This is a genomic window from Aeromonas sp. FL131, assembly GCF_049860615.1.
In the GTDB taxonomy this organism is placed as follows: Bacteria; Pseudomonadota; Gammaproteobacteria; order Enterobacterales; family Aeromonadaceae; genus Aeromonas; species Aeromonas hydrophila.
Window position 1 is genome coordinate 1 of record NZ_CP187597.1, and the last position, 43,864, is coordinate 43,864.

The following is a 43,864-nucleotide window of genomic DNA, read 5'->3' on the forward strand; positions in this document are numbered from 1 at the left end:
CTTTTTTGTTTGACGATGACTCCAGCCCGGTACTTCGCTGGACTACGCCGAAGCTCGATACAGCAGGTTTATCAATAACTTAGGCGCGTCCATCATATGCCGGTGCTTTCTGAAACTTGACCCGGTTTCCCCTCGCGCCGCTCCTATGTGGCTCTTGGAACCGGGTCGTTCCAAGGAGTCATCATGGCAAAGATCAAGCTCACCAAGACCGCCGTAGAGGCGGCGCAACCCCAGGCCAAGGACGTCGAACTGCGGGATACCGTAGTGCCCGGCTTCCTGTGCAAGATTACCCCAGCGGGCCGCAAGGTGTTCATGCTCCAGTACCGCACGAACGCCGGTCAGCCCCGCAAGCCCTCGCTGGGGCTGTACGGGGAACTGACCGTGGAGCAGGCGCGCGTCATGGCGCAGGACTGGCTGGCCGAGGTTCGCCGGGGTGGCGACCCCGGCGGCGCCAAGGCCGAGGCGCGCAAGGCGCCCACGATGGAGGCGCTGTGCAAAAAGTTCATGGAGGACTACTCCAAGAAGCGCAACAAGCCCACCACGCAGCGCGGCTACCAGGCCGTCATTGACCGCTGCATCGTTCCGGTGCTGGGGCGCAAGAAAGTGCAGGACGTGAAGCGGCCCGACATTGCCGCGTTGATGGAAAAGTTCGCCTACAAGCCGGCCGAGGCGAACAACGCCTTTGGCGTGCTGCGCAAGATGTTCAACCTGGCCGAAGTGTGGGGCTACCGCCCGGACGGCACGAACCCGTGCCGCCACGTTCCGATGTTCCCGCCCGGCGAGGAAACCCGGCTCATCGTTGACGACGAGCTGGCGCTGATCTTTCGCCAACTGGAGAAGCTGGAGGCCGAAGGGCTGGAGAACTACGTCATCCCGCTGGCGATCCGCCTGCAATTCGAGTTCGCTGGCCGCCGTTCTGAAATCTGCACGCTCGAATGGAGCTGGATCGACCTGGAAAATCGCCGCGTCGTGTGGCCCGACAGCAAGACCGGCGGCCTTTCCAAGCCCATGAGCGCGGAAGCCCATCGGCTGCTTTCGACGGCCCCGCGCCGGGAGGGTTGCCCGTATGTCCTGCCGTCTCCCAACGACCCGGCCCGGCACCTGACCTTCGGCGAGCACTATGGCGGCTGGTGCCGGGTACTCAAGGCCGCTGGCGTCCCGCATGTCGGCACGCACGGCATCCGCCACCGCTCCACGACCGACATTGCCAATTCGGGCGTACCGACCAAGGTAGGCATGAAGCTGACGGGCCACAAGACCGTGGCGATGTTCATGCACTACGTCCACACCGAGGACAAGCCGGTGCGCGATGCGGCCGAGCTGGTGGCCAGCCGACGCCAGGCCATCACTGGCGCACGGCAGGCCGAAGGAGTGGCGGCATGAACCAGCGCAAGGCATCCGTAGCGTCACCCGCAGCGCCTTCGGCGCTGCTGGGCGACATTCGGGCACTGATCGAGGCGGCGCGTTGCCGCGCCGCCTCGGCGGTGAATAGCGAGTTGACGATGCTCTATTGGCGCATCGGCCAGCGCATCCACACGCAGGTCTTGGAGGGCCGGCGAGCCGACTACGGCGAGGAAGTGGTGTTGACCCTGGCGGCGCAGTTGGTCAAGGAGTACGGCGGCAGTTTCGCGGTCAAGAACCTGCGCCGCATGGTGCAGTTCGCCGCCGCCTACCCGGACGAGCGAATTGTCGTATCACTGATACGACAATTGAGCTGGACGCATTTCATCGCCCTGATCCCGCTGAAAGACCCGCTCCAGCGGGACTACTACGCGCAGATGGCGAGCGCCGAACGCTGGAGCGTGCGAACGCTGCGCGAGCGCATCGACTCGATGCTGTACGAGCGCACGGCGCTGTCGCAGAAGCCAGGGGAGATGATCGCGCAGGAGCTGGCGACGATGCGCGATGCGCAGCGCATGTCGCCCGCGCTGGTCATGCGCGACCCGTACATTCTCGACTTCCTGGGGCTGCGTGACACTTGGCAGGAAAGCGACCTCGAAGCCGCGATCATTCGTGAAATGGAGTCATTCCTGCTGGAGCTGGGCGCAGGTTTCAGCTTCGTGGCCCGGCAGAAGCGCATCCCGATTGACGACGAGGATTTCCACCTCGACCTGCTTTTCTACAACCGCAAGCTGCGGCGGCTGGTGGCGGTGGAGTTGAAGGTCGGCGAGTTCAAGGCGGCCTACAAGGGCCAGATGGAGCTTTACCTTCGCTGGCTCGACAAGCACGAACGGGAGCCGGAGGAAGCCTCGCCGCTGGGCATCATCCTTTGCACCGGCAAGAAGCGCGAGCAGATCGAGTTGCTGGAGCTGGACAAGTCGGGCATCCACGTCGCCGAGTACCTGACCGCCTTGCCGCCAAGGGGTGTGCTGGTGGAGCGGTTGCAACAGGCAACGCAGCGGGCACAGTTGCAGATCGAGCAGCGCAAGACCGATAGCGGGTAGTCCTGTTCCCAGCAGTCGGGCGTCCCGGCGTTCCGCCGTCGCGCTGTCGTGCTGCGCATCGAGCCTCGCTGCGCGAGTCTCGCCCCATGCGGGCTTCCATCACTGACGCCTCCGGCCCTGGCGGGCCTGCGCGCTCCGCTTGCCCCAACAGCCGAGGGTGTGCAGTGGGCGGGGTGTAGGCGGTCTTGCTGTTCCCTTCACCGTATCACGGCGTTCTCGCCGTCAAGGGCGGCGCGCGCCATGCGCGCTTGCGTCCTGGCGGCCGTCTGCGACCCCTGACTGCTTGCGCTGCGCCGTGCTGGCGACGGTTCCGGGCAATTCCGCCCGAGCAACCGGAGCACGATCATGTCGCAACTGTCCTTTTCCTCGTTCGATTCCTCGCTGATGGTGCGTGACACGCAGGGCCGCTACCTGCTGGCGACTGCCGAGCAGATTCTGGACGCCGCGCGCCAGGCCATCGAGCGCAAGATGCAGCGCGGTACGTCGTTCACATCGCCGGCGGCAGTCAAGGAATACCTGTGCGCCAAGCTGGCCGGCTTCGAGCATGAAGTCTTCGCGGTGCTGTTCCTCGATACACACCATCGGTTGATCGAATACGCCGAGATGTTCCGCGGCACCATCGACGGCGCATCGGTGTATCCGCGCGAGCTGGTCAAGGAAGCGCTGCGGCACAACGCGGCGGCGGTCATCATTTCGCACAACCACCCGAGCGGCAATCCCGAGCCGTCGCAGGCCGACAAGGTACTGACGCAGCGGCTCAATGAGGCGCTGAGGCTGGTGGACGTGCGCGTGCTGGATCACGTCATCGTCGCGGGCAACAGCACGGCATCCTTCGCCGAACGCGGCCTGATTTGACCTTGGGGGCTTCGGCCCCTTTTTGCTGCGCCTGGTGGCGCAACTCCGGCCCTCGCGGGCCTGCGCGTGCTGCGCACTTGCCGAAAGCCGGGGTGCGTGGAGGTGTGAGGGAGGCGGTCTTGCTGTTCCCTTCATCGTGCCACGGCGTTCTCGCCGTCAAGGGCTGCGCGCCGATGGCGCTTGCGTCCTGGCGGCCGTCGTTGACCCCTGACTGCTTGCGCTGCGCCGTGCCCCGGAAGGGTCGGGCAATTCCGCCCGGCAACCTTTCAGGAGTTCACCATGAACAACCTACTCATCACTACCGAGCAGCGCATCGTGCTGCTGGCCAACGGCCGCGCATCGCTGGAGAACCCGGACTTCGATCCGGCTCCAGTGGTCAAGCTGTTCACGCCGGACGGCGGCGCGACTTGGCTGCTGACCGAGATTGATCCAGACGACCACGACCACGCCTTTGGTCTTTGCGACCTGGGCCTGGGGGAGCCGGAAATCGGCTGGGTCAGCTTGGACGAGCTGGCGAGCGTGCGCGGCGGGCTGGGCCTGCCGATCGAGCGCGACCTGTCTTTCCGGGCAGAGAAGCGTCTAAGCGGCTATGCGCGTGATGCGCGGCTGGCCGGGCGAATCGTCGTCTGACTTCGCCCTTGGAGCGCCGCAAGGCGCTCCTTGCGCTTTTTCGACCATCACAGGAGATCAATGCCATGAGCAGCCATCACGACTACATCATCGAAATCACCGCCCAGCATGATGCGCTCAAGCCGTTCGCGCCGGAGAACGGCCAGCCGCTGCGCTTCAAGATCGGTGACGCGGTGATCTACACCAACGAATACGGCGTGCAGTTCCGTAGCTGCATCAACGGGTTCTACCGCCCGACCGAGCCTTCGGGGCTGTATGCGCGCGGTATGCGCTACTACCTCGATTCGTCAGCGCCGTGGATGCCGGTTGCGCAATCCAGCCTGCGCCCTGACGACTCGGCCTGATGCCTTCGCGCCCCTTCCGGGGCGCTGCGCGCTGCGCTTGCCTCCAGGGGAAAGCCCTGCGGGCTATCCCCGCCGCGCGAGGCTTGGCACCCCTAAAGACCGCCGAACCGGCTGCGCCGGATCGGCCAGAAATCCGCAGCCACAGCAGAACCCGCTTCCCGATGTGTGGGGCGTAGTGCGCTTGGTGCTCATCGAACCTTGAAGGCTGGGCGTCCCCGGCCACCTGGGAGATGGCCGGTCGCGCTGTCGTGCGCGTAGCGCATCAAACCCCCTTCGGGGTTTCGCCCCTGTCGGGCTTCCATCGTTCCCTCGCTCCGCTCGGCTGACGCCTCCGGCCCGGCTTCCAGCTTCGGGCCTGCGCGCTTCGCTTGCCGTGCGGTCAGCGCAAGGGGAAGGCCGTTGCCATGTCCAGCCGTCTCCCCTGACTTCATCACCTTGTCCGCGACTGTAGCCCGCGCCCGTGTGCCGTCAAGGCGCGCAGGGCCGTGTCCTCGGCTGCGCCTGCGGGCCGCACCAACCCTGCGCTTGCCTCCTTGACGGCACACGTTCGCGCGCTCCTGACCGTCGCGGGCGATGAACTCAGGAAAGACGGTGGCAACAGGGCCAACCGGGTTCCTCTCGCCGACCGCACCAAACAGCCGAAAGGCTGGGCTCCGAATCTAGGAATCCGGTGTGCGGTGTGAACAGCAAACCCTTTTTTCTTTGTCAGGAGAAATGAAATGCAACTCGCATCCCGATTCGCTTCCCGTTCCCCCTCGCTGCGCAGCGACTACCCGCTGTCCGATGACCAGATTCACCGCGTAGCGCCGTCCATCTTCGCGGACGCGCCGCATGAAAGCCGTTCGCAGCGGTACGCCTACATCCCCACCGCTGCCGTGCTGACCGAGCTTCGCAAAGAGGGGTTTCAACCCTTCATGGTGACGCAAACCCGCGTGCGCGACGAAGGCAAGCGCGAGCACACCAAGCACATGATTCGCCTGCGCCACGCCAGCCAGATCAACGGCGCGGAGGCCAATGAAATCGTGCTGCTGAACTCGCACGATGGCACGAGCAGCTATCAGATGCTGGCCGGGATGTTCCGGTTCGTGTGCAGCAATGGCCTTGTGTGCGGCGACACCGTGGCCGATGTGCGCGTGCCCCACAAGGGCGACGTTTCCGGGCACGTCATCGAAGGCGCTTACGAAGTTTTGCGCGGCTTCGACCGGGTGAAGGATTCCCGCGATGCCATGCGCGCAATCACGCTGGACGAAGGCGAGGCCGAAGTGTTCGCCCGCGCCGCGCTGGCCCTCAAGTACGACCCCACCGACAACAAGCCCGCGCCCATCACCGAATCGCAAATCCTGATGCCGCGCCGGTTCGACGACCGCCGCCCGGACTTGTGGAGCGTGTTCAACCGCACGCAAGAAAACCTGACCAAAGGCGGATTGCATGGCCGCAGCGCCAACGGACGCCGCCAGCAAACCCGCCCGGTGCAGGGCATTGATTCCGATGTGCGCCTGAACCGCGCCCTCTGGATGCTGGCCGATGGCCTGCGCCAGTTGAAAGCCTGACCCCTTCCGATGTTTCACCCGCCGGAGGGGCGGTTTCCCCTCCATTCCCTTGTTTCACTTGATTGGAGAACCACCATGAACGCCATCACCTACACCGAAGCCCGCGCCGTCAACACCGCCGCCGCTGTCCCGCTGGAAGCCGCCGACCCGACCAAGAACCTGATTCTGGTTCCGCTGTCGCGGCTGGTGCTGCGCCCCACGGGCCGCAACGTGCGCAAGACCCCGCGCATGTCCATCCCCGAATTGGCCGCGAGCATCCAGCGCGTGGGCCTGCTGCAAAACCTGATCGTGATTGCATCCGCCGATGGCGAGCACTACGAAGTCGTGGCCGGTGGCCGCAGGCTGGCCGCGTTGAAGCTGCTGGCGAAGAAGCACCGCATCAGCAAGGAATGGGAGGTGCCTTGCCTGCTGGTGGCCGATGGCACCGCCCGCACGGCCAGCCTCACCGAGAACGTGCAGCGCGAAGCGATGCACCCGGCAGACCAGTTCGAGGCATTCGCCGCGCTGGTGGCCGAAGGCCGACCCATCGAGGACATTGCAGCGGATTTCAGCGTGTCCCCGCTGGTGGTGCAGCGCCGCTTGAATCTGGCGAACGTATCGCCCCGCCTGCTGGCCGACTACCGCGCCGAAGCCGTGAGCCTTGACCAGTTGATGGCCCTGGCCATCACCGACGACCACACCGCGCAGGAAGTCGCCTTCTACGATGCGCCAACATGGCAACGCCAGCCGTCCGCGCTGCGCGACCGCCTCACCGAAAGGGAAATCGACGCCTACCGGCATCCGCTGGTGCGCTTCGTCGGGCTGGACACCTACGAGGCCGCAGGCGGTGGCGTGCGCCGTGACCTGTTCGCCGAAGGTGACGCGGGCGTGTACCTGACCGATGCTGCGTTGCTGGACAGGCTGGCGCAAGACCGGCTGGCGGGCATCGCCGCCGAAGTGAAGGCCGAAGGCTGGGCATGGGTAGATGCCACGCCGGGCGTGACCCATGCCGACCTGCACGCCTTCCAGCGTGCGCCGAGGGAGCGGCGCGAACCGACCAAGCGCGAAGCGCAGCGCATCGAAAAGCTGCAAGCCAAGATGCAGGAACTGGCCGCAGCCGTGGATGACGCGCTGGACGTCGACGACGAGGAAAAGGCCGATGCCTTGCAGGAAGAAGGCGAAGCCGTGGGCGAGCAGTTGCAGGCGCTGGAAGATGGCTTGCAGGACTACAGCCCGACCGTGAAGGCCGCAGCCGGTGCCATCGTCACCATCGACCGCAACGGGCAGGCCGTCATCCATTGCGGCCTGCTGCGCGAGGCCGAGGCCAAGGCGCTGCGCACGCTGGAACGCCTGCGCCAAGGTTTCAGCGGCGAGGATGCCGTGAACGACGACGAAGGCGAAGACGGAGACAGCGAAGGGCAGCCCAAGACCGCCGCCATGTCCGACCGGCTGGCGCAACGGTTGAGCGCCCATCGCACCGCCGCGCTGCAAATCGAAGTGGCACGGCATCCGCAAGTGGCGCTGGCCGCGCTGGTGCATGGCATGGTGCAGACCGTTTTGCAGGAAAGCCACTACGGCCACGATCTGCCGCTGGGCGTGAGCCTGAAAGTGCAAGACCGGCTGGAAGGCATGGCCCCGGACTGGCCGGAATCGCCCGCCGCCGTGGCGCTGCGCGAACTGCAACAGGTGGCGGGCGAAGCCTTGCCCGAGGACAGCGCCGAACTGTTCGCCGCGCTGCTGGCGAAGTCGCAAGACGAACTGGTGCGGCTGCTGGCGGTATGCGTGGCCGTCACGGTGGACGTGGTGACACCCCGCACCACGCGGCAGCAGCCGGGCGAAGAACTGGCGCAGGCCGTGGGGCTGGACATGGCCGCGTGGTGGAAGCCATCCAATGAAGGTTATTTCCGGCATGTGCCGAAGGCCGCGATTCTGGAAGCCGTTGAGCAGTTCGCACCGTCGCACGTCACCCGGCTGGCGAAGTTGAAGAAGGCCGACATTGCCAGCGAAGCCGAGCGGCTGGCGGATGGAACCGGATGGATGCCCGCCATCTTCGCCACCGAAGGCACGCAGGAAGCCACGCAGGCAGAACCGCAGGCGCAGGATGACGCCCCGGAGGATGCCGAGGCACTGGCGGATGAACCCGCCGTGGCGCTGGCCGCTTGACCTGCGCCGATGGCAAGCGCCCCGGCCTTGAACCGGGGCGCTTCGCTTGAAGGAGAACGCCCCATGACCCACACCACCACCAGCCGCCTACGCATGGCGGCGATCTACGCCCCCGGCGCGGTACGCGCCCGCCGCTGGCACGGCGACGGCGACGTGCGCGGCTACCGCCCGCCCTCGGGCTGGTTAGCCCGTGCCGACCTGACCGACATTCACCCCATCACGGGCCGCGCCTTGCCGCGTGCCGTATGGTGGCTCATCGAGACGAAGAAATAACCCGAACAGCACCGCGCCCAGGCCGTTCCGTCCTGGGCGCGGTGAAATGCAAATCCGGGCGCGGCGGTGGCCGCGCCCGGTGTTCAAGGCCAACAGCCGAATCAGAACGCCGCCGCCTTCGCGCTCGCTCAGGCGGCGGCGTTGAAGGCATCGCTGTAGTGCGCGACGCCTTCCGGCACTGGCCCGTGCAGAGCCAGCGCCATGAAGTAGCCGGGCGGTACGCCCGGCAGTTGCAGACCCGCATGGGCCTCAAAACCAAAGCGCGCGTAATACGCGGGATCTCCCAGCAGCACGCAGCCTGCGGCCTGCATGGCTCGCAGTTCGGACAGCGCCTGTTCCATCAGGCGCGAACCGATGCCGTTTCCCTGCCTTGGCGGCAGGACGGAGATTGGCCCCAGGCCGTACCAGCCTTGGGCCTCTCGCCCGTGGTCATCGGTGATCGTCACCGGCGACAGCGCGACGTGGCCGACGACCTGGCCATGTTCTTCGGCCACGATGGAAAGCGTCAGTTCGCCGGCGGCTCGCAAGGCCCGCACGATGAATTGCTCGGTGTGGCTGGTATGTGGTGCATCGGCGAAGGCGGCCACCGTGACTGCCTCGATGGCGGCAACGTCGTCCGGGGTTTCGTGTCGGAGCTGGAGGGTCATGGACTGGTCTTGGTTTTCTTCCTGAGAGCATAGAACGGCCTGGGCGTGTCGGCGCGATGCGCCGCCGGGCTTTGCGGGCTTCGCCCCGTGCCGACTTCGCTGTCACGGCCATTCGGCTTCAATCCCTCACGTCTTCGCGCCTGCGGCGCTGCGCGCTGCGCTTGCCTCCAGGGGAAAGCCCTGCGGGCTATCCCCGCCGCGCGATGCTTGGCACCCCTTGATACCGCCGAACCGGCCTACGCCGGATCGGCCCGGCCAGCGCCCCACCGCGATGGGCGCGGCACTGGCGAACACGCTGGCGCTTGCTGCGGCAGGTTGTGCAAATGCAGGCCGTCCTCAACGCTGGCGGTTCGTACCCATCACGTCACGAAGGACGGTTCACGCCAGTTCACGGTATGCCTTTCCGGCATCGCTATGGAGCTTCCACGCCACGCCTCAAGACCGGCACCGCAAGGTGCGGCAGGGGCGTTCTCGCGTGTCGTCGGGGGGTTGACCTGGCCCGCGTCAGCGGGCGAGCCGGTGCAGCCTTCATGCGGGGATGCCGAGCCGGCCCCATCTCCTTTCGGAGCGGTTCGGCCCAAGGCGTCCTTGTCTCGTTGTGAATCCTGGCGGTGGCGCGGCTGCGCCTCGGGCTTCATGGCTGCAACCGTCCTTCGAAAACAATTTCCCCGCCGCTGCGCGGCTTCCTCGCGCAGCAAATTCTTTTCGCCTCCCGGCTCTCCACTGCGTTTCGACCGCAAGCGGTGCAGCCAGCCCGTCCCCCGCCGGCCGGATCACAACAAGGACGCGATGGGCGCGAACCTTGTTCAACCGAAAGGAAAACATCATGGCCAACATCGGCACCTTCACCGCAGAAAAAGACGGCTTCACCGGCACGCTTCGCACCCTGACGCTCAACGTCAAGGCCAAGCTGGTTCCCAACGACAAGGGGGACAACGAGAAAGCCCCTGACTTCCGCTTGCAGGCGGCCAGCCACGACATCGGCGCGGCGTGGAAGAAGACCAGCGAGGCCGGGCGGGAGTACATCTCCGTGACCCTCGACGATCCATCGTTCCCAGCCACGGTCTATGCCCGCCTGATCGAAAGCGAGGACGGCACGCACGACCTGATCTGGTCGCGCAGCAAGCCCCAGGCGGCGTGACCGCCGCCCGCAGCGCCCCGCCACACGGCGGGTCGCTGCGCTGTTTCTTCGCCCCAAACCTGGCAGCGGCAAGCAGCAATCCATAGCAGGTTGCGTTTCCATACGCGGAAGCTGCGTTGGTGCCGTCGGTCAGGGCATGGCGTGTCGGCGCGATGCGCCGCCGGGCTTTCGGGCTGCGCCCCGTGCCGTCGTTGTCGTCACGGCCATTCGGCTTCAATCCCTCACGCCTTCGCGCCTGCGGCGCTGCGCGCTTTGCTTGCCTCCAGGGGAAAGCCCTGCGGGCTATCCCCGCCGCGCTGCGCTTGGCACCCCTTGAGCGCCGCCGAACCGGCCTGCGCCGGATCGGCCGGGCCGGCGCCTACGGCTGGGCCGCTGCTGCTGCGAGCTGGCTTTCAGCCTCGCTCATCAGCACCGCCGTGCTGCATTCGAGCGCGCTGGCGATCTTGAAGATAAGCGCCAGCGTGGGCATGTGTTCGCCGCGCTCGACCTTGCCCATGTGCGAACGCTCGATGCCGGCCAGGTGTGCCAGCGATTCCTGCGCGATCCCTCGTTCCGTCCGTAGCGCGCGCACCGCCGCGCCGAAGGCTTGCGCCAGTTCGGCATCGAAGGTGGTGGCACCGGCCGGGCGGCCAGGTTGGACGGAGCGCTTCTGCATGGACAGAAGCGTCAAATCGCAGGACAATTAAAACCACGTTATCTTTAACTCATTGCCAAAAAATCGCTGTTCCGTGCTTTTACGGAAATCCGCATTTACGGATTTCCACAGAACCGGGGAATCGCATCCGTGTCTTTCCGGCTTCCTGCAATTGCGCTTCCGCGCTTGCGTTCTTCTACGGATGCGATGGCTTGTGCATCCGTGCTTCCACACGCATGCACGGTTCCGTGGGGGTTCTGCCCATGACCTTGCCGCTTGTCACCGCTGATGAACGCGCCCGGCTGCTGGCCCACGGCGCGGCGCTCGCCGCTGGTCAGCGCCTCGACCCGCTGCCGGTGGTGCGCCTGTTCACCCCTGACGCGCATGTGACCTGGCTGCTGGTGTCGCTCGACCCCGCCGATGGCGATACGGCCTATGGCCTGATCGACCTCGGCATCGGCATGCCCTCGCTGGGGACGGTCAGGCTGTCCGACCTGGCCGGCATCGTCGGGCCGCGCAAGCTGCCGTTGCAGCGGGATCGGTATTTCCAGGCGGTGCGCCCGCTGTCGGAGTACGTCCGGCTGGCGCAGGAGAACGACGCGATCACGGACTGATGAACGCCAGCGCGGCCCGGCCAGCCGGGGCGCACTGTGACTATTTCAGTCTTGGTCAAGACCGGGTAGGTCTGAATCGGCATTGATGCACCGAAGCGATGCCAGTCTGATGCAAACAGTCCTGATCTTTGGCGCGGGCTGCGGCACGGTATCCGGTGCCGCGCACCATTTCCGGGTGGCGCAGCCGTCGCATTCAGACGATTTCCCCAACACGCCGGAGCCAAACGGTCTTGACACCGACAGTTACAGCTTAACCGTTTTTGATGATGACCTGATGGCATTTCGATAGCTCCCGCATCGCGGAAATCGTGGCGACGCATCCCAAGCACAGGGAGCTTTCGCCATGACTGATCGCAGCGCCGACCACTGGTATCCGACAGCCGCCTATCTCTACGTCCTGCACCTCGATGGCCCCGCGCTGGCCTGGGAATACCTGCGCAGGAATCCCGACTACCGCCGCGACTGGCTGCGCCGTCGCCGCCGACCGGACGCGGCGCAGGCTTGGAGCCTGCGCCTGTTGGAAAACCCAGCCCTGGATGCGCGCGAAGCGCATCCGGCCTGGTTCCCTGACCACGATGCCGTGGTGCAGCTCTATCCCGACGCCGACCCGCCACCCGAAGCCCATGCCTTCGAGTTCTGGCGCGTTCCTGGCCGCAAGCAACTGATCCACGATGGCAAGCGCCTGGTGCTGGTGGCGCATTGGCCCGGCTGCTGCCTGCGGCTCGCGCTCGCGCCGGGCCTGGAGGACGGTGTGGCCTACCTCTACGCCACTCGTGCCTGCGCCACGCCCTGCACGCGCTATCGCACGCTCGCGGCGGAACTCGACGCCCTGGCTGCCGCCACGGTTGCCGCGCCTGCGGCGGCGGCCCGTTCGCGGCCCACGCCTGCCGCACTGCTGGAGCTGCACACCTTGCAGGCGCTCGACGCGACCCTGGCGGGCGCGTCCTTGCGCGAAGTGGCCGAAGGGCTGTTCGGCGCCGATACCGTCGCGGGCGACTGGCACAAGGACGGCGCCTTGCGCGCCCGCGTGCGTCGGCTGGTGCGCCGTGGCGATGCGCTGATGCGCGGCGGCTATCGCCGCCTGGCACAGCTTCCGCCACTGCCGTTGCAGTAGGGGGGACGTTTCGCAGCCCCTGCAATTCGTCCCTTAGCAAGAAGCCTCGCTTTCTTGAAAGTGCCTTCATCCGGCTGCGTGGTGTGGCCGGGCTTGATGGAGGTTCATCCCATGCGACCAGCTCCCTTGCGGCCTGCCGCCACTGTCTCGACCGCTGCCGCGCAGCCGCAGCGTTACCTCACCAACGACGAAGCCGCCGAGTACCTGCGCTTGTCGCCGCGCACGCTGGAAAAGCAGCGCGTGATCGGCGGCGGCCCGCGCTTTCGCAAGTTCGGCCGGCGCGTCATGTACGCCGTGGCCGACCTCGACGCCTGGGCGGCCGACCGCAGCTTCGAGACGACTTCCGATCCCGAGTACGCCGAGCACCACTCGGCGGACAGCCGTGCGCGCTGATCGCTGGCGCGCGCCAGGCCACAGCCATGTCCATCTCCGCGCTGCCATTCCGGCAGCGGCCCCCGCAAGAACGCGAACAGCTCGACCTGTTCCGCGCCTTGCCGGGCGACATGGCACCGCGCGACAGCCAGGACTTGATGGCCTATCCGTTCTTCTCGCTCGCCAAGTCCAAGCGGGTCAAGCCCATCGACTTCCGGGCGGGCAACGTCACGATCCGCGTGGAAGGCACGCAGGAGCATGGCATCGCCACGATTTGGGATGCCGACGTGCTGATTTGGGCGGCCTCGCAGATCGTGGAGGCGAAGGATGCGGGCCTGCGGCCATCACGGCTGATCCGCGCGACGCCCTACGAGATCCTGCGCTTCGTCGGGCGCGGCAAGTCGCTGCGCGACTACCAGCGCCTCAAAGCGGCCTTGGATCGCCTGCAATCGACCACGGTGGCCACGTCCATCCGCGAGACAACCGGGCGGCGTTTGCACCGCTTCTCGTGGATCAACGAATGGAAGGAACTGGCCGATGCCAGCGGCACGCCGTTGGGCATCGAGCTGATCTTGCCGGACTGGTTCTATACGGGCGTGCTGAATGCGGCCCTGGTGCTGACCATCGACCCGGCGTATTTCCGGCTGACCGGCGGCATCGAGCGGTGGCTGTACCGCCTGGTGCGCAAGCACGGCGGCAAGCAGGCATACGGCTGGCAATTCGACTTCCGCTACCTGCACCAGAAATCCGGCAGCACCGCCAAGCCCTACGACTTCGCCTGCGACTTGCGCGCGCTCGTCGCGCGGCAGTCGCTGCCCGGCTACGTCCTGGGCATCGAGCGGATGCCGGACAGCGGCGCCGAGCTGCTGACCTTCCGGCCCGTGCCGCATACGGCACGGGGATAACTCCGGGAGAGCCTGTGAATAGTGTCGTGCTATCAGGCGTGCGGGGTATCGTGCTATCAGGCGTGGGACTATCGTGCTATCAGGCGTGCCAATCGGCCGCAAACCCGCGCCAGCACTGGGTTTGCGCGCCCTCTAACTTCCCTAACTTAATTTCTCTAACTTGTAGTAGGGAAACGCCGCTGCGGTGGACAACCGCCACGCGGCCACCAACGCAGCAGGAACAGCCAGGCTTTCCAACACGAAGGGCCAGGCCATGATCGTCGCGCTGCTCAACCAGAAAGGCGGCGTGGGCAAGACCACGCTCGCCACCCACATTGCCGGCGAACTGGCAATGCGCGGCCAGCACGTCGTGCTGCTGGACGCCGACCCGCAGGGGTCATCGCTCGACTGGACACAGCGCAGAAGCCAGCAAGGCTTGCCACGGCTTTTCAGCGCCGTGGGCCTCGCACGCGAAACGCTGCATCAGGAAGCCCCGGAGCTGGCACGCCGCGCCGATCACGTTGTCATCGACGGCCCGCCGCGCATCGCCGCCTTGGCGCGCTCCGCGCTGCTGGCGGCCGAGCGCGTGCTGATCCCGGTGCAGCCCAGCCCCTACGACCTGTGGGCCAGCGCCGAGATGGTGGCGCTGATCCGCGAGGCGCAAGTCTTTCGGCCTGCGCTGCGCGCGGCCTTCGTCATCAACCGGCGTGTCAGTACCACCGTGATCGGGCGCGAAGCGCGCCAGGCGCTCGCCGATCAGCCGCTTCCTGCGCTGCGCGCGGAAGTGCATCAGCGCATCGTGTTCGCCGACAGCGTGGCCGCTGGCCGGCTTGCACGCGAGACGGCGCCGGACAGCGCCGCCGCGCGCGAAATCACCGCGCTCGTGGACGAACTGCTGCGGTGGACGACATGACCGCGAAGCCACCACCGAACAGCAAGCGCGCAGCAAAGCGCGTCGGCATCGGCGCGCGTCCACCTGCGAATCCGCACGCCGAGGCGTGGATTCGCCAGGGCGACGCCGACGCGCTGGGCAAGGGCGACCTCTACACGGCCCGCCTCACCCTCGACATCACGCCCGCCATGCGGGCGCGCATCAAGGTCTCTGCCTTCACGCAAGGCGTGACCGTGGCCGACCTGCTGCGCGGCCTGCTGGAACGGGAGTTTCCCGAGAACCGCAGGGAGAACACACCATGACTGCATCCACTGCACTAGCCGCCGCGCCTGCCGCTGTCGCGGCCACGGCCACGGCTGCGCCACAGCCATCATTCATCGCACCTTCCGGCCAGCCAGCCAGCGCGCCGCTGACGCGCGTGGCGCTGGCCTACATCGAGGCCCGTTTCAAGCTCTACCTGCGCTTCGGCGAACCCGCGTGCACGCACCAGCTCGACCGCTGGCGGCGCAGCGCGGTGTTCCTGCCGGGCGCGGTGTTCTGCCGCATCCGCTGGCAGGCCAACGACTACGGCACCGTGCGCTGGCAGCTCATGGTGATGCAAGCCTGCACGCCGCTGGACGCGGCGCAGCGCATCCCCGGCGTACAGCCGGGCGCGCGCCTGCTGCTGCACGCCGAGGGCGACGGGCAAGTGCGCGCCGTGCTGGAACGCATCGACGCCATCGAGGCGCTGGGCATCGCGCCCATCGCCGTCTCGCCTGCGTACTGGCGCACGCTCGCCAACCGGCTCGCCGCGCGCCTGCCGCTGCCCGAGTACACCGCCGAGCGGCACGCCGCCTGGTTAGCCGGGAGGGTGCTGCCATGACCGCCGTTTCCACTGGCGCCAACACCACTGGAAAGGCACCGCGTCCTCGCTCGCGCCTGCGCGCTCGCATCGTGCTCGCGGGCTTCGCCGCCTGCGGCCTCGCTGCGCTCGCCTGGGCGTCCTTCGTGCATCCGATGCCGCGCCTGATCTACAACCCGTCCGACAGCGTTCCGGTGGGCTGGTATCGCATCGCACCACCCGATGCGCCGCGCGTCGGCTCCATCGTGCTGACCACGCTGCCGCCAGACGCCGCCGCGCTGGCCGCGCAGCGCGGCTACCTGCCGGCGCGCGTGCCGTTGCTCAAGCGCGTGGGTGCCGTCGCGCCGCAGGAGGTGTGCATCGCTGGCGGCATCGTCCGCATCGACGGCGTGCCTTTGGCCGCCGCGCTGCTCGCCGACCGCTGGGGCCGCCCGCTGCCATCCTGGCAGCAGTGCCGCCGCCTTGAACCCGGCGAGCTTTTCCTGTTGAGCGTGACCAACCCGTCGTCGTTCGACAGCCGGTATTTCGGGCCGGTTGCCGCATCCGCCGTGATCGGCGTCGCGCACCCGGTCTGGCTGGAGAAGCGCCCATGATCGCCGCCGATTCGCTGCGCATCATCGTGCTATCAGGCGTGTCGATCCCGTGGTGTTCCGCGTGTCATCGCGCGTGCAGTGCGAGCGCATCCGCGCCGCGCTTCGCGCCGCCTTCCCATGTGCAGGCGTCTTGCCTCGAACGCTGCCGGCCTGCGGCCGTCGCCGCGTTCGCCGGCGCGCTGGCTGCAAGCAGCACAGGGCCGCCGGGCCGCCGACGCCCGGAGCGACAGCGAGGGGCAAAGGCGGAAGGCAAGACAAAAGGGTGCGGCACCTGTCGGCCCGCAAAGCCAGTCTGCACGTGGGGGTGGCGCGGCACGCAGCGGCTTCGCCGCCGTGCCGCGTGGGGCGCGAGGCCCGCGCCGATGCAAGCATGTCCGCGTGCTTCGCACGACAGGACACGCCAGAGCTTGCAGGGAGCACAGCCATGACCGACCGCCGCGACGATGATTTCCGCATCCGTCCCAGCGCGCCGAAGAACCGGGGCCAGAGCTTCGTTTCCAAGGTGCTCAAGCAAGCGGGCAAGGCCAGCGGCGGCAAGTTCACGGTGCGCCGTCCTGGCGGCAGTGGTAAGGGCACCGGAACCGGCCACCGGCCCGGCTCGCGCCTGGGACGCGGCCACACGGCGGCGCGCTTCGCGGGCGCGAAGCTGACGCCCATGTCTCGGCGTGTGACCATCAAGACGCTGTTGGTCAACCAGCGCCAGGCCAGCCCGCAGTCGCTCGCCAAGCACCTGCGCTACATCGAGCGCGACGGCGTGGGGCGCGATGGCGAGCCGGGGCAAGCCTACGGGCCGCAGACCGACGAAGCCGACCTCGATGCGTTCAAGGAACGCTGCGCCGACGACCGGCACCATTTCCGCTTCATCCTCTCGCCCGAGGATGGCGCGGAATTGGAAGACCTGCGCACCTACACCCGGCACCTGATGGGCCGCATGGAGGCCGACCTGGGCACGGGGCTGGAATGGGTGGCCGTCGATCACTGGAACACCGACAACCCGCACACGCACATCGTCGTGCGCGGGCGCGACGACACCGGCAAAGACCTCATCATCGCGGGCGACTACATCGCCGATGGCTTCCGCCATCGCGCCGCCGAACTGGCGACCGAATGGCTGGGGCCGCGCACCGAGCTGGAGATCCAGCAGACCTTACAGCGCGAGGTGGAGCAAGAGCGGTGGACGAGCCTGGATCGCGCACTCAAGCGTGAGCTGGGCGACGATGGCCAAGTGCAGATCGAATGCTTCAACGATCCACGACTGCAACGCCAGCGCCTGCTGCTGATCGGCCGCCTGCAACGCTTGCAGCGCCTGGGCCTGGCCGACGAGACGCAGCCGGGCACCTGGGCCGTCCATGCCGATGCAGAGAAGACTTTGCGCGCCCTGGGCGAGCGTGGCGACATCATCCGCACCATGCAGCGGGCCATGCGCGGCGAGCCGCGCGAACTGGCGGTGTTCGAGCCGGGCCAGAATGCAGATGGAAGCGGCCGCACCATCGTCGGTCGGGTAGCTGCCAAGGGGCTGGCCGACGAGCTGCACGACCGCGGCTATCTGGTCATCGACGGCGTGGACGGCAAGGCCCACTACGTCGCGCTCAACGCCCGCGATGAACTGGCGAACTATCCGACCGGCGCCGTGGTGGCGGTGAAGGGATCGGCCGACATGCGCGCGGCCGACAAAAACATCGCCGCGCTGGCGAGCGATGGCCTGTACCGCACTGACCATCATCTCGCCATTGCACAAGGTCAGGCCGTGCCGGGCCGCGATCCGCAGGAAGTCGTGGCGGCCCACGTCCACCGCCTGGAAGCCCTGCGCCGGGCCGGCATCGTGGAGCGCGTCGCCGAGGGGCTGTGGAAGGTGCCGGACGACTTGCCCGAGCAGGGCCGCCGCTACGATGCGCAGCGCTTGGGCGACGTGGCCGTGGAACTGAAATCGCACTTGCCCATCGAGCGGCAGGCGCGGGTGATCGGAGCGACCTGGCTGGATCAGCAGTTGATCGGCGGCGGCAAGGGACTGGGCGACCTGGGCTTTGGCGGCGAGGTCAAGAACACCCTGCAACAGCGCGCCGACTTCCTGGCCGAACAGGGGCTGGCCGAGCGGCGCGGGCAGCGCGTGATCCTCGCCCGGAACCTGTTGGAAACCCTGCGCAATCGGGAACTGGCGCAAGCCGCCAAGGACATTGCCGCCGACACCGGACTGGAGTATCGGCCCGTCGCCGACGGTCAGCGCGTGGCCGGCATCTACCGTCGCAGCGTCATGCTCGCCAGCGGGTGCTATGCGATGCTCAATGACGGCATGGGGTTCAGCCTGGTGCCGTGGAAGCCGGTGATCGAGCAGCGGCTGGGTCAGCAGCTTGCGGCACTAGTGCGCGGCGGCGGGGTGTCGTGGGAAGTCGGGCGGCGGCGTGGCATGTCGGTTGGTTAAAACACTACCTGCTGCGTACAGGCTCTGGCCTGCGCGCTTCTCGTACTCCGTTGCGACATCACCGGGTATCGTGAAGCGGTCAGGAGTTCAAGCGTTCATGGACTGGATTGAGGAACAAGCACTGAGCACCGGGTGACTGCGAGCGCTTTCTCATGAAGAGGCGAATTCTCCGGCGCGAAAGACTGGCTTTCCCAAATATCTGCGAGTCGACCTATATCGCTTGATGCCGGGCACTATGGCATTCGGCTTCCTGGCAACATGCGTACCAATACGTTGTCGCGGCGAATCCAATGGTGAACCAACGCGGCGGCTACATGCAGGCCGACAACGACCCAGGCAACCCATTTTCCCAAGAAGTGATGAACAGCATCGATTGGCGCCTCAAACTTTTCATAACTCAAATCGTAGGTACTGCTGATCCAGGAGAACAGCGCCGTCTCGTTGAAGCCGGTCACGCTGAACAGGCCGAAGTTGGTCGGCGCGCCGGTACCGAGATAGCCAGTCAGCGGCATCGCTATCAACAGGCCGTACAGTCCCCAATGCGCTATATGCGCGAGCCGGTGCTCAAGCTTTGATCCCGGTGGGTCTTCGGGCTGCACGTCCAGCAGCCGCCACAGCAGCCGAGGCAGCACGAGGAAGCCCACCAGTACGCCCAGTGCCCAATGGATGTTGAGCACTGGCCAGGATTCTGGCGAGGTGTCGTCCATGAACCAAATGACGTAGTAGACGACGATATAGGCTGCGATGAACGCGGCCGCGCTCGTCCAGTGGAGAAACTTGGCGAGGACGCCAAAGCGGGTTGGGGTGTTGCGCCATTGCATTGAGTGTCTCCGAGGAAGCTGCGGTCAGCGGATAAGCAGGCCGCTCAGCAGGCTTTCCAAGCCTTCGAGCGCTTGGGAAAGGCGCGTCTCATGGTCGCTCTCCGACTCGGCGATCCAGAATGACGCTTCGGTGACCGCGCCGTAGATCATCCGGGCGGTCACACCGGTATGGAGTGGTGCCACGCCGCCTTCCGCGATCAGCCCGTCCAGCGAGCTTTGCAGCGCCGCAACGCCGACCGATTGCGCGGCTTGGGGCACATCGCCGAATACGGCGCGCGCATCCTGCAAGATGATCCGGCGAATTTCTGGCTCTAACGCCAGTTCCAGATAGGTGCGGCAACGGCGACGGAATCCTTCCCAAAGTGAAGGTGCGGCGTCCGAGACGGCTTGCAGGCGTTCGCCGACCTCGGCCTCGATCTGCTCGATGACCGCAATCAGCAGCCCTTCCTTGTTGCCGAAATGGTGATATAGCGCGCCCCGAGTTAGGCCGACCTCCGCGGTGAAGTCGTCCATTGAGGTGTGAGCGAAGCCTTGCGTGGCGAAAGCGTGCCGCGCTGTTGCCACCAGCTTGGCTCGGGTTTCCTCGATCATCTTGGAGCGGGTGCGACGTTGCGGCTGCGTCATGTACTGTTCTTCTCAAATGACATACGTCGTGCATGTTAATTGACATGCGCGACGTATGTCAATAAAATCAAATATGGCCCGCCGCTACAGGCTGCTGTCCGTCCTCAATCAGTCTCAAGGTCGATTACTTGCACTGATGACGACAATCATGGCGCTTACGGCCCCAAACAAGAGAAAAGAATCAAATGGAAGTCATTGAAACCGAACGCCTTGTTCTGAGGCGCTTTGCCCAACGGGATGCAGCGGATCTTTTCGAGTATCTGCATGAGCCCGTGTCCAGTTGCTTTCTGTCGCTCGCGCTCACAGATATCAGAGACGCCGAGCGCGAAGTGCTGGAGCGAAGCACGGACGAAAAAAGCATCGCCGTGTGTTTGCTCACGTCCGGCAAGCTCATCGGCGACCTGTTCGCTGAACCAGAAGGCGATACCTTCTCAGTCGGCTGGAACTTCAATCCTGGCTTCGGCGGGAAAGGCTATGCCCATGAAGCCGCTACGGCGTTGTTCACTCACCTGTTTGCGCAGCGGGCGGCGCGTCGGCTGTATGCCTACGTGGAAGACACGAACACGTCCTCTCAGCGGCTGTGCGAGAGGCTCGGGATGCGGCAGGAAGGGGTTTTCAAGGAGTTCGTCTCTTTCAGGAACGATGGCGATGGGAATCCGGTTTATGAGAACACCATGCAGTACGCCATTCTTCGGCGCGAGTGGTCACCGGCAATCGTCAACACGGGAGCGCGGCCTTCGATGTGCCCCTGACGTCCAGTACAGCGCTTCGCATTTCGTCCACGATCCGTGGGCCTGACAACCTCTTCTTATCTTCGTCGGGAATCGTTGATGCCCTTGTTGTCTTGCGACGATCCCTCGGCCTAGTGGTCGATAGTGCGCTGGGGCCAGCGCAACTCGAAGCAGGCTCCGCCCCTTGTCGAAGGAATGCAACTGGCTTCTCCCCCATGGGCACGCGCAATGGCGGCCACCACCGCCAAGCCAAGACCACTTCCAGCATCCGCTCCTGCTTCGTCTCCGCTACGCACACGCCGGAACGCCCGGAACACCTGTGCGGCAGACTCGGGCGGAATCCCGGGGCCATCATCTTCCACGCGCAGGGAACACCACCCGTGCTCCTGTCGTGTCTGGACAAGGACCACCCCCGGAACCGCGTGCCGCCGGACGTTTTCCAGCAGCGCGAGTAACGCCTGGCGAATTCGCACAGGGTCGCATTGCACCGATCCCGCTTGCAGATCGAGGACCGGATGCTGACCTGCGACCTGGAGGGCATGCCGGCAGAAATCCACCACCGATTCAACCTCCGTGGACAGATTGGCATCACGGACCTGAAGGCCCAGATGACCGCTTTCGGCAAGGCTGACCACGCGCAGGTCTTCGATCAGTCGAGTCAGCCCTTCGACCTGATTGAGCAAACTGCGGAACTGAGACGCATCGGGCGTGAAAACGCCCTCGGCCAGCCCTTGCAGGCGCCCGCGCAGGATGGTCACCGGTGTACGCAGTTCATGGGCGATGGCCGCGTTCCAGAACGCCATTTCCCCGGTCGTGCGCTGCAACTGCGTGGCGAGTGCGTTGAAGTCGTCAGCCAGGCCTGCGGCTTCACCCAACGAGCGATCCCCGGCGACTGCGCGAGCCTCCAGATCCCCCTGTGCAACCCGCCGAATGCTGTCCGTGACAGAGTTCAATGGCACCAGAATGCGGCGCGCCAGATGCACGGCAACCACGACCGCGAACGCAAGACCGGCCAACGTCGTCGTGGCGATCCAGATCCATTCGGGACCCGTTGGAACCAAGGTAGGTTGGCTGAACAAGTTCGGCCAATAGCTGATGGCAAAGAAATAGAAGACATAGGAAGTCAGCACCACCAGCAAGGTAACGCCAAAGGCCAGCGCCATCATGGTCAGTGCGATCTGGCGGCTCAGGCCGACAAGCTTCATTCCGTGCCCCACAGCCGGTAACCCACCCCGCGAATGCCAACGGGAATGCCCTGGACCCCCAGGTCTTCCAGCTTCTTGCGCAGCTTGCTGATGTGGCTGTCGACCGTTCGCTCCAGCGAATCGCCCTCGGGCAAACAGGCCGCCAGCAGTTCTGCTCGCGTGCAGACCTTCTTGGGCGCACGTGCCATGTGCGTCAGCAATCTGAATTCGGTGAGCGTCAATGCGAGCGTATGAGTGCCTCCATTCACTTGCACGGTCACCTCGTGCTGGTCCAGATCGATTTCAAAGGGGGGCACCCGCAACACGCGCATGTGGCGGCTGGTGTCGGCCATCGAGCGACGCAGCACTGCTTGCGTTCGTGCAACGACCTCTGCTGCGTTGAACGGCTTGACTACGTAGTCGTCAGCACCGAAGCGCAGGCCCATGAGCTTGTCGATGTCCTGGTCCATCGCCGTCAACATGATGACCGGGGTATCACCGCGATGCCGGATCTCGGAGAGCACCCTCCAGCCGTCCAGCTTCGGCATCTGTACATCAAGCAACACGAGGTCCGGCTTCAGCGACAGATGCATGTTCAGCGCCTTGCGCCCATCTTCGGCATGGAGGGTGCGCAGGCCGGCGCGCCCCAGGTAGGCCTGAAGGATCTCGGCAATTTCGGGCTCGTCCTCGGCGATCAGAACCAGGGCCTGGAGCGTCGCGGCGCCTCTTGGCGGGAGAGGGAAATCAGGCATGGAGCGACCGTAGAAGAAATCTGTTATCTCCATCATATCTCCACACAATGACGGCGTAAACATCACCCCACTTACTCAGAATGACGACCATTCGACTGGCAATCGCATGCCAGTACAAGAAGGAATCGTCATGAAGATCGAACGACGCTGTCGCATGCGCGGCTTGCCCGTCCTGCGGCTGGCGGCAGCAGCGGTAGTCACCGCACTGGTCGGCTGCGGCCCTGCCGCCGAGCAGGGCATGAGCACGCCCACCCCCCAGGTGACGGTCATTACCGTTGCACCAACCCGGCTGGAGTTGACCGAGGATCTGCCGGCGCGGGTTGCTCCGGTTCGCATCGCCGAGATCCGCCCGCAGGTCAGCGGTATCGTGCGGCGCCGTCTGTTCGACCAAGGCGCGGATGTGCGCGCGGGGCAACCGTTGTTCGAAATCGACCCCTCGCCCTTCCGTGCCGAGGAAGAGACGGCGGCAGCCGCTTTGCAGCGGGCCGAGGCTGCGTTGGCGCGAGCCAGCACGCATGCGGAGCGGCTGGAGCCGCTGGTCAAGGCGGATGCGATCAGCCGCCAGGTCTATGACGATGCGGTGTCGCAGCGGCAGCAGGCCGCGGCCGACGTGGCGCAGGCGCGCGCAACTTTGTCGCGCCGCCGGCTGGATCTGAAGTTCGCCATGGTGGAGTCGCCGATTGCCGGCCGCATCGATCAGGCCTTGGTGACGGAGGGCGCGCTGGTCGCCAGCAGCGACAGCACGCCGATGGCGCGCGTGCAGCAGATCGACCAGGTGTACGTCGACGTAAGACGCCCGGCGAGTTCGCTGGACGCGTTGCACGAGGCGATGGCGGCGCAACCGTCACGCAACGGTGGACTTTCCGTGTCCATTCTGCGCAGCGATGGTTCGCCCTACGAGGTGACGGGACGCATCCTGTTCTCCGGCATCAACGTGGATGCCGGAACGGGCGACCTGTTGCTGCGCGTGCTGGTGAACAACCCGCAGCAGCGCCTGTTGCCAGGGATGTTTGTGCGTGCCCGGGTGCCCCGCGCCAACTATGCCGAGGCGATCATGGTGCCGCAGCAGGCCGTGGTCCGGGTCGACGGCAAGCCGCATGTCTGGACGGTGGATGGCAGCGCCAAGGCCAGGCTTGTCGCAGTGGAGCTGGGCGAAGTCAGTGAAGGCCGATACCGCATCGGATCGGGGTTGAGCGCAGGGCAGCAGGTGGTGGTCGCAGGGATTGAGCGCCTTGCCGAGGATGCCCTGGTCGAAACGCAGCCGCCGCAGGCACCTGCGCCCGCAGACGCGGCAGCGCCCGCGCGTTGACCCATCGGAGCCGTTGCCATGCCACAGTTCTTCATCCATCGCCCGGTGTTCGCCTGGGTCGTCGCGCTGTTCATCATCCTGTTGGGGCTGATCGCCATTCCGCAACTGCCGATCGCCCGCTTTCCTTCCGTGGCGCCGCCCGCGGTCAACATCTACGTGACGTATCCGGGCGCCACGCCGCAGACCGTGAACGACTCGGTGCTCAGCGTCATCGAGCGCGAACTGTCCAGCGTCAAGAACCTGCTGTATTTCCAGTCATCGTCCGACACCTCCGGCACGGCGGAAATCAACGTCACCTTCAAACCCGGAACCGATCCGGAACTGGCGCAGGTGGACGTGCAGAACCGCCTGAAGGCCGTCGAGGCACGTCTGCCGCAAGCGGTCAGGCAGAACGGCCTGAGCGTAGCGTCAGCATCGTCGAACTTCCTGATGATGGTGGGCCTGAAATCCGCGGACGGCCGTTACGACGGCACCGCACTGAGCGACTACATGGCGCGCAACGTGGTCGAGGAACTGCGCCGCATCGAGGGCGTGGGCCGAGTGCAGTTGTTCGGCGCCGAACAGGCCCTGCGTATCTGGGTGGATCCGAACAAGCTGACGGCGCTCAGCGTGTCGATGAGCGACATCAGCAATGCGATCACGCAGCAGAACGCGCAGATCGCCCCGGGACGCGTGGGCGATGCACCCACGACACCCGGGCAGCGGGTCACCACGCCTCTGACCGTGCAAGGTCAGTTGGAATCACCCGAAGCGTTCGCCGCCATCGTGCTGCGCGCCAATGCCGACGGCTCCAAGGTGGTGCTGGGTGATGTGGCTCGGGTCGAGTTGGGCGCACAGTCCTACGGATTCTCGACGCGAGAGGACGGCCAGGTCTCCACGGCGGCAGCGGTGCAGCTCTCGCCGGGTGCCAATGCGGTGCGCACCGCCGACGCCATCCTCGCCCGGCTGGACGAGCTCAAGTCGACGCTGCCGGCGGGCATGAGCTATTCGGCCCCCTTCAACACCGCGCCCTTCGTCAAGATCTCCATCCAGAAGGTGGCGATGACCCTGATCGAGGCGATGGCGCTCGTGTTCGCGGTCATGTTCCTGTTTTTGCAGAACGCCCGCTACACGCTGATCCCGGCGATCGTGGCGCCGATCGCGCTGCTGGGCACCTTCGCGGTGATGCTGGCGGCCGGTTTCTCGATCAACGTGTTGACCATGTTCGGCATGGTGCTGGCGATCGGCATCATCGTCGACGATGCCATCGTGGTGGTCGAGAACGTCGAGCGCATCATGGCCAAGGAGGGGCTGGGTCCCAAGGAAGCCACCATCAAGGCGATGAAGGAGATCACCGGTGCGGTGATCGGCATCACCCTGGTGTTGACGGCGGTCTTCATTCCCATGGCTTTCGCCAGCGGCTCGGTGGGTGTGATCTACCAGCAGTTCACGCTGTCCATGGCGGTGTCGATCCTGTTCTCCGCCTTCCTCGCGCTGACGTTGACTCCGGCGCTGTGTGCAACGCTGCTCAAACCGGTGGACCCCGCGCACCACGAGAAGCGTGGTTTCTTCGGCTGGTTCAATCGCAAGTTCGAGCACATGACCCAGCGCTACGAGTCCGGCGTTGGCCGTCTGCTGGCGCGCAGCGGACGGGTCATGCTGGTGTTTGCGGCCTTGACGGCGATCCTGTTCCTCGCTTTCCGGCAGTTGCCCTCGGCCTTTCTGCCCGAAGAAGATCAGGGCTACTTCATGACCACGATTCAGTTGCCGGCGGATGCGACCGTCGAGCGCACGCTGGACATCGTCAAGACCTACGAGAAGCACGTGGCTTCGCGGCCTGGCATCGATTCCAACATGTCGGTCCTGGGTTTCGGATTCTCGGGTTCGGGGCCGAATGCAGCCATGGCCTTCACCACGCTCAAGGACTGGAAGCAGCGCAATGGAGCGACGGCGCAGGACGAGGTGGCGCGTGTCCAGGACGCCATGGCCGGCATCGCTGAAGGCAGCGTGATGAGTCTGATGCCCCCGGCCATCGACGAACTGGGCACCAGCTCCGGCTTCACGATGCGCCTGCAGGACCGCGCCAATCAGGGGCATGCGGCCCTGAAGGCAGCGGAGGTGAAGCTGCTGCAACTGGCCGCACAAAGCAAGGTGGTCACCGGCGTCTACCCCGAAGGCCTGCCCGCCGGCACCAGCATCCGCCTGGACATCGACCGGGTCAAGGCCGAAGCCCTGGGGGTTTCGTTCGGCACGATCAGCGAAACGCTGTCGACCGCGATGGGTTCGTCCTATGTGAACGACTTTCCGAACAGAGGGCGCATGCAGCAGGTCATCGTCCAGGCCGATGCGCCAGCACGCATGCAGATCGACGACGTGCTGCGCCTGTACGTGCGCAACTCCCGTGGCGGCATGGTGCCCTTGTCGGAAGTGGTCACGCCGGTGTGGAACGACACACCGTTGCAATTGGTGCGCTACCAGGGCTTTCCCGCCGCGCGAATCTCTGGTGCGGCGGCGCCCGGTGCTTCCAGCGGACAAGCCATGGCCGAAATGGAGCGGCTGGCGGCGCAACTGCCGCCGGGCTTCGCAGTGGCCTGGACCGGACAGTCGCTGCAGGAGCGTGATTCGGCGTCGCAGGCCCCCATGCTCATGGCCCTGTCCATGTTGGTGGTGTTCCTGGTGCTGGCCGCGCTCTACGAGAGCTGGTCGATTCCGCTGTCGGTGATGCTGGTGGTGCCGCTCGGCTTGATCGGCGCGGTGGGCGCCGTCTTGCTGCGGGGCTTGCCCAACGACGTGTTCTTCAAGGTCGGCATGATCACCGTCATCGGCTTGTCGGCCAAGAACGCGATCCTGATCGTGGAATTTGCCAAGCAGTTGCGCGATCAGGGCAAGGGCCTGGTGGAAGCCGCGGTGGAAGCGGCGCGGCTGCGGCTGCGGCCCATCCTGATGACGTCCCTGGCATTCGGCCTAGGCGTGGTGCCCCTGATGATGGCCACTGGCGCCAGCGCCGAGACCCAGCATGCCATCGGCACGGGTGTGTTCGGCGGCATGTTCACCGCCACCGTGCTGGCCGTGTTCTTCGTGCCGGTGTTCTACGTCGTGGTGATGGGGCTGCAGGAGCGCTTCGATGGTTGGAGAGCATCGCGCCAGCCAGCCCTCTTGCAAGCCCGTCGTGGACAGGAGGGTTGATGCCATGAGACGTTTGATCCCTCTGCTCACGCTGTCGCTGTCGGCCTGCTCGCTGACGCCGCCGCTGCTCAAGCCCGACGCTCCCGTGCCGGCGGTGTTTCCCATGGCCGCGGCGGCACCCGCGTCGATCCCGGCCGCGGACATCGGGTGGCGCACCATGTTCCCCGATGCCAGGCTGCAGCGCCTGATCGCGATGGCGCTGGAAAACAACCGCGACTTGCGGCTGGCTGCCTTGAACGTCGAGGCGGTCCAGGCCCAGTACCGCATCCAGCGCGCCGCGCGTCTGCCCGGTATCGACGCCAGCGGCCAGGCGACGCGGCAGCGGGCCGCGGCCAATGGACAGGACGCAACCTCCCAGTCCACGGTCGTCACCGAGCAGATCGGTGTCGGCCTCGGCCTGAGCGCATTCGAGATCGATTTGTTCGGGCGCATACGCTCGTTGTCAGAAGCTGCCTTTGCGCGCTACCTGGCCACCGAGGAAGGGCGGCGCGCTGCCCAGATCGCCTTAGTGGGCGCAGTGGCCGATGCCTACCTGGCCGAGCGCCTGGCGCTGGAGCAGCGCGACCTGGCCGAACGCACGCTGGCCGATTGGCAGCAGTCTCTCGACCTTGCCCGCTTGCTGCGGCAGGCGCAGCAGAACAGCGGGTTGGAAGTGGCTCAGGCCGAAGGACAGGTCGCAACGGCAGAGGCGGATCTGGAGGCACGCACCCGGGCGCTGGCTCAGGCGCAGAATGCGTTGCGCCTGCTGGCAGGTGCCGATCTGCCCGATGATCTGCCCCAGGGCTTGCCGCTCGACCGCCAGCCGGTGCTCACGGCACTGCCAGCCGGCTTGCCCTCTGACCTGCTGACGCGGCGGCCCGACATCCGACAGGCCGAGCAGTCCATGGTCGCAGCCAATGCCGATATCGGCGCCGCGCGCGCGGCCTTCTTTCCGCGCATCTCGCTGACGGCATCGCTGGGCTATGCCAGCCCGGCCATGAGCGGCCTTTTCGACAGCCAGAACCGGGTCTGGAGCTTTTCGCCGCAGATCGTCCAGCCCTTGTTCCAGGGTGGGCGGCTGCGTGCCGAACTGCGCCTGGCCGAAGTGCGCAAATCCAGCGCCGTGGTCGAGTACGAACGCGCGATTCAGACTGCGTTCCGCGAGGTCGCCGATGGCCTGTCCGGGCAACAGACCTTCGGCCGCCAGATCGCTGCGCAGCAGCGCGTGGTGGACAGCGCCGAGCGCCGTTCCGAACTGTCCAATCTGCGTTATCGCGCCGGTGTCGAGGGTCGCCTGGAACTGCTGGACGCCCAGCGGCAACTGTATGCGGCTCGGCAGACGCTGCTGGACCTGCGCCGCGATGCGTTCGGTAGTGCCGTGGCGCTGTACAAGGCCCTGGGCGGAGGCCTCATTGAAGAAGCGACAGCTTCGGCCAGCCAATGACGACGGGGCTCGACATTTCTCGGACAGAGCCGCCCGCGCACGCACCCGACGGTGTGGAAGGGACGCCGTGGCGGCTCAGGTTCTGGGCCATCTTCGGCGGACAGGCGATGTCGCTCGTCGGTTCGTCGCTGACGCAGTTCGTCCTGCTGTGGTGGATCACCGATATCACGGGGAGCGTGGCCGCGTTGTCCGCTGCCGGCATGGCGGCCTTGTTGCCGCAGGCCGTGCTGGGCCCGCTGGGGGGAACGCTGGCCGATCGCTACAGCCGCCGACTGCTGATGATCACGGCCGATGTCGTGAGCGCACTTTGCATGTTGGTGCTGATCGCCCTGTTTCTCACCGAGCGCATCGAGCTTTGGCACGCCTACACGATGATGGCCGTGCGTAGCGCGATGCAAGCCTTCCAGGCGCCGGCAGCGTCCGCGAGCGTTGCCATGTTGGTGCCAAGGAGCTTCGTCGTTCGCGCGGCGGGCCTGAACCAGTCGCTGCAAAGCCTCACCTTGGTGGCAGCCGCCCCGTTGGGGGCGCTGGCGATCGGTGTGATGCCGATCGGCTGGGCGCTTTCGATCGACGTCTTCACGGCGCTGCTGGGCATCGTGCCGCTGCTGCGCTATCGCATTCCCCAGGCCATTGATCGCCATGCGCGCAAGAACGGCCTATGGAGTGAGTTCCGGGAGGGCGTTCATATGGTCTGGCATACACCCGGTCTGCGCCAGCTTTACCTCCTGCTCGGTGTGGTCGTGCTGGCGATCATGCCCACCTTCATGCTGGTGCCTCTGCTGGTCAAGGTGCATTTTGGTGGTGGAGCACCGCAGGTGGCCCTGATGGAAGGACTGGCAGGAGGCGGCATGTTGTTGGGAGGCATGCTGATGGCAGCCATGGCGCCGCGCAGACTGGTGCTCTGGATACTGGCGGGCTTTGCGCTGTCCTGCGCATCGATCGCTCTCACGGCCTTGGCACCGAGCAGCCTGTTCGGCGTGGCAGTAGCCTGGTGGGTGATGAGCGGCATCAGCTTCGCGTTCGGCAATGCGCCCTTGACAGCTTTGCTGCAGACGACGATTCCCAATCAGCTTCAAGGTCGTGTACTGGCGCTGATGACGACCATCATGGCGCTCGCGTCGCCAGTGGGCTTGGCGCTGGCTGCGCCATTGGGCGAGTGGGTTGGTGTTCGGGGCGTTTTCCTTGTTGCGGGCTCGCTCGGTGCGCTAGCGAGCCTTGCTGGGTTTCTTTCGCCGTCCCTGCTCGCTCTGGGTCGCCGCTAGTTAAGCCAGATATTCAACGAGACCATGAACGGGGTGCGCAAGTGATAGCGTCAAAAAAAAAGATATTTCGTTCTCTCGAAACTCAAAAGCCAAGATTAGCGCGACATAACGCTTGCGGTTGATCGCGGCCAGCTAGCGCACAAAAATGGAGACCACAAGAAGATGGAGCTACGACATTTGCGGTGCTTCCTCGCTGTTGCGGAGGAACTTCATTTTGCGCGAGCCGCAGAGCGGCTTCACATTGAGCAATCTCCCTTGTCGCGGGCAATCAAGGAGCTTGAAGAAGATCTTGGTGTGGTGCTATTTGCTCGCACCACACGCAGCACACGACTAACTCGTGCGGGTTATCTCTTCCTTGATCATGTGCGCCGCGTATTCACTGCTTTGGAGCAAGCACGCGACAGCGTAAAAGCGGCGGCGAACGGTTTTCACGGGCAACTCCGCATCGCCTTATCTGATGGGATTACCCCTTCGCGCCTCCCCGCTTTGCTTGCACTGTGCCGGCAGGAAGAGCCTGAGGTTGAAATCCGATTCTTCGAGGTTTCTCTTTCGCAGCAGATCAAGGGACTGCATGACGATCTGTACGACGTGGGATTTGCGCAGTCCGACGAAGTAGGCGACGGCATCGTCGCACTGCCTGTCTGGAGCGACCCGCTCATGGTTGCAGTGCCAGCTCGGCATCCGCTGCTGGCACACAAGCGTATTCCGCTAGACGAACTGCTGCGCTACCCGCTTGTCCTGTGTGACCCACAAGTCTGCGAAGGCCATGCCAAGCATGTCGAGCGAGTATTGCGCCGTACCGAAATGGAGCCGCTGATCGCGGAGCGGGTGGCATCCGTCGACCTGATGATGGCACTGGTGTCGGCTGGCTTCGCGCTCGGGCTGGCAGGCGCGGCACACATTGCCGCCAGCCGTGAAGCTGGCGTAGTGGCCCGGTCGCTGGCGGCGTGCGTGCCACCGCTGACCACCTATTTGCTGTACCCCGAAGGTGAGCCGCCAGAAGTGCTAGAACGGTTCATTGGGCGCGTACAGGCAATCGAATCGCTGGAATCTCCCAGGCCCATGCGAGGCTGTTCTGACGTACCGGAGGAACCCGCATCATGAAGAAGATCCTTCCGTTTCTACTGGCTGCCGCGTTGACTGCTTGCAACCAGTCCGCGGCCCCTCAGAAGGCAGATGCCTCGGACACGAAAATCCCAACAGTGGAAGAACTGGCGGCCAACCCCCAACGGCTCAAAGAACTGCGCCAGCAATGCAAGACGGATCGCCCCAAGCTGGGTGACGTGTTGTGCAATCGGGTGGCCGAGGCCACGCGCAAACGGTTCTATGGTGACGGTGAAACGCCCTACACACCGCCGAAAGAATCGCCCAAGTTCTGATTTCTGGTTTTTCGCTGCATCGCCTTTAATTTTCTGTTCGACACGCCGCAATGCGCTATCGCTTGCGGCGTTTTTCTTTGATTCGACGCCGCGCGAATTCTGTCTTTTTGCTCGACCTTTCTGCTGGAAACGGTCTTTGACCGGCACTGACCCGGCACCGATCCTGACGCTTGCGGCACGCCCTTGTGCCGCTTTTTCCATGAGGAATCAGCGCAGGAGAAATCGGAGGCCAGGTTATGCAAGGGACAAACGTGCTGTTCGGTCAGATCGCCGTCGTATTCGGCATCGTGATCGCCGGCGTGTGGGGCGCCACACAATGGACAGCAGCGGCCCTTGGCTACCAAGTACGCCTTGGCTCTCCCTGGTTCGATTTTCTTGGCACGCCGATCTACCACCCGTGGAAGCTGTTTGAGTGGTGGTTCTTCTTCGGCGCCTATGCGCCGGAGGTCTTCGACACCGGCGGTGCCATTGCCGGCGCCAGCGGCATGGTCGCCGTGGTCGTTGCCATCGCCATGTCGGTCTGGCGCTCGCGCCAGGCACGCATGGTCACGACCTACGGCTCGGCACGCTGGGCGAACGCGGAAGACATTCGTAAGGCCGGCCTCACACAGCCGGCCGGCGTGTTCCTCGGCCAGCACGACCGGCAGTACCTGCGACATGAAGGCCCGGAACACGTCCTGACCTTTGCGCCCACGCGCTCGGGCAAAGGTGTCGGCTTGGTGGTGCCGACGCTGCTGTCCTGGCCGGCCTCGGCCGTCATCCACGACATCAAGGGCGAGAACTGGCAGATCACCGCAGCGTGGCGCTCGCGCTTCTCGCATTGTCTGCTGTTCAACCCGACCGATGCGAAATCGGCCGCCTACAACCCACTTCTGGAGGTTCGACGCGGCGCGCATGAAGTGCGCGACGTGCAGAACATCGCGGACATTCTGGTCGATCCCGAAGGCGCGCTGGAAAAGCGCAATCATTGGGAGAAGACCAGCCACGCGCTGCTGGTCGGGGCCATCCTGCATGTGCTCTACGCGGGCGAGGACAAGACGCTGCGCGGCGTCGCCAACTTCCTGTCCGATCCGGCCAGCCCCTTCGAGCTGACCTTGCACCGGATGATGACCACGCCGCACCTCGGCGATGGTCCGCATCCTGTCGTCGCTTCGGCGGCGCGCGAAGTCCTCAACAAGAGCGACAACGAACGCTCGGGCGTGCTTTCCACGGCCATGTCGTTCCTCGGCCTGTACCGCGATCCCACGGTGGCCGAAGTCACCTCGCGCTGCGACTGGCGCATCGCCGACCTGATCGCGGCCAAGCATCCGGTGTCGCTGTACCTGGTGGTGCCGCCTTCGGACATTTCGCGGACAAAGCCGCTCATTCGCCTAATCCTCAATCAGATCGGTCGGCGCCTCACCGAATCGCTCGACGGCTCCGACGGCATCGATCGCCGGCACAAGCTGCTGCTGATGCTTGACGAGTTCCCGGCGCTGGGGCGCCTGGACTTCTTCGAGACGGCGCTGGCCTTCATGGCGGGGTATGGCATCCGCAGCTTCCTCATTGCGCAGTCGCTCAACCAGATCGACAAGGCCTACGGCCAGAACCACTCCATCCTCGACAACTGCCATGTCCGGGTGACGTTCGCCACCAACGACGAACGCACCGCCAAACGGATTTCCGAGACGCTGGGCACCGCGACCGAACTGCGCGCGCAGCGCAACTACGCGGGCCACCGACTGGCGCCGTGGCTGGGGCACCTCATGGTGTCGCGCCAGGAAACGGCCCGTCCGCTGCTGACGCCGGGCGAAGTCATGCAGCTTCCGCCCGACGAGGCGGTGGTCATGGTGTCCAGCGTGGCGCCGATCAAGGCGAAGAAGCTGCGCTACTACGCGGACGCCAATTTCAAGCGCCGCGTGCTGCCGCCGCCTGCACTGGCGAACGGGCAGTACGCGGACGCGCCGCCGTCGCGCTCGGATGATTGGAGCGGCCTGGCTATTCCCGCCATGCCCGTCGCGCCTGCGTCCGATACCGCTGAGGGCTTCGCTGCCTCTGCCGATGACGGTGGCCCACGCCGTCAACCCGAACTCTCCGAAACCGTCGCCTACGCCCCCGAGCTGGCCGTGCCGGCTGCCGACCTCGCGCTGCTCGATGACGACGACGACCTGCCGCTTCCCCTTCCTCGCCAGCTTGACCCGGCCATGCAGCGCACGGCGCGGCTGGCTTCCCTCGACCCCAACGACGGAATCGAGCTATGAGCCACTACCGCCTCAACCTGTTCATCCAGCCGGAGCACGCCAAGCGCCTGGACGAGCTGGCCGCCAAGAAAGGCGTGTCCAAGTCGTCCATCGTCGCGGCGGCGCTCGCATCGTGGTTGTCGCCTGATGCCGCCGACCAGCGCGAGGCGGCCATCGCCAAGCGGCTTGATCGCCTGTCGCGGCAGGCGGAGCGCATGGAGCGCGACCAGAACATCGCCATCGAAACGCTGGCGCTGTTCATCCGCTACTACCTGACCGTGAGCACGCCCGTTCCCGAGGCGCACCAAGACGCGGCTCGCGCCCAGGGCAAAGCACGCTTCGAGCAGTTCGTGGAGCAGCTTGGGCGCCACCTGCTACGCGGACGCAGCCTGGTGCGCGACGTGGTGGAGGAACTGCACCCCGATCCGATGCGGATGGAGGACGCGGCGGCAGTCGCCCAAGCACAGGAGCGTGCGTCATGAGCGCCGTTCCGCAATCCATGACCGCCACGTCGCTCGACCGGCGCATCCAGATGTTGCGCACGGCGATGGGGCCGCTGATCGCCGCCGCGCTCGAAGACCCGGACGTGGTGGAAGTCATGCTGAATCCCGACCGCACCCTTTGGGTGGATCGGCTTTCATCGGGGCGTGCGCCGATGGGCGTGGAGCTGTCCGAAGCGGACGGCGAGCGAATCATCCGTCTTGTGGCGGCCCACGTCGGCGCGGAAGTGCATCGCGGCCAGCCGCTGCTGTCGGCCGAGCTGCCCGAGACCGGCGAACGCTTCGAGGGCATCTTGCCGCCCGCCGCGCCGGGGCCAGCCTTCGCGCTGCGTAAGCGCGCCATCGGCGTGATCCCGCTGGAGCGGTACGTCATCGACGGGATGATGACCAGCGCGCAGGCGGGCTTTCTGGTACGGGCCGTGCGCGAGCGGCAGAACGTGCTGATCGCCGGCGCCACCAGCAGCGGCAAGACCACGCTCGCCAATGCTTTGCTCGCCGAAATCGCCGCCACCGGCGACCGCGTGCTGGTGCTCGAAGACACGGTGGAACTGCAATGCGCGGCCCGCGACCACGTTCCCCTGCGCACCCGCGCAGGCGTGGTGTCGATGACCGAGCTGGTTCGCTCGTCCATGCGCCTGCGGCCTGATCGCGTCGTCGTCGGCGAGGTGCGCGGCGCCGAAGCACTGGATCTCATCAAGGTGTGGGGAACGGGCCACCCCGGCGGCATCGCCACGATCCACGCCGGTTCCGCGCTCGGCGCGCTGCTGCGCTTGGAGCAACTGATTCTCGAAGTGGCCGTGAACCCGCCGCGTGCGCTGATCGCTGAGGCGGTCAACGTGGTGATCTACATCGCCGGGCGTGGGCGCAAGCGCCGCATCGAGAGCATCGCCCGCGTCGTCGGCTTCGACGGCGTGGGCTACCAACTGGCGGACGCGATGGATGCGCCATTTCCCGAGCTGCCATCGCAGTCCGACCTTTCTTCCCCGTCCCTCAACCACCCTGGAGAACTGCCATGACGCAGATGCACGTTCCTGCTTTCCGTATTTTCGTAGATCCGCTTCCTCACCTGACCGGCTTGGCACGGCTGCGCAGCCTGGCACGCCCTGCGGGGCAAGGACTGCTGCTGGCCGCGCTGCTGCTGTTCATGGCCGGAACCGCGCAGGCCGCCGGTTCCTCGATGCCGTGGGAAGGCCCGCTGCAATCCATCCTCGAATCCATCCAGGGGCCAGTGGCGCGCATCGTCGCGGTCATCATCATCATCGCCACGGGCCTCGCACTCGCGTTCGGCGACACGTCCGGCGGATTCCGCAAGCTGATCCAGATCGTCTTCGGCCTGTCCATCGCCTTCGCGGCTTCGAGCTTCTTCCTGTCGTTCTTCAGCTTCTCCGGCGGGGCCGTCGTATGAGTGCCCCGGATGCCTTTGCGGCCGGGTTTGAAGTGCCGCTGCATCGCTCGCTGACCGAGCCGATCCTGCTGGGCGGTGCGCCACGCACCGTGGCGATCGCCAACGGCACGCTCGCTGCCGCAGTGGGGCTGGGCCTGCAACTGTGGATTCCCGGTGTCGTGCTCTGGATCGTCGGCCACTCGCTGGCGGTATGGGGCGCGCGCGTCGATCCGCAGTTCATGACCGTGTTCGCGCGGCACATCAAGCACCGCCCGCTGCTGGACGTGTGAGGGGACGCCGCCATGCTGAACCTTGCCGAATACCGCCAGCGGCCCGCACTGCTCGCCGACTGGCTACCGTGGGCCGGGTTGGTCGCGCCGGGCGTCATCTTGAACAAGGACGGTAGTTTCCAGCGCACGGCCCGGTTTCGCGGGCCTGACCTCGACAGTGCGACGCAAGGCGAGTTGATCGCCACGTCGGCGCGCTTGAACAACGCGCTGCGTCGCATGGGTTCGGGCTGGGCGCTGTTCATTGAGGCCGAGCGCCGACCCGCTGCCGACTATCCGCACTCGGAGTTTCCCGAGCCGCTGTCGTGGCTCGTGGAGGAGGAGCGCCGAGCCACCTTCGAGGAATCGGGCAACGACTTCGAGAGCGGCTATCACCTGACGCTGGTGTACCTGCCGCCCGAGGAATCGCGTGCCCGCGCGGCGGGGATGCTGTACGAGAACCGGCCCACCGAAGGCGTGGACTGGCGCGAGCGGCTGCAAGCCTTCGTCGCGGAGACGGATCGCGTCTTTGACCTGCTCGATGGCGTGATGCCGGAAATCGCTTGGCTCGATGACAGCCAGACGCTGACCTACCTGCACGCCACCATATCGACGCAGCGCTACCGCGTCGGCGTGCCCGAAGTGCCGTTCCATATCGACGCGCTGCTGACCGACTCTGCGCTGGTCGGTGGTCTGGCGCCCATGCTGGGCGACCAGCACCTGCGCGTGGTATCGGTGCGGGGCTTCCCGACCTCGACCTGGCCGGGGATTCTGGACGACCTCAACCGCCTCGGATTTGCCTATCGCTGGAGTACGCGCTTTCTCTGCCTGGACAAGGCCGAGGCGGAAAAAGAACTCGCCCGCCTGCGCCGCCAGTGGTTCGCCAAGCGCAAGAACGTCGTCGCGCTGCTGCGCGAAACGATCTTCCAGCAGGAAAGCCCGCTGGTCGATACCGACGCCAGCAACAAGGCGGCCGACGCCGATGCCGCCCTGCAGGAGTTGGGCAGCGATCAAGTCGCCTTCGGCTACCTCACTGCCACGGTGACGGTGCTCGATGCCGACCCGGCCGTGGCCGACGAAAAGCTGCGCATGGTGGAGCGTGTCATCCAGGGACGCGGCTTCGTCACCATCCCCGAAACGCTCAACGCCGTGGATGCGTGGCTGTCGTCCATTCCGGGCAACGCCTACGCCAACGTACGCCAGCCCATCGTCTCGACACTGAACCTGGCTCACATGATGCCGGTGTCGGCGGTATGGGCCGGGCCGGAGAAGAACGATCACCTCGACGGCCCGCCGCTGATCGTCACGCGCACCGATGGCGCCACGCCGTTCCGGCTGGTGACGCACATCGGCGACGTGGGCCACACGCTGGTCGCGGGGCCGACTGGCATGGGCAAGTCGGTCTTGCTCGCCACGCTGGCGATGCAATTCCGCCGCTATCGCGGCTCACGCATCTTCGCCTTCGACATGGGCCGCTCCATGCGAGCCACGATCCTTGGGCTGGGCGGCGAACACTACGACTTGGGCACGGACGGAGAAATCGCCTTCCAGCCCTTGGCACGCATCGACCGTGAGGGCTACCGCACCTGGGCCGCCGAGTGGATCGAAGGCCGCTTGCTGCACGAAGGCGTGGCGGTAGGCCCCGACGAGAAAGCGGCTATCTGGTCGGCGCTGGGAAGCCTCGCCGGTGCGCCGGTGGAGCAGCGCACGATGACGGGGCTTTCCGTGCTGCTGCAATCGAACACGCTGCGGCAGGCGCTGTCGCCTTATGTGCTCGGCGGTATCCACGGCAAGCTGCTGGACGCCGACCATGACCGGCTGGGCATGGCCGACGTGCAGTGCTTCGAGATGGAGGAACTGATGCACAGCAAGGCCGCCGTCATGGCCGTGCTGCATTACCTCTTTGCGCGTTTCGATGAACGCTTTGACGGTGCGCCCACGCTGCTGATCCTCGATGAAGCGTGGCTGTTCCTCGATGACCCGGTGTTTGCCGCGCGTATCCGCCAGTGGCTCAAGACGCTACGCAAGAAGAACGTCAGCGTCATCTTCGCCACGCAGTCGCTCGCCGACATCAAGGATTCGAGCATCGCCCCGGCGATCATCGAAAGCTGCGCTAGCCGCATCTTCCTGCCGAACCCGCAGGCCACCGAGCCGCAGATTCGCACGATCTACGAGGGCTTCGGCCTCAACAGCCGGCAGATCGAGATCGTCGCCACCGCGCAGCCCAAGCGCGACTACTACTACCAATCCCGTCTCGGCAACCGCCTGTTCGACCTCGACCTGGGGCCGGCGACGCTGGCCTTCGCGGGCGCTTCCACGCCGCAAGACCAGCGCGACATAGACCGCGTGCTGCTGGACGCCGGCGCACCCGGCTTCGCGGGCGCCTGGCTGCGCCATCGCGGCCTCGATTGGGCGGCCGACCTGCTGCCCTCGTTCCCCGGCCTGGCGCCGGGTTCCCTCCGTACCACCGACCACCCACAGGAGAGCCTGTCATGAAGAAGCGTCTTGTCGCCGCCGCCATCGCGGCCATGCTTTGCACCGCCACCGCCCATGCGCAATGGGTCGTGGTCGATCCCACGAACCTCGTGCAGAACACGCTGACCGCGATCCGCACGTTGCAGCAGATCAACAACCAGATTCAGCAGCTCCAGAACGAAGCGCAGATGCTGATGAACCAGGCACGCAACCTCGCCAGCCTGCCGTCCAGCGTGGTCGGCCAGTTGCGCGCCAATCTGGCAACCACGCAGCGGCTGATCGACCAGGCGCGCGGCTTGGCCTACGACGTGACGAATCTGGATCGGGAGTTCGCACGCCTGTATCCCGAGCAGTACGCCGCCACCGTCAGCGGCGACCAGATGTACCGCGACGCGCAGGAGCGTTGGCGGAACACGCTCAACGGCTTGCAGACCACCATGCAAATGCAGGCGCAGGTGTCGCAGAACCTGGGCGAAGACGAAAGTGTGCTGGCGGATCTTGTGGGCAAGAGCCAGTCGGCCGAAGGTGCGTTGCAGGCGATGCAGGCCATGAACCAGTTGCTGGCCTTGCAGGCCAAGCAGTCGATCCAGTCGCAGCGGCTCCAGATCACGCAAGACCGGGCGGCGTCGCTGGAGCTGGCGCGGCAGGCGGCAGCCACGGAGCGCGCCCGCGAGGTGCGGCGGCGCTTCCTGGGCGACGGCACGCCGTACACGCCGCAGTCCGTGAACTTCTACGGCAACTGACGGGAGGCCGCTATGCGATGCGTCCTCGTCCTGTGTGTCGCGCTGCTTGCCGCTTGCGGCGAGCAGCCGGCCGACCACCTTGCCGATGCCCTGGCCGCCGATCCCGCGCGGTTGAAGGCATTGCGCGCGCAATGCGCGGCCGACCGGCAGGCCACGGGCGAGGACGCTTGCCGTGCCGCCGCCGAAGCCTTCCGGCGGCGCTTCTTCTCCGGCCAGGCCGGGCCGGATGAATACCAGACGCTGGCCGACCTGCCGCCGATCCCGCCGAGCTTCGATGAACCGGCCGATGGCGAAGCGCCGCCCTTGACCGCCGTACCGGAGGACACGCCATGAATGACGTGACCATCATCGACCGCTTCCTCAACATCTTCTCCACCTACATCGACTCGGGTTTCGGGCTGTTGCAGGGCGAAGTGGCCTTCCTCACCGCCACGCTGATCGTCATCGACATGACGATCGCCGGACTGTATTGGGCGATGAGTCACGCCACCGGCCAGGGCGAGGACGTGATCGCCAAGCTGCTGCGCAAGGTGCTCTACGTCGGTGCCTTCGCTTACATCATCGGCAACTTCAACTGGCTGGCCGGCATCGTGTTCCGCTCCTTCGCCGGGCTGGGCCTGACGGCCACCGGCTCGACCATCACGATGGAGAACTTCTTGCAGCCGGGCCGACTGGCGAAAACCGGCATCGACGCAGGCGCTCCGATTCTGGAGCAAGTCGGCGAGATGGCCGGTTTCCCCGAGGTGTTTGTGAACCTCGATGCCATCACGGTGATGTTCCTCGCTTGGCTGGTCGTGGTCTTGTGCTTCTTCGTGCTGGCAATCCAGCTTTTCATCACGCTGATCGAGTTCAAGCTGACGACGCTCGCGGGCTTCGTGCTGGTGCCGTTTGCCTTGTGGAACAAGACGGCGTTCCTCGCCGAGAAGGTGCTGGGCAACGTGGTGTCGTCCGGCGTCAAGGTACTGGTGCTGGCCGTGATCGTCGGCATCGGCTCGGGCCTGTTCGCCGAGTTCCAGGTTCATCCCGATGACCCGTCCATCGACCACGCGCTGGTCATCATGCTTGCGTCGCTCACCTTGCTGGCGCTGGGCATCTTCGGCCCTGGCATCGCTACGGGCCTGGTGTCCGGTGCGCCGCAGCTCGGCGCCGGCGCTATGGCCGGCGCTGCTGTAGGCGCAGCCGGCACGGCCGTTGCCGTAGGCGCTGCCGCGACGGGCGTGGGCGGCGCGGTCATGGCCGGGGCGCGCATGGCGCCTGCCGCCGCCAAGCTCGCCGGCAGCGGCGCGCGTGCTGCCGCCTCGACGGCCAGCAGCGCACGCTCGGCGTTCCAGGCCGGTTCCGCCGCCGCAGGCGGTGGCGCGAAGGGCGCGATGGCCGGCTTGGGCAATGTCGCCAAGACCGGCGCGCAGTCCGCCGGGCGCGGCATCGCATCCCGTGCTTCCGCTGCTGGGCAACGCATGGCAGCTCCCTTCCGCTCCGGCTGGAGCGGCGCTGCTGCTGACGATGGCACGGCAGCCGGTGGAGCCGGGGCATCCGGCCGGGCCGCCGCAGGCGAGGCCACTTCCGGCGCAGCCAATGCGCAACCCGCTTGGGCCAAGCGGCTGCATCGCCGCCAGCAACTCACCCATGCCGCGACCACCACCGCGCACACGCTGCGCGGCGGCGATGGCGGCGGCTCGGGCCAAGGCCCAAGCCTGCGCGATTCCGATTCATAAGGAGAACTGACCATGCGATTCAAGCGACCGCAGGTGCGCTACGCCGACACGCCGCAGCCTGCCACTCCGTACCAAGCTGCCGGCCAGGTGTGGGACGAGCGCATCGGCTCGCCGCGCGTGCAGGCGAAGAACTGGCGCCTCATGGCCTTCGGCTGCCTGACGCTCGCGCTGCTGATGGCCGGCGGCCTAGTGTGGCGCTCGGCGCAATCCATCGTGACGCCCTACGTGGTGGAGGTGGACAACGCAGGCCAGGTGCGCGCCGTGGGCGAAGCGGCCACGCCGTACCGGCCCAACGATGCGCAGACGGCGCACCACATCGCGCGTTTCGTGACGCTGGTGCGCTCACTGTCCATCGACCCGATCGTCGTGCGGCAGAACTGGCTCGATGCCTACGACTACACGACCGACAAGGGCGCGGCCGTGCTCAACGACTACGCCCGCACCAGTGACCCGTTCGCTCGTATCGGTCGCGAGTCGGTGACGGTGCAGATCACCAGCGTCGTGCGCGCAAGCGACACGTCTTTCAACGTGCGCTGGACGGAGCGCCGCTACGTCAACGGCGCCGCGGCGGGCCTGGAGCGGTGGACGGCCGTGGTGTCCATCGTGCTCCAGCCGCCGCGCACCGAAGAACGCCTGCGCAAGAACCCCCTGGGCATCTACGTCAACGGCTTGTCGTGGAGCCGCGAGCTGGATTCTTCCGAAGGAGCCAAACCATGAATGCACTTTTCCGTAAATCCGCCTTGCCGGTGATCCTGCTGGCTTCGACTGTCTTGTTCACGGGCTGCGCCACGCAAGGCAAGCCGCCGCCGACCATCTCGCTCGATGAGCCGGTGCAGGCCCAGCCGCTGCCCGAACCGCCCGCGCCGGTGGAGGTGGTGGCCGTGCCCGAGGTGCTGCCGATGCCGGCGCAGTTGATGCCGGTGCCCGAGGCCGAAGACGCCAAACCTACGCCGGAACCGGCCGACGAGAAGGTGCGTGTCTCGCGCGCCAACGCCGAGGCCCGCGTCGCGCCCACGCGCGAGGGCTACGTCAACGCGATTCAGGTGTGGCCCTTCACCGATGGCGCGCTCTATCAGGTCTATGCGGCCGTGGGCCGCGTGACCGTGATTTCGCTCCAGCCGGGCGAGGAACTGGTGACGGTGGCCGCCGGCGATACCGTGCGCTGGATCGTGGGCGACACGTCCAGCGGCAGCGGCGCCGACCTGCGCGTGAACGTGCTGGTCAAGCCGATCCGCTCGGGACTCAAGACCAATCTCGTCATCACGACCAGCCGCCGCACCTATCTGCTGGAGCTGACCTCGACGGAAAAGACGTGGATGGCGTCGGCGTCCTGGGAGTACCCGCGCGACCGGATGCTGGCCTTGCAGCGCCAGGCGCAGGCGGCCAGCGCCGCAGCGCCGGTCGATACCGGGCTGGCGCTGGAGAACCTGCGCTTCCGCTACGCGATCAGCGGCAGCAATCCGCCGTGGAAGCCGCTGCGCGCTTTCGATGACGGCGAGAAGGTCTATATCCAGTTTCCGGCGGGCATCGCGCAAGGCGAGCTGCCGCCCCTGTTCGTCATCGGCGCGCAGGGCGATGGACAACTGGTGAACTACCGCTTCCGCTCGCCGTACTACATCGTGGATCGGCTGTTCGGCGCGGCCGAACTGCGCCTGGGCGGCGACAAGGGCGACGTGGTGCGAATCGAGCGCACGGACGGCGTTGCGCGGAGGAACTGACCATGAGCCAGGACGACACCCCCGACCTCGCCACGCCGCAGGCGGGCAAGGTCGCGCCCGAGGCGGTGGCGCTGCGCGCCCAGCCGCGCCCGGTCACGCGCCTGAACCGGCGCACGCTGGCCATCCTCGTCGGCAGCCTGTCGGTCGCCGTGCTCGGCGCCACGATCTGGTCATTGCAGCCACAGCGGCGCGGAGCCGGCGAGCAGACCGAGCTTTACAACGTCGATCGCGTGTCGAAGTCCGAAGGGCTGGACGCGCTGCCAACCGATTACTCGAAGCTGCCGGCCTTGCCGCCCGCCGCACCCGAGCTGGGGCCGCCACTACCGGGCGATCTTGGCCCGGCCATCGTGAAGTCGCAGCAGCCGGTGACGGCCGCCTACGCGGCCCCCGGCCACGACCCGAACGACGCGCTGCGCAAGGAAGCCGAAGCGGCTGCGGCATCGTCGGTGTTCTTCCGCTCGGGTTCGCAGAAGGCCGCGCCGGTAGCGCAGACGCAGGTGGCTGCCTCGCAGGGCTTCGCCGCCAATGCGGCGTTCGACCCACTGGCGGCTGGCCCGGCCTCGACGGCGGCCCAGCCTGCCGACCCGACCGCCGTACAGAACCGGCAAGACCAGAAAGAGGCGTTCCAGAAAGCCGGAACCACGGAAACCCGTAATTCCGGCAATCTGACCCTGCCGGCTTCGCCGTATCAGGTCATGGCCGGAACGGTGGTCGCCGGGGCGCTGGTGACGGGCATCAAGTCGGACTTGCCGGGCGACGTGATCGCCACGGTGACGGAGCCGGTCTATGACACGGCCACCGGCAAGTTCCTGCTGATCCCGCAGGGTTCGCGCATCCTGGGCAAATACAACAGCCAGGTCAGCTACGGGCAGAGCCGCGTGCAGGTGGTGTGGAACCGGATCATCCTGCCCGACACGTCTTCGCTCACGCTCGACAACCTGGCCGGCACCGACCCGGCCGGTTATGCCGGGCTGGAAGACGACGTGGATTGGCATTGGGGCCGCATCTTTGCCGGCGCGGCGCTGACCACGCTGCTGGGTGTCGGTGCCGAGCTGGCCGCGCCGGAGAACCGGCAGGACGGTGATCGCGTCATCATCGCCGGCCGCGACAGCGCCCAAGACAGCATCAATCAGGTCGGCCAAGAGATGACACGGCGCAACATGAACATCCAACCGACGCTGACCGAACGGCCGGGCCTGCCGGTTCGCATCATCGTCAACCGCGATCTGGTGCTGCGGCCGTACCAGCCGCTTTTCTTCAACAGGGGGACTTCACGATGACGACGCGCAAGCTGCGGCTGGGGCCGCTGCCGAAAACCGAATCCACGAAGCTGACCTTTGCTTGCCCGGCCAGCCTGAAAGCCGACCTCGACCGCTACGCCGCGCTGCACGCGCAGACCTACGGCGAAGCGGTCGATGCCACGGTGCTGATTCCGCACATGCTGGAAGCCTTCATGGCGGGGGATCGGGGATTCAGGAAGGGAGGCGCGGGCAAGGCCGCGCCGTCGAAGCCAAGCTGATGACGCCGGTTCCCGTGGTATCCATCCCTCGAACGCGCAGCCCAAGGCTGCGCGTTCTTCGTTCTGGAGGGCTGCGGCGTTGTGGGCTATGATGATGAGACGCGGCCGCCGTCTGCTGGCAATCGTCCCCGATGCAGCACGCTCCGGCTTTCTACCGCGACGCTCTTATGTGGCTCCTAGTCCACAACGCCGCAGCCCCGCAAAGCGGCCCGAAGTAGAGCTAAACCCGCGCCCCATATAGACTTCCGGCCATCAGGCTGTTTTCACAAAACACTTGACACCGGAA

45 protein-coding genes are annotated in these 43,864 nt (G+C 66.0%); 39 read left to right on the forward strand and 6 right to left on the reverse strand.

The window, feature by feature from the left end; all coding sequences use genetic code 11:
* Window positions 1–183 precede the first annotated feature (183 nt).
* The 8 genes from ACPW75_RS25420 (at window position 184) to ACPW75_RS25455 (ending at window position 8,238) form a co-directional block, all read left to right on the forward strand.
* Window positions 184–1,383: a tyrosine-type recombinase/integrase gene (locus ACPW75_RS25420; RefSeq protein ID WP_023101691.1), complete on the forward strand. Its 1,200-nt coding sequence runs from the start codon at window positions 184–186 to the stop codon at window positions 1,381–1,383.
* The gene (locus tag ACPW75_RS25425; RefSeq protein WP_425904492.1) at window positions 1,380–2,444 is read left to right on the forward strand and encodes a PDDEXK nuclease domain-containing protein; all 1,065 of its coding nucleotides are present in this window, start codon (window positions 1,380–1,382) and stop codon (window positions 2,442–2,444) included. Before ACPW75_RS25420 ends, ACPW75_RS25425 begins: the two co-directional genes overlap by 4 nt.
* A gap of 345 nt (window positions 2,445–2,789) precedes the next feature.
* Window positions 2,790–3,299: a JAB domain-containing protein gene (locus ACPW75_RS25430; RefSeq protein ID WP_023101689.1), complete on the forward strand. Its 510-nt coding sequence runs from the start codon at window positions 2,790–2,792 to the stop codon at window positions 3,297–3,299.
* Between the two features lie 279 nt (window positions 3,300–3,578).
* A complete protein-coding gene (locus ACPW75_RS25435) occupies window positions 3,579–3,929 on the forward strand; it encodes a DUF2958 domain-containing protein (protein WP_023101688.1) in 351 nt (116 codons plus the stop codon).
* A gap of 65 nt (window positions 3,930–3,994) precedes the next feature.
* The gene (locus ACPW75_RS25440; protein WP_023123544.1) at window positions 3,995–4,273 is read left to right on the forward strand and encodes a hypothetical protein; all 279 of its coding nucleotides are present in this window, start codon (window positions 3,995–3,997) and stop codon (window positions 4,271–4,273) included.
* A 719-nt stretch (window positions 4,274–4,992) separates the two neighbouring features.
* The gene (locus ACPW75_RS25445; RefSeq protein WP_023101686.1) at window positions 4,993–5,823 is read left to right on the forward strand and encodes a DUF932 domain-containing protein; all 831 of its coding nucleotides are present in this window, start codon (window positions 4,993–4,995) and stop codon (window positions 5,821–5,823) included.
* Window positions 5,824–5,898: 75 nt separating this feature from the next.
* A complete protein-coding gene (locus tag ACPW75_RS25450) occupies window positions 5,899–7,965 on the forward strand; it encodes a ParB/RepB/Spo0J family partition protein (protein WP_023123543.1) in 2,067 nt (688 codons plus the stop codon).
* 63 nt (window positions 7,966–8,028) lie between these two features.
* On the forward strand, window positions 8,029–8,238 hold the full coding sequence (locus ACPW75_RS25455) for a hypothetical protein (RefSeq protein WP_023101684.1): 210 nt from the start codon (window positions 8,029–8,031) through the stop codon (window positions 8,236–8,238).
* Window positions 8,239–8,366: 128 nt separating this feature from the next.
* Here the strand turns inward: ACPW75_RS25455 and ACPW75_RS25460 are convergent, their stop codons facing one another.
* Complete coding sequence (locus ACPW75_RS25460; RefSeq protein ID WP_023101683.1) at window positions 8,367–8,885, reverse strand: GNAT family N-acetyltransferase; 519 nt, start codon at window positions 8,883–8,885, stop codon at window positions 8,367–8,369.
* Between the two features lie 826 nt (window positions 8,886–9,711).
* On the opposite strand from ACPW75_RS25460, the gene ACPW75_RS25465 reads away from it, so the two are divergent.
* Complete coding sequence (locus tag ACPW75_RS25465; RefSeq protein ID WP_023101682.1) at window positions 9,712–10,026, forward strand: DUF736 domain-containing protein; 315 nt, start codon at window positions 9,712–9,714, stop codon at window positions 10,024–10,026.
* Window positions 10,027–10,384: 358 nt separating this feature from the next.
* On the opposite strand, the gene ACPW75_RS25470 is transcribed toward ACPW75_RS25465, so the two are convergent.
* Complete coding sequence (locus ACPW75_RS25470) at window positions 10,385–10,681, reverse strand: helix-turn-helix domain-containing protein (RefSeq protein ID WP_023101681.1); 297 nt, start codon at window positions 10,679–10,681, stop codon at window positions 10,385–10,387.
* Between the two features lie 242 nt (window positions 10,682–10,923).
* On the opposite strand from ACPW75_RS25470, the gene ACPW75_RS25475 reads away from it, so the two are divergent.
* The 10 genes from ACPW75_RS25475 to ACPW75_RS25520 all read left to right on the forward strand — a co-directional run bounded on the left by ACPW75_RS25475 (window position 10,924) and on the right by ACPW75_RS25520 (window position 18,389).
* Entirely contained in the window at window positions 10,924–11,274 is a 351-nt protein-coding gene (locus tag ACPW75_RS25475; RefSeq protein ID WP_023101680.1) for a DUF2958 domain-containing protein, read from the forward strand.
* 109 nt (window positions 11,275–11,383) lie between these two features.
* Window positions 11,384–11,563, forward strand: coding sequence for a hypothetical protein (locus ACPW75_RS25480; RefSeq protein WP_071560086.1), 180 nt, complete (start codon window positions 11,384–11,386; stop codon window positions 11,561–11,563).
* 54 nt (window positions 11,564–11,617) lie between these two features.
* The gene (locus ACPW75_RS25485) at window positions 11,618–12,388 is read left to right on the forward strand and encodes a DUF7011 domain-containing protein (RefSeq protein WP_023101679.1); all 771 of its coding nucleotides are present in this window, start codon (window positions 11,618–11,620) and stop codon (window positions 12,386–12,388) included.
* 111 nt (window positions 12,389–12,499) lie between these two features.
* Window positions 12,500–12,781, forward strand: a complete 282-nt coding sequence (locus ACPW75_RS25490) for a helix-turn-helix transcriptional regulator (RefSeq protein WP_003107109.1) — start codon at window positions 12,500–12,502, stop codon at window positions 12,779–12,781.
* A 26-nt stretch (window positions 12,782–12,807) separates the two neighbouring features.
* The gene (locus ACPW75_RS25495; protein WP_023101678.1) at window positions 12,808–13,665 is read left to right on the forward strand and encodes a replication initiator protein A; all 858 of its coding nucleotides are present in this window, start codon (window positions 12,808–12,810) and stop codon (window positions 13,663–13,665) included.
* A gap of 253 nt (window positions 13,666–13,918) precedes the next feature.
* Window positions 13,919–14,557 carry a ParA family partition ATPase gene (gene parA / locus ACPW75_RS25500; protein ID WP_016452353.1) on the forward strand — a complete coding sequence of 213 codons (639 nt, stop codon included), beginning with the start codon at window positions 13,919–13,921 and terminating at the stop codon, window positions 14,555–14,557.
* Entirely contained in the window at window positions 14,554–14,838 is a 285-nt protein-coding gene (locus tag ACPW75_RS25505) for a hypothetical protein (protein ID WP_023101676.1), read from the forward strand. Before parA ends, ACPW75_RS25505 begins: the two co-directional genes overlap by 4 nt.
* Complete coding sequence (locus ACPW75_RS25510; protein ID WP_023123541.1) at window positions 14,835–15,398, forward strand: DUF2840 domain-containing protein; 564 nt, start codon at window positions 14,835–14,837, stop codon at window positions 15,396–15,398. The genes ACPW75_RS25505 and ACPW75_RS25510 overlap by 4 nt, the downstream gene beginning before the upstream one ends.
* Window positions 15,395–15,970, forward strand: a complete 576-nt coding sequence (locus ACPW75_RS25515; RefSeq protein ID WP_023123540.1) for a S26 family signal peptidase — start codon at window positions 15,395–15,397, stop codon at window positions 15,968–15,970. The genes ACPW75_RS25510 and ACPW75_RS25515 overlap by 4 nt, the downstream gene beginning before the upstream one ends.
* Window positions 15,971–16,394: 424 nt before the next feature.
* Window positions 16,395–18,389 (forward strand): DUF3363 domain-containing protein, encoded by a 1,995-nt coding sequence (locus ACPW75_RS25520; RefSeq protein ID WP_425904493.1) that lies wholly within the window; start codon window positions 16,395–16,397, stop codon window positions 18,387–18,389.
* A 233-nt stretch (window positions 18,390–18,622) separates the two neighbouring features.
* Here the strand turns inward: ACPW75_RS25520 and ACPW75_RS25525 are convergent, their stop codons facing one another.
* Together ACPW75_RS25525 and ACPW75_RS25530 are read right to left on the reverse strand one after the other, a co-directional pair.
* Entirely contained in the window at window positions 18,623–19,210 is a 588-nt protein-coding gene (locus tag ACPW75_RS25525) for a cytochrome b (RefSeq protein WP_225522025.1), read from the reverse strand.
* A gap of 24 nt (window positions 19,211–19,234) precedes the next feature.
* Window positions 19,235–19,834, reverse strand: a complete 600-nt coding sequence (locus tag ACPW75_RS25530; RefSeq protein WP_225522024.1) for a TetR/AcrR family transcriptional regulator — start codon at window positions 19,832–19,834, stop codon at window positions 19,235–19,237.
* A 185-nt stretch (window positions 19,835–20,019) separates the two neighbouring features.
* Here ACPW75_RS25530 and ACPW75_RS25535 point away from each other — a divergent pair, with 185 nt between their 5' ends.
* The gene (locus ACPW75_RS25535; RefSeq protein ID WP_225522023.1) at window positions 20,020–20,586 is read left to right on the forward strand and encodes a GNAT family N-acetyltransferase; all 567 of its coding nucleotides are present in this window, start codon (window positions 20,020–20,022) and stop codon (window positions 20,584–20,586) included.
* A 110-nt stretch (window positions 20,587–20,696) separates the two neighbouring features.
* Here ACPW75_RS25535 and ACPW75_RS25540 read toward each other — a convergent pair whose 3' ends face one another.
* Together ACPW75_RS25540 and ACPW75_RS25545 are read right to left on the reverse strand one after the other, a co-directional pair.
* The gene (locus ACPW75_RS25540; protein WP_425904494.1) at window positions 20,697–21,770 is read right to left on the reverse strand and encodes an ATP-binding protein; all 1,074 of its coding nucleotides are present in this window, start codon (window positions 21,768–21,770) and stop codon (window positions 20,697–20,699) included.
* The gene (locus ACPW75_RS25545; protein WP_425904495.1) at window positions 21,767–22,501 is read right to left on the reverse strand and encodes a response regulator; all 735 of its coding nucleotides are present in this window, start codon (window positions 22,499–22,501) and stop codon (window positions 21,767–21,769) included. The genes ACPW75_RS25540 and ACPW75_RS25545 overlap by 4 nt, the downstream gene beginning before the upstream one ends.
* Before the next feature lie 130 nt (window positions 22,502–22,631).
* Between ACPW75_RS25545 and ACPW75_RS25550 the strand changes: the two genes are divergently transcribed.
* From ACPW75_RS25550 to ACPW75_RS25640, 19 genes are all read left to right on the forward strand, one after another.
* Window positions 22,632–23,810 (forward strand): efflux RND transporter periplasmic adaptor subunit, encoded by a 1,179-nt coding sequence (locus ACPW75_RS25550; protein ID WP_225521988.1) that lies wholly within the window; start codon window positions 22,632–22,634, stop codon window positions 23,808–23,810.
* Window positions 23,811–23,828: 18 nt separating this feature from the next.
* The gene (locus tag ACPW75_RS25555; RefSeq protein ID WP_425904487.1) at window positions 23,829–26,975 is read left to right on the forward strand and encodes a multidrug efflux RND transporter permease subunit; all 3,147 of its coding nucleotides are present in this window, start codon (window positions 23,829–23,831) and stop codon (window positions 26,973–26,975) included.
* A gap of 4 nt (window positions 26,976–26,979) precedes the next feature.
* Window positions 26,980–28,398 carry an efflux transporter outer membrane subunit gene (locus ACPW75_RS25560; RefSeq protein ID WP_425904488.1) on the forward strand — a complete coding sequence of 473 codons (1,419 nt, stop codon included), beginning with the start codon at window positions 26,980–26,982 and terminating at the stop codon, window positions 28,396–28,398.
* Entirely contained in the window at window positions 28,395–29,660 is a 1,266-nt protein-coding gene (locus ACPW75_RS25565; protein WP_225521518.1) for an MFS transporter, read from the forward strand. The genes ACPW75_RS25560 and ACPW75_RS25565 overlap by 4 nt, the downstream gene beginning before the upstream one ends.
* Window positions 29,661–29,822: 162 nt before the next feature.
* A complete protein-coding gene (locus tag ACPW75_RS25570) occupies window positions 29,823–30,764 on the forward strand; it encodes a LysR family transcriptional regulator (protein WP_425904489.1) in 942 nt (313 codons plus the stop codon).
* Window positions 30,761–31,039, forward strand: coding sequence for an EexN family lipoprotein (locus ACPW75_RS25575; RefSeq protein ID WP_425904490.1), 279 nt, complete (start codon window positions 30,761–30,763; stop codon window positions 31,037–31,039). Before ACPW75_RS25570 ends, ACPW75_RS25575 begins: the two co-directional genes overlap by 4 nt.
* Window positions 31,040–31,275: 236 nt before the next feature.
* Entirely contained in the window at window positions 31,276–33,279 is a 2,004-nt protein-coding gene (locus ACPW75_RS25580) for a conjugal transfer protein TraG (RefSeq protein ID WP_425904491.1), read from the forward strand.
* Window positions 33,276–33,740, forward strand: a complete 465-nt coding sequence (locus ACPW75_RS25585; RefSeq protein ID WP_033475077.1) for a ribbon-helix-helix protein, CopG family — start codon at window positions 33,276–33,278, stop codon at window positions 33,738–33,740. The genes ACPW75_RS25580 and ACPW75_RS25585 overlap by 4 nt, the downstream gene beginning before the upstream one ends.
* A complete protein-coding gene (trbB, locus tag ACPW75_RS25590; protein ID WP_031656907.1) occupies window positions 33,737–34,774 on the forward strand; it encodes a P-type conjugative transfer ATPase TrbB in 1,038 nt (345 codons plus the stop codon). The genes ACPW75_RS25585 and trbB overlap by 4 nt, the downstream gene beginning before the upstream one ends.
* Complete coding sequence (locus ACPW75_RS25595) at window positions 34,771–35,163, forward strand: TrbC/VirB2 family protein (protein WP_033475078.1); 393 nt, start codon at window positions 34,771–34,773, stop codon at window positions 35,161–35,163. Before trbB ends, ACPW75_RS25595 begins: the two co-directional genes overlap by 4 nt.
* Window positions 35,160–35,432 (forward strand): VirB3 family type IV secretion system protein, encoded by a 273-nt coding sequence (locus tag ACPW75_RS25600; protein WP_031656903.1) that lies wholly within the window; start codon window positions 35,160–35,162, stop codon window positions 35,430–35,432. Before ACPW75_RS25595 ends, ACPW75_RS25600 begins: the two co-directional genes overlap by 4 nt.
* Before the next feature lie 12 nt (window positions 35,433–35,444).
* Window positions 35,445–37,904: a conjugal transfer protein TrbE gene (trbE, locus tag ACPW75_RS25605; RefSeq protein ID WP_033475079.1), complete on the forward strand. Its 2,460-nt coding sequence runs from the start codon at window positions 35,445–35,447 to the stop codon at window positions 37,902–37,904.
* On the forward strand, window positions 37,901–38,626 hold the full coding sequence (gene trbJ / locus ACPW75_RS25610; protein ID WP_033475080.1) for a P-type conjugative transfer protein TrbJ: 726 nt from the start codon (window positions 37,901–37,903) through the stop codon (window positions 38,624–38,626). The genes trbE and trbJ overlap by 4 nt, the downstream gene beginning before the upstream one ends.
* Before the next feature lie 12 nt (window positions 38,627–38,638).
* Window positions 38,639–38,959 (forward strand): EexN family lipoprotein, encoded by a 321-nt coding sequence (locus ACPW75_RS25615; protein ID WP_033475081.1) that lies wholly within the window; start codon window positions 38,639–38,641, stop codon window positions 38,957–38,959.
* Window positions 38,956–40,341 carry a P-type conjugative transfer protein TrbL gene (gene trbL, locus ACPW75_RS25620; protein WP_024889309.1) on the forward strand — a complete coding sequence of 462 codons (1,386 nt, stop codon included), beginning with the start codon at window positions 38,956–38,958 and terminating at the stop codon, window positions 40,339–40,341. Before ACPW75_RS25615 ends, trbL begins: the two co-directional genes overlap by 4 nt.
* A gap of 12 nt (window positions 40,342–40,353) precedes the next feature.
* Window positions 40,354–41,058, forward strand: coding sequence for a conjugal transfer protein TrbF (trbF, locus tag ACPW75_RS25625; RefSeq protein ID WP_024889308.1), 705 nt, complete (start codon window positions 40,354–40,356; stop codon window positions 41,056–41,058).
* On the forward strand, window positions 41,055–42,059 hold the full coding sequence (gene trbG, locus ACPW75_RS25630) for a P-type conjugative transfer protein TrbG (protein ID WP_024889307.1): 1,005 nt from the start codon (window positions 41,055–41,057) through the stop codon (window positions 42,057–42,059). Before trbF ends, trbG begins: the two co-directional genes overlap by 4 nt.
* 2 nt (window positions 42,060–42,061) lie before the next feature.
* Window positions 42,062–43,339, forward strand: coding sequence for a TrbI/VirB10 family protein (locus ACPW75_RS25635; RefSeq protein ID WP_033475082.1), 1,278 nt, complete (start codon window positions 42,062–42,064; stop codon window positions 43,337–43,339).
* A complete protein-coding gene (locus tag ACPW75_RS25640) occupies window positions 43,336–43,578 on the forward strand; it encodes a DUF2274 domain-containing protein (protein ID WP_033475083.1) in 243 nt (80 codons plus the stop codon). Before ACPW75_RS25635 ends, ACPW75_RS25640 begins: the two co-directional genes overlap by 4 nt.
* Window positions 43,579–43,864: the final 286 nt, after the last annotated feature.

Bases quoted from the DNA above. Each gene is read 5' to 3' on its own strand.
- ACPW75_RS25420 (WP_023101691.1), top strand. From the start codon at position 184: ATGGCAAAGATCAAGCTCACCAAGACCGCCGTAGAGGCGGCGCAACCC.
- ACPW75_RS25425 (WP_425904492.1), top strand. From the start codon at position 1,380: ATGAACCAGCGCAAGGCATCCGTAGCGTCACCCGCAGCGCCTTCGGCG.
- ACPW75_RS25430 (WP_023101689.1), top strand. From the start codon at position 2,790: ATGTCGCAACTGTCCTTTTCCTCGTTCGATTCCTCGCTGATGGTGCGT.
- ACPW75_RS25435 (WP_023101688.1), top strand. From the start codon at position 3,579: ATGAACAACCTACTCATCACTACCGAGCAGCGCATCGTGCTGCTGGCC.
- ACPW75_RS25440 (WP_023123544.1), top strand. From the start codon at position 3,995: ATGAGCAGCCATCACGACTACATCATCGAAATCACCGCCCAGCATGAT.
- ACPW75_RS25445 (WP_023101686.1), top strand. From the start codon at position 4,993: ATGCAACTCGCATCCCGATTCGCTTCCCGTTCCCCCTCGCTGCGCAGC.
- ACPW75_RS25450 (WP_023123543.1), top strand. From the start codon at position 5,899: ATGAACGCCATCACCTACACCGAAGCCCGCGCCGTCAACACCGCCGCC.
- ACPW75_RS25455 (WP_023101684.1), top strand. From the start codon at position 8,029: ATGACCCACACCACCACCAGCCGCCTACGCATGGCGGCGATCTACGCC.
- ACPW75_RS25460 (WP_023101683.1), bottom strand. From the start codon at position 8,885: ATGACCCTCCAGCTCCGACACGAAACCCCGGACGACGTTGCCGCCATC.
- ACPW75_RS25465 (WP_023101682.1), top strand. From the start codon at position 9,712: ATGGCCAACATCGGCACCTTCACCGCAGAAAAAGACGGCTTCACCGGC.
- ACPW75_RS25470 (WP_023101681.1), bottom strand. From the start codon at position 10,681: ATGCAGAAGCGCTCCGTCCAACCTGGCCGCCCGGCCGGTGCCACCACC.
- ACPW75_RS25475 (WP_023101680.1), top strand. From the start codon at position 10,924: ATGACCTTGCCGCTTGTCACCGCTGATGAACGCGCCCGGCTGCTGGCC.
- ACPW75_RS25480 (WP_071560086.1), top strand. From the start codon at position 11,384: ATGCAAACAGTCCTGATCTTTGGCGCGGGCTGCGGCACGGTATCCGGT.
- ACPW75_RS25485 (WP_023101679.1), top strand. From the start codon at position 11,618: ATGACTGATCGCAGCGCCGACCACTGGTATCCGACAGCCGCCTATCTC.
- ACPW75_RS25490 (WP_003107109.1), top strand. From the start codon at position 12,500: ATGCGACCAGCTCCCTTGCGGCCTGCCGCCACTGTCTCGACCGCTGCC.
- ACPW75_RS25495 (WP_023101678.1), top strand. From the start codon at position 12,808: ATGTCCATCTCCGCGCTGCCATTCCGGCAGCGGCCCCCGCAAGAACGC.
- parA (WP_016452353.1), top strand. From the start codon at position 13,919: ATGATCGTCGCGCTGCTCAACCAGAAAGGCGGCGTGGGCAAGACCACG.
- ACPW75_RS25505 (WP_023101676.1), top strand. From the start codon at position 14,554: ATGACCGCGAAGCCACCACCGAACAGCAAGCGCGCAGCAAAGCGCGTC.
- ACPW75_RS25510 (WP_023123541.1), top strand. From the start codon at position 14,835: ATGACTGCATCCACTGCACTAGCCGCCGCGCCTGCCGCTGTCGCGGCC.
- ACPW75_RS25515 (WP_023123540.1), top strand. From the start codon at position 15,395: ATGACCGCCGTTTCCACTGGCGCCAACACCACTGGAAAGGCACCGCGT.
- ACPW75_RS25520 (WP_425904493.1), top strand. From the start codon at position 16,395: ATGACCGACCGCCGCGACGATGATTTCCGCATCCGTCCCAGCGCGCCG.
- ACPW75_RS25525 (WP_225522025.1), bottom strand. From the start codon at position 19,210: ATGCAATGGCGCAACACCCCAACCCGCTTTGGCGTCCTCGCCAAGTTT.
- ACPW75_RS25530 (WP_225522024.1), bottom strand. From the start codon at position 19,834: ATGACGCAGCCGCAACGTCGCACCCGCTCCAAGATGATCGAGGAAACC.
- ACPW75_RS25535 (WP_225522023.1), top strand. From the start codon at position 20,020: ATGGAAGTCATTGAAACCGAACGCCTTGTTCTGAGGCGCTTTGCCCAA.
- ACPW75_RS25540 (WP_425904494.1), bottom strand. From the start codon at position 21,770: ATGAAGCTTGTCGGCCTGAGCCGCCAGATCGCACTGACCATGATGGCG.
- ACPW75_RS25545 (WP_425904495.1), bottom strand. From the start codon at position 22,501: ATGCCTGATTTCCCTCTCCCGCCAAGAGGCGCCGCGACGCTCCAGGCC.
- ACPW75_RS25550 (WP_225521988.1), top strand. From the start codon at position 22,632: ATGAAGATCGAACGACGCTGTCGCATGCGCGGCTTGCCCGTCCTGCGG.
- ACPW75_RS25555 (WP_425904487.1), top strand. From the start codon at position 23,829: ATGCCACAGTTCTTCATCCATCGCCCGGTGTTCGCCTGGGTCGTCGCG.
- ACPW75_RS25560 (WP_425904488.1), top strand. From the start codon at position 26,980: ATGAGACGTTTGATCCCTCTGCTCACGCTGTCGCTGTCGGCCTGCTCG.
- ACPW75_RS25565 (WP_225521518.1), top strand. From the start codon at position 28,395: ATGACGACGGGGCTCGACATTTCTCGGACAGAGCCGCCCGCGCACGCA.
- ACPW75_RS25570 (WP_425904489.1), top strand. From the start codon at position 29,823: ATGGAGCTACGACATTTGCGGTGCTTCCTCGCTGTTGCGGAGGAACTT.
- ACPW75_RS25575 (WP_425904490.1), top strand. From the start codon at position 30,761: ATGAAGAAGATCCTTCCGTTTCTACTGGCTGCCGCGTTGACTGCTTGC.
- ACPW75_RS25580 (WP_425904491.1), top strand. From the start codon at position 31,276: ATGCAAGGGACAAACGTGCTGTTCGGTCAGATCGCCGTCGTATTCGGC.
- ACPW75_RS25585 (WP_033475077.1), top strand. From the start codon at position 33,276: ATGAGCCACTACCGCCTCAACCTGTTCATCCAGCCGGAGCACGCCAAG.
- trbB (WP_031656907.1), top strand. From the start codon at position 33,737: ATGAGCGCCGTTCCGCAATCCATGACCGCCACGTCGCTCGACCGGCGC.
- ACPW75_RS25595 (WP_033475078.1), top strand. From the start codon at position 34,771: ATGACGCAGATGCACGTTCCTGCTTTCCGTATTTTCGTAGATCCGCTT.
- ACPW75_RS25600 (WP_031656903.1), top strand. From the start codon at position 35,160: ATGAGTGCCCCGGATGCCTTTGCGGCCGGGTTTGAAGTGCCGCTGCAT.
- trbE (WP_033475079.1), top strand. From the start codon at position 35,445: ATGCTGAACCTTGCCGAATACCGCCAGCGGCCCGCACTGCTCGCCGAC.
- trbJ (WP_033475080.1), top strand. From the start codon at position 37,901: ATGAAGAAGCGTCTTGTCGCCGCCGCCATCGCGGCCATGCTTTGCACC.
- ACPW75_RS25615 (WP_033475081.1), top strand. From the start codon at position 38,639: ATGCGATGCGTCCTCGTCCTGTGTGTCGCGCTGCTTGCCGCTTGCGGC.
- trbL (WP_024889309.1), top strand. From the start codon at position 38,956: ATGAATGACGTGACCATCATCGACCGCTTCCTCAACATCTTCTCCACC.
- trbF (WP_024889308.1), top strand. From the start codon at position 40,354: ATGCGATTCAAGCGACCGCAGGTGCGCTACGCCGACACGCCGCAGCCT.
- trbG (WP_024889307.1), top strand. From the start codon at position 41,055: ATGAATGCACTTTTCCGTAAATCCGCCTTGCCGGTGATCCTGCTGGCT.
- ACPW75_RS25635 (WP_033475082.1), top strand. From the start codon at position 42,062: ATGAGCCAGGACGACACCCCCGACCTCGCCACGCCGCAGGCGGGCAAG.
- ACPW75_RS25640 (WP_033475083.1), top strand. From the start codon at position 43,336: ATGACGACGCGCAAGCTGCGGCTGGGGCCGCTGCCGAAAACCGAATCC.